This is a genomic window from Sorangium sp. So ce1036, from assembly GCF_051369805.1.
Classification (GTDB): Bacteria; Myxococcota_A; Polyangia; order Polyangiales; family Polyangiaceae; genus Sorangium; species Sorangium cellulosum_F.
The window spans coordinates 7,706,607-7,762,887 of the sequence record NZ_JBBMOX010000001.1 but is presented as its reverse complement, the minus strand read 5'-3'; the positions used below and the strand labels follow the sequence as shown (position 1 = coordinate 7,762,887).

51 protein-coding genes (1 of these 51 running past the window's edge) are annotated in these 56,281 nt (G+C 73.1%); 37 read left to right on the top strand and 14 right to left on the bottom strand.

Going from position 1 to position 56,281, the window contains the following annotated elements; translation table 11 throughout:
* Positions 1–186 carry the 5' end (the start) of a shikimate dehydrogenase gene (locus tag WMF31_RS29240; protein WP_436605093.1) on the bottom strand. 660 nt of this gene lie to the left of the window's left edge, so 186 of the gene's 846 nt are visible here — the first part of the coding sequence; its start codon is at positions 184–186; the stop codon falls past the left edge of the window.
* A gap of 47 nt (positions 187–233) precedes the next feature.
* On the opposite strand from WMF31_RS29240, the gene lepB reads away from it, so the two are divergent.
* Positions 234–968, top strand: coding sequence for a signal peptidase I (gene lepB / locus WMF31_RS29235; RefSeq protein ID WP_436605092.1), 735 nt, complete (start codon positions 234–236; stop codon positions 966–968).
* 60 nt (positions 969–1,028) lie between these two features.
* Here lepB and ftsH read toward each other — a convergent pair whose 3' ends face one another.
* Positions 1,029–2,825 carry an ATP-dependent zinc metalloprotease FtsH gene (gene ftsH, locus WMF31_RS29230; RefSeq protein WP_436605091.1) on the bottom strand — a complete coding sequence of 599 codons (1,797 nt, stop codon included), beginning with the start codon at positions 2,823–2,825 and terminating at the stop codon, positions 1,029–1,031.
* Positions 2,826–3,127: 302 nt separating this feature from the next.
* Here ftsH and WMF31_RS29225 point away from each other — a divergent pair, with 302 nt between their 5' ends.
* The 3 genes from WMF31_RS29225 (at position 3,128) to WMF31_RS29215 (ending at position 4,671) form a co-directional block, all read left to right on the top strand.
* Positions 3,128–3,634 carry a hypothetical protein gene (locus WMF31_RS29225; RefSeq protein ID WP_436605090.1) on the top strand — a complete coding sequence of 169 codons (507 nt, stop codon included), beginning with the start codon at positions 3,128–3,130 and terminating at the stop codon, positions 3,632–3,634.
* A gap of 123 nt (positions 3,635–3,757) precedes the next feature.
* Complete coding sequence (locus WMF31_RS29220; protein WP_129346401.1) at positions 3,758–4,000, top strand: hypothetical protein; 243 nt, start codon at positions 3,758–3,760, stop codon at positions 3,998–4,000.
* Between the two features lie 2 nt (positions 4,001–4,002).
* Positions 4,003–4,671 (top strand): sigma-70 family RNA polymerase sigma factor, encoded by a 669-nt coding sequence (locus WMF31_RS29215; RefSeq protein ID WP_436605089.1) that lies wholly within the window; start codon positions 4,003–4,005, stop codon positions 4,669–4,671.
* 57 nt (positions 4,672–4,728) lie between these two features.
* Here the strand turns inward: WMF31_RS29215 and WMF31_RS29210 are convergent, their stop codons facing one another.
* A complete protein-coding gene (locus WMF31_RS29210; RefSeq protein ID WP_436605088.1) occupies positions 4,729–5,154 on the bottom strand; it encodes a hypothetical protein in 426 nt (141 codons plus the stop codon).
* 200 nt (positions 5,155–5,354) lie between these two features.
* Between WMF31_RS29210 and WMF31_RS29205 the strand changes: the two genes are divergently transcribed.
* The 24 genes from WMF31_RS29205 (at position 5,355) to dnaJ (ending at position 34,362) form a co-directional block, all read left to right on the top strand.
* Positions 5,355–6,119 carry an SDR family oxidoreductase gene (locus WMF31_RS29205; protein WP_436605087.1) on the top strand — a complete coding sequence of 255 codons (765 nt, stop codon included), beginning with the start codon at positions 5,355–5,357 and terminating at the stop codon, positions 6,117–6,119.
* A gap of 292 nt (positions 6,120–6,411) precedes the next feature.
* Positions 6,412–6,630 (top strand): (2Fe-2S)-binding protein, encoded by a 219-nt coding sequence (locus WMF31_RS29200; RefSeq protein ID WP_436605086.1) that lies wholly within the window; start codon positions 6,412–6,414, stop codon positions 6,628–6,630.
* A gap of 191 nt (positions 6,631–6,821) precedes the next feature.
* The gene (gene bfr / locus WMF31_RS29195) at positions 6,822–7,292 is read left to right on the top strand and encodes a bacterioferritin (protein ID WP_436605085.1); all 471 of its coding nucleotides are present in this window, start codon (positions 6,822–6,824) and stop codon (positions 7,290–7,292) included.
* A gap of 209 nt (positions 7,293–7,501) precedes the next feature.
* Positions 7,502–8,857, top strand: coding sequence for a sigma-54-dependent transcriptional regulator (locus WMF31_RS29190; protein ID WP_129346407.1), 1,356 nt, complete (start codon positions 7,502–7,504; stop codon positions 8,855–8,857).
* Between the two features lie 459 nt (positions 8,858–9,316).
* Positions 9,317–9,694 carry a response regulator gene (locus WMF31_RS29185; protein ID WP_436605084.1) on the top strand — a complete coding sequence of 126 codons (378 nt, stop codon included), beginning with the start codon at positions 9,317–9,319 and terminating at the stop codon, positions 9,692–9,694.
* A gap of 9 nt (positions 9,695–9,703) precedes the next feature.
* On the top strand, positions 9,704–10,843 hold the full coding sequence (gene queA, locus WMF31_RS29180) for a tRNA preQ1(34) S-adenosylmethionine ribosyltransferase-isomerase QueA (RefSeq protein ID WP_436605083.1): 1,140 nt from the start codon (positions 9,704–9,706) through the stop codon (positions 10,841–10,843).
* Positions 10,840–11,961 carry a tRNA guanosine(34) transglycosylase Tgt gene (gene tgt / locus WMF31_RS29175; protein ID WP_436605082.1) on the top strand — a complete coding sequence of 374 codons (1,122 nt, stop codon included), beginning with the start codon at positions 10,840–10,842 and terminating at the stop codon, positions 11,959–11,961. The genes queA and tgt overlap by 4 nt, the downstream gene beginning before the upstream one ends.
* A gap of 367 nt (positions 11,962–12,328) precedes the next feature.
* Positions 12,329–13,981 carry a response regulator gene (locus tag WMF31_RS29170; RefSeq protein WP_436605081.1) on the top strand — a complete coding sequence of 551 codons (1,653 nt, stop codon included), beginning with the start codon at positions 12,329–12,331 and terminating at the stop codon, positions 13,979–13,981.
* A 74-nt stretch (positions 13,982–14,055) separates the two neighbouring features.
* The gene (locus WMF31_RS29165) at positions 14,056–16,197 is read left to right on the top strand and encodes a GYF domain-containing protein (protein ID WP_436605080.1); all 2,142 of its coding nucleotides are present in this window, start codon (positions 14,056–14,058) and stop codon (positions 16,195–16,197) included.
* Between the two features lie 67 nt (positions 16,198–16,264).
* Positions 16,265–16,669 (top strand): cobalamin B12-binding domain-containing protein, encoded by a 405-nt coding sequence (locus WMF31_RS29160; RefSeq protein WP_436605079.1) that lies wholly within the window; start codon positions 16,265–16,267, stop codon positions 16,667–16,669.
* Between the two features lie 640 nt (positions 16,670–17,309).
* Complete coding sequence (gene mraZ, locus WMF31_RS29155) at positions 17,310–17,768, top strand: division/cell wall cluster transcriptional repressor MraZ (protein WP_129346414.1); 459 nt, start codon at positions 17,310–17,312, stop codon at positions 17,766–17,768.
* Complete coding sequence (gene rsmH, locus WMF31_RS29150; RefSeq protein ID WP_436605078.1) at positions 17,765–18,712, top strand: 16S rRNA (cytosine(1402)-N(4))-methyltransferase RsmH; 948 nt, start codon at positions 17,765–17,767, stop codon at positions 18,710–18,712. The genes mraZ and rsmH overlap by 4 nt, the downstream gene beginning before the upstream one ends.
* Positions 18,709–19,026: a cell division protein FtsL gene (locus WMF31_RS29145; protein ID WP_129346416.1), complete on the top strand. Its 318-nt coding sequence runs from the start codon at positions 18,709–18,711 to the stop codon at positions 19,024–19,026. The genes rsmH and WMF31_RS29145 overlap by 4 nt, the downstream gene beginning before the upstream one ends.
* On the top strand, positions 19,023–21,107 hold the full coding sequence (locus WMF31_RS29140; protein WP_436605077.1) for a penicillin-binding protein: 2,085 nt from the start codon (positions 19,023–19,025) through the stop codon (positions 21,105–21,107). Before WMF31_RS29145 ends, WMF31_RS29140 begins: the two co-directional genes overlap by 4 nt.
* Complete coding sequence (locus WMF31_RS29135; protein WP_436605076.1) at positions 21,104–22,708, top strand: UDP-N-acetylmuramoyl-L-alanyl-D-glutamate--2,6-diaminopimelate ligase; 1,605 nt, start codon at positions 21,104–21,106, stop codon at positions 22,706–22,708. Before WMF31_RS29140 ends, WMF31_RS29135 begins: the two co-directional genes overlap by 4 nt.
* Positions 22,705–23,835 (top strand): phospho-N-acetylmuramoyl-pentapeptide-transferase, encoded by a 1,131-nt coding sequence (gene mraY / locus WMF31_RS29130; protein WP_129346419.1) that lies wholly within the window; start codon positions 22,705–22,707, stop codon positions 23,833–23,835. The genes WMF31_RS29135 and mraY overlap by 4 nt, the downstream gene beginning before the upstream one ends.
* A 5-nt stretch (positions 23,836–23,840) precedes the next feature.
* Positions 23,841–25,211, top strand: a complete 1,371-nt coding sequence (gene murD, locus WMF31_RS29125; protein ID WP_436605075.1) for a UDP-N-acetylmuramoyl-L-alanine--D-glutamate ligase — start codon at positions 23,841–23,843, stop codon at positions 25,209–25,211.
* Positions 25,211–26,524: a putative lipid II flippase FtsW gene (gene ftsW, locus WMF31_RS29120; protein ID WP_436606613.1), complete on the top strand. Its 1,314-nt coding sequence runs from the start codon at positions 25,211–25,213 to the stop codon at positions 26,522–26,524. The genes murD and ftsW overlap by 1 nt, the downstream gene beginning before the upstream one ends.
* Positions 26,521–27,720 (top strand): undecaprenyldiphospho-muramoylpentapeptide beta-N-acetylglucosaminyltransferase, encoded by a 1,200-nt coding sequence (gene murG / locus WMF31_RS29115; protein ID WP_436605074.1) that lies wholly within the window; start codon positions 26,521–26,523, stop codon positions 27,718–27,720. The genes ftsW and murG overlap by 4 nt, the downstream gene beginning before the upstream one ends.
* The gene (murC, locus tag WMF31_RS29110; protein ID WP_436605073.1) at positions 27,720–29,132 is read left to right on the top strand and encodes a UDP-N-acetylmuramate--L-alanine ligase; all 1,413 of its coding nucleotides are present in this window, start codon (positions 27,720–27,722) and stop codon (positions 29,130–29,132) included. The genes murG and murC overlap by 1 nt, the downstream gene beginning before the upstream one ends.
* Positions 29,129–30,154 carry a cell division protein FtsQ/DivIB gene (locus tag WMF31_RS29105; RefSeq protein WP_436605072.1) on the top strand — a complete coding sequence of 342 codons (1,026 nt, stop codon included), beginning with the start codon at positions 29,129–29,131 and terminating at the stop codon, positions 30,152–30,154. Before murC ends, WMF31_RS29105 begins: the two co-directional genes overlap by 4 nt.
* Before the next feature lie 136 nt (positions 30,155–30,290).
* The gene (gene ftsA, locus WMF31_RS29100) at positions 30,291–31,604 is read left to right on the top strand and encodes a cell division protein FtsA (protein WP_129346425.1); all 1,314 of its coding nucleotides are present in this window, start codon (positions 30,291–30,293) and stop codon (positions 31,602–31,604) included.
* A 247-nt stretch (positions 31,605–31,851) separates the two neighbouring features.
* Positions 31,852–33,120 carry a cell division protein FtsZ gene (ftsZ, locus tag WMF31_RS29095; protein ID WP_436605071.1) on the top strand — a complete coding sequence of 423 codons (1,269 nt, stop codon included), beginning with the start codon at positions 31,852–31,854 and terminating at the stop codon, positions 33,118–33,120.
* Between the two features lie 150 nt (positions 33,121–33,270).
* Positions 33,271–34,362: a molecular chaperone DnaJ gene (gene dnaJ / locus WMF31_RS29090; protein WP_436605070.1), complete on the top strand. Its 1,092-nt coding sequence runs from the start codon at positions 33,271–33,273 to the stop codon at positions 34,360–34,362.
* Positions 34,363–34,441: 79 nt separating this feature from the next.
* Here the strand turns inward: dnaJ and WMF31_RS29085 are convergent, their stop codons facing one another.
* The 5 genes from WMF31_RS29085 to WMF31_RS29065 all read right to left on the bottom strand — a co-directional run bounded on the left by WMF31_RS29085 (position 34,442) and on the right by WMF31_RS29065 (position 39,303).
* Entirely contained in the window at positions 34,442–35,602 is a 1,161-nt protein-coding gene (locus WMF31_RS29085) for a PrsW family intramembrane metalloprotease (RefSeq protein WP_436605069.1), read from the bottom strand.
* Positions 35,603–35,642: 40 nt separating this feature from the next.
* Positions 35,643–36,518, bottom strand: coding sequence for a hypothetical protein (locus tag WMF31_RS29080; RefSeq protein ID WP_436605068.1), 876 nt, complete (start codon positions 36,516–36,518; stop codon positions 35,643–35,645).
* The gene (locus tag WMF31_RS29075; protein WP_436605067.1) at positions 36,515–36,754 is read right to left on the bottom strand and encodes a DNA gyrase inhibitor YacG; all 240 of its coding nucleotides are present in this window, start codon (positions 36,752–36,754) and stop codon (positions 36,515–36,517) included. Before WMF31_RS29075 ends, WMF31_RS29080 begins: the two co-directional genes overlap by 4 nt.
* 80 nt (positions 36,755–36,834) lie before the next feature.
* Positions 36,835–38,244 (bottom strand): trypsin-like peptidase domain-containing protein, encoded by a 1,410-nt coding sequence (locus tag WMF31_RS29070; RefSeq protein WP_436605066.1) that lies wholly within the window; start codon positions 38,242–38,244, stop codon positions 36,835–36,837.
* A gap of 63 nt (positions 38,245–38,307) precedes the next feature.
* Positions 38,308–39,303, bottom strand: a complete 996-nt coding sequence (locus WMF31_RS29065; RefSeq protein ID WP_436605065.1) for a hypothetical protein — start codon at positions 39,301–39,303, stop codon at positions 38,308–38,310.
* A 127-nt stretch (positions 39,304–39,430) separates the two neighbouring features.
* On the opposite strand from WMF31_RS29065, the gene tsaB reads away from it, so the two are divergent.
* From tsaB to recO, 5 genes are all read left to right on the top strand, one after another.
* The gene (gene tsaB / locus WMF31_RS29060; protein ID WP_436605064.1) at positions 39,431–40,261 is read left to right on the top strand and encodes a tRNA (adenosine(37)-N6)-threonylcarbamoyltransferase complex dimerization subunit type 1 TsaB; all 831 of its coding nucleotides are present in this window, start codon (positions 39,431–39,433) and stop codon (positions 40,259–40,261) included.
* Complete coding sequence (locus WMF31_RS29055; RefSeq protein WP_436605063.1) at positions 40,258–41,100, top strand: Crp/Fnr family transcriptional regulator; 843 nt, start codon at positions 40,258–40,260, stop codon at positions 41,098–41,100. The genes tsaB and WMF31_RS29055 overlap by 4 nt, the downstream gene beginning before the upstream one ends.
* Positions 41,101–41,374: 274 nt before the next feature.
* Entirely contained in the window at positions 41,375–42,172 is a 798-nt protein-coding gene (locus WMF31_RS29050; RefSeq protein WP_436606612.1) for a tetratricopeptide repeat protein, read from the top strand.
* Positions 42,173–42,280: 108 nt separating this feature from the next.
* Positions 42,281–42,718: a helix-turn-helix domain-containing protein gene (locus WMF31_RS29045; RefSeq protein ID WP_129346434.1), complete on the top strand. Its 438-nt coding sequence runs from the start codon at positions 42,281–42,283 to the stop codon at positions 42,716–42,718.
* 57 nt (positions 42,719–42,775) lie between these two features.
* Positions 42,776–43,498: a DNA repair protein RecO gene (recO, locus tag WMF31_RS29040; RefSeq protein WP_129346435.1), complete on the top strand. Its 723-nt coding sequence runs from the start codon at positions 42,776–42,778 to the stop codon at positions 43,496–43,498.
* Between the two features lie 21 nt (positions 43,499–43,519).
* On the opposite strand, the gene WMF31_RS29035 is transcribed toward recO, so the two are convergent.
* The gene (locus WMF31_RS29035; protein WP_436605062.1) at positions 43,520–44,695 is read right to left on the bottom strand and encodes a hypothetical protein; all 1,176 of its coding nucleotides are present in this window, start codon (positions 44,693–44,695) and stop codon (positions 43,520–43,522) included.
* A gap of 260 nt (positions 44,696–44,955) precedes the next feature.
* On the opposite strand from WMF31_RS29035, the gene WMF31_RS29030 reads away from it, so the two are divergent.
* Positions 44,956–45,324: a hypothetical protein gene (locus WMF31_RS29030; protein ID WP_436605061.1), complete on the top strand. Its 369-nt coding sequence runs from the start codon at positions 44,956–44,958 to the stop codon at positions 45,322–45,324.
* Positions 45,325–45,550: 226 nt separating this feature from the next.
* Positions 45,551–46,438 carry a ferrochelatase gene (hemH, locus tag WMF31_RS29025; RefSeq protein ID WP_436605060.1) on the top strand — a complete coding sequence of 296 codons (888 nt, stop codon included), beginning with the start codon at positions 45,551–45,553 and terminating at the stop codon, positions 46,436–46,438.
* A gap of 180 nt (positions 46,439–46,618) precedes the next feature.
* Here the strand turns inward: hemH and WMF31_RS29020 are convergent, their stop codons facing one another.
* On the bottom strand, positions 46,619–47,434 hold the full coding sequence (locus tag WMF31_RS29020; protein ID WP_436605059.1) for an SDR family oxidoreductase: 816 nt from the start codon (positions 47,432–47,434) through the stop codon (positions 46,619–46,621).
* Between the two features lie 140 nt (positions 47,435–47,574).
* On the opposite strand from WMF31_RS29020, the gene WMF31_RS29015 reads away from it, so the two are divergent.
* Positions 47,575–50,394, top strand: a complete 2,820-nt coding sequence (locus WMF31_RS29015) for a tetratricopeptide repeat protein (RefSeq protein WP_436605058.1) — start codon at positions 47,575–47,577, stop codon at positions 50,392–50,394.
* A gap of 517 nt (positions 50,395–50,911) precedes the next feature.
* On the opposite strand, the gene WMF31_RS29010 is transcribed toward WMF31_RS29015, so the two are convergent.
* The 3 genes from WMF31_RS29010 to WMF31_RS29000 are packed head-to-tail and all read right to left on the bottom strand — an operon-like array spanning position 50,912 to position 54,319.
* On the bottom strand, positions 50,912–51,880 hold the full coding sequence (locus WMF31_RS29010) for a hypothetical protein (protein ID WP_436605057.1): 969 nt from the start codon (positions 51,878–51,880) through the stop codon (positions 50,912–50,914).
* Complete coding sequence (locus WMF31_RS29005; RefSeq protein ID WP_436605056.1) at positions 51,880–53,178, bottom strand: DUF3696 domain-containing protein; 1,299 nt, start codon at positions 53,176–53,178, stop codon at positions 51,880–51,882. The genes WMF31_RS29010 and WMF31_RS29005 overlap by 1 nt, the downstream gene beginning before the upstream one ends.
* Positions 53,168–54,319 carry a DUF262 domain-containing protein gene (locus WMF31_RS29000; protein ID WP_436605055.1) on the bottom strand — a complete coding sequence of 384 codons (1,152 nt, stop codon included), beginning with the start codon at positions 54,317–54,319 and terminating at the stop codon, positions 53,168–53,170. Before WMF31_RS29000 ends, WMF31_RS29005 begins: the two co-directional genes overlap by 11 nt.
* Before the next feature lie 526 nt (positions 54,320–54,845).
* Here WMF31_RS29000 and WMF31_RS28995 point away from each other — a divergent pair.
* On the top strand, positions 54,846–55,550 hold the full coding sequence (locus tag WMF31_RS28995) for a hypothetical protein (protein WP_436605054.1): 705 nt from the start codon (positions 54,846–54,848) through the stop codon (positions 55,548–55,550).
* A gap of 55 nt (positions 55,551–55,605) precedes the next feature.
* Here WMF31_RS28995 and WMF31_RS28990 read toward each other — a convergent pair whose 3' ends face one another.
* Complete coding sequence (locus WMF31_RS28990) at positions 55,606–56,067, bottom strand: hypothetical protein (protein WP_436605053.1); 462 nt, start codon at positions 56,065–56,067, stop codon at positions 55,606–55,608.
* Between the last annotated feature and the right edge of the window lie 214 nt (positions 56,068–56,281).

Below are 56,281 nucleotides of genomic sequence, written 5' to 3'. Positions count from 1 at the left end.
GCGCGTCGCGCCTTCGACATCGGTCACCGCGAACGGGATATAGGTAAATTCGATCCCCAGCGCGCGGTAGCCGGCGAGGTGCATGGCGGCCCCTGTCGATACCGGATGACGCGAGATCGATCCGCAGAGTGTGAGGCGGCCCAGTACCTCGGAGCGTGATGCAGTCGATGAAGCGTAGCCGTGCATGCAGCGAAGCTGGCTTGTCTCGAGCGCGGATGCTAGCTCCGCGTGCGATGACCGAGCCCGGCTCCCCCCGGCCGGCGGCGGAGGCCGCGACGGCGTGCCTCCAGCCCGTCAAGGCTGGCCTTTGGTACCCGCGACCCGATCGCGCGCTCGCGCTGCGCGCTTATCAGACCTGCGCGCCGGTCGGGCGCCGCTTGCTCAAGATCCTCGCCGTGCTCGCGATCCTCACGCTGGGTCGCTCCACGCTCGCTGACCAGTACCACGTGCCCACCGGCTCGATGTGGCCGACGATCGTCCCGGGCGACCGCATCCTGGTCGACAAGAGCGCTTATGGGCTCCGCGTCCCGCTCACGGGTCGCTACCTGATCGAGCGCGACGGGCCCCGCGCCGGCGAGGTGGTGCTGTTCGCGGATCCGCGGGGCGGCTCGACCCTGCTCGTGAAGCGCGTGATCGCGCTCCCTGGCCAGACGGTGATGCTCCGGCGAGGCGTGCTGTACGTCGACGGCGCGGCGCAGCCGCTCGAGCAGCTCGAGGACGGCACGATGGTGGAGCACCTCGGCGGGGTCACGCACGCGGCGGGCGAGCGCGACATGGTCGCGTTCGGGCCGGTCGTCGTGCCGCCGGACCACCTCTTCGTGATGGGCGACAACCGCGCCGCCTCGCTCGACAGCCGGGAGATGGGCGCGGTGCCGAGGTCGCTCCTCCGCGGCCGTGTGCTCAGGGTGGTCTACCACCACGACGCCGGGGGCCTCGATCTGTCGCGCGCGCTGCTGAGCGTCGACTGACGACCGCGCGGCCGGCGTCGCGCGCGCTGACCGCGCGGCCGGCGTCGCGCGCGCCCCTCGTCATCGGCACGTCGCCATCATCGCTCGGAGCTCGTCGCCTGCCAGGGTCTCGACCTCGTAGAGCCGGGCGGCGATGCGCTCGAGCGCCGCGCGGTGCTCGTGGATCATCGCGCGCGCTCGATCCTCCGCGTCGGCGAGGATCCGCGCGACCTCCGCGTCGACCTCGCGCGCGGTCGCGTCGCTGCACTCCCGCGGCGCCGCGCCCGACGGCGCCGCGCCGCGCCCCTCGCCGAGGAACGACAGCGGCCGCCGCGGCTCCAGCGCCGAGAGCCCCACGCCCTGGCCCATCCCGAGCTCGCGCACCATGCGGCGCGCGAGATCCGTCGCGTGCAGCAGGTCGTCCTGCGCGCCGGTCGAGACGTCCCCGATGGCCTCCTCCTCGGCGACGCGCCCGCCGAGCAGCACGACCAGGCGGTCGAGGATCTCCTGCCGGCTCCACAGGTACCGGTCCTCGCGCGGCTGCTGCATCGTGTAGCCGAGCGCCCCCGGCCCGCGCGGCACGACGGACACCTTGCGCACCGGGTCCTGCGTCGGCAGCAGCGTGGCCGTGAGCGCGTGCCCCACCTCGTGGTAGGCGACCACGCGCTTCTCGCGCGCGCCGAGCCGCCTGCCGCGTCGCTCGAGCCCCGCGAGCCCGCGCTCGATCGCCGCCTCCAGATCGCGCTGGCCCACCGCGGTCGCCTTGCGCCGCGCCGCGAGCAGCGCCGCCTCGTTGACGATGTTCGCCAGATCGGCCCCGACGAGCCCGGCGGTCTGCGCGGCCACCGCGTCGAGGTCGACCTCCGGCTCGAGGAGCACCTTCCGCCCGTGCACCGCGAGGATCTCCTGCCGCTCGGCGAGGTCGGGCGGGTCGACGTGCACCCTCCGGTCGAAGCGCCCCGCCCTGAGCAGCGCGGGGTCGAGGATCTCGGCGCGGTTGGTCGCGGCGATGACGATCACGGCCGTGTGCGCGTCGAACCCATCCATCTCGGTCAGGAGCTGGTTGAGCGTCTGCTCGCGCTCGTCGTGGCCGCCGACGGAGCCGCCCAGGCCGCGCGCCTTGCCGACCGCGTCGAGCTCGTCGATGAACACGATGCACGGCCCCTTCTCGCGGGCCTGCGCGAAGAGGTCGCGCACGCGCGCGGCGCCGACGCCGACGAACATCTCGACGAACTCCGACCCGCACGCGCTGAAGAAGGGGACGCCCGCCTCTCCCGCGATCGCCCGGGCGAGCAGCGTCTTGCCCGTGCCGGGCGGGCCCACCAGGAGCACGCCCCTCGGCATGCGCCCGCCGAGCCTCGCGTACCGCTCGGGCGCCTTGAGGAAGTCGACGATCTCGGCGAGCTCGGCCTTCGCCTCGGCGCTGCCCGCGACGTCGTGGAACGTCGCCCTCGGCCCCTGCTCCTCGTAGAGCCGCGCCTTGTTCCTGCCGAAGTTGAGCGCGGAGTTGGGGACGTTCCCCGCGGCCGGCGTCCGGCGCGACAGGAAATGGATCATCGCGACCAGGCCGGCGAGCGGCAGCAGCAGCCAGAGGTGCGGTAGAAACCCGCGCTCGTCCGCGACGCGCGTGTAGGCGATCCCGCGCCGGTCGAGCTCGGCGAGCAGATCCTTCTCGGTCTGCTCGATGCGTCCGGTGCGGTATCTCCGCGGCGTGCCCGTGCTCGGAGCGGGCTCCGTTCGTCCGATGTACATGCCGTCTCGGATCTCGACCTCGACGAGCTGTCCCGTCTCCGCGAGCGAGCGGAATTGCGCGTACGGGATGCGACGGTCGGACGCCATCACCGCCTGGAACAGCAGCGCCGATCCGAGCAACAACACGAGAACAATCCAAAACGAGCGCATTCGCCGGCCTCCGCGAGGACAGGAGACGACGTTGCCGGCGAGGCCGGGCGGGTCGCCCCTGTCGCCCACCGTGTGCCTACCGTGCGTTGCCGTGCGTCTTGCACGGAGCCTGCCAAGGGCGGTCTGCACGGAGCCTGCCAAGGCGGTCCGTGCACCGTCGAGGCCAGCCGGGGCCAGGCGACGGCGAGCCCGCCATCGCAACGCCGAGCGCGTCCGGCGCGGCATGGACAGGCGGCGCGAATCGATCAACCCTCGTGCTCATGCGGAGAGTGCTTGCCTTGATCACGGGTCCTGTCTCGATAGTGCTGCTCGGGTGCGCCGGGGCTCCGCCGCCTCCGGCCGAGCAGCCCGAGCCCGCGCCGGCGGAGGCGCCCGCGCCCAGCGCAGCGCCCACGCCGGAGGCCGCCTCGGGCGCCGAGGCGCCTGTGGCGGAGCCGTCCGCGGCATCGTCCGCCCCCGAGGCGCCGGCAGCGCCGCGGCGTGACGACTCCGTGCCTGACGACTACGCGCTCATGCGTGGCGACTGCGTGGAGCTCGGCAAGCAGCTCACGGCGCTTACGCGCTCGGAGCAGGTCGCGGCGCTGAGCGCCAGGCTCACGGCGGAGCAGCGCAGCGAGACCGAGAAGCGGATCGACGCCGTCGCGGCCACGCTGGGCGAGCAGTACGCCCAGGCGTGCGAGCAGAACGTCGGCAAGCACGTGGATCCGAGATCGCTCAAGTGCGCCTTCGATGCGCGCAGCGTCAAGGCGTTCGAGGCGTGCCTCAACGGGCCGCCGTCGGAGTGACGCGCAGGCGGCGCGTCCGCGCAGGTGATGCGCAGGCGGCGCGTCCGCGCACGTGACGCATGGACAGCGCGCCTCGCGCCGGGTGACGGCGCGCGCGATGCAGATATAATGGACGCAACTTCCATGGACACGTCGCTCCTCGATGACCCCTGGATCGCGGCACAGGTCGACGCCGCCGTGGCGCCTTACGTGAGCTGCCTGCCGGCGCACGAGGTCGCGTGGATGCGCGAGCAGCTCGTGGAGGTCTTGCTGAACGACGAGGAGGCGGCCCGCCTCCTCCGGCGCGCGCACCCGCGCGAGGTGGACGAGAGCGGCGAGCGGGCGTTCGGCGTGCTCGGCGCGGCGGGGCGCGCCAAGGCGGGATAGCGGTGCGCGCGCCGGAAGATCAGCTCATCCACGAGGGGCTCGCCGTGCTCCACCAGACCGCGCGGCGCATTGCGCGTCGCCTCGGTCGCCGCATCCCGGTCGAGGATCTCATCGCGCTGGGGCACCCCGCGCTGATCGAGATCGCGAGGACCTACGACCCGAGCCGGTCGACGTTCGGCGCGTACGCCGCCACGAAGATCCGGTGGGCGATCTTCGACGGCATCCGCCGGGAGACGCGCTGGCGGTCGGCCGCTGCGCGGGCCAGCGCGCTCGCTGCGTCGGCGCGCTTCGCCGAGGGGCGCGGGGCGGACGACGACGCCGGCGCGCCGGCCACGCAGGAAGCTTACGCCGCGCGGCTCGGCGGCCTGCTCGCGGGGCACGCGGCCGCGATGGCGCTCGGCATGGTGGCGGCGCACGGCGACGTCGCCACGCTCCCCGACGCCGCGGACAGCCCAGAGGAGTGCGCCTCGCGCGCGCAGCTCGCGCAGGTGGTGCGCCACGCCGTGCGCGAGCTCCCCGAGCGCGAGCGCGCCCTCGTGGAGCGCCACTATTTCGACGGCGAGCGCTTCGATCAGATCGCGCAGGATCTCGGCATCAGCAAGAGCTGGGCGAGCCGGCTGCACAGCCAGGCCATCGAGCGGCTGGGGGAGCTCCTCCGCGCGGCGCGATGACGGCGCGGCGCCGCGGGGCGCGGCCGCTCCCGAGCGGCCGCCGCGTCGACTGGAGCGTCATCGCCGCCGGCTCTGGACCGAGCGGAGGTAGGGGGCCCGCTCCTCGTCGGTGACCGGCTCGCTGGCGATCACCCGATGATCGCGTGGGAGGAAGTTCACGAGCCGCACCGCCATGTGGTCCATCGCGATCGACATCCCGCCCTTCCGGCGAAGCTCCGCGGCCTCCTGGAAGGTGGCCACCTTGGGATCGTACGCGATCATGTGCAGGTCTCGTCCGAACGGCGGGGGCAGGTCCTCCACCTCGACGATCTTGTAGAGCCGGATCCCTCCGCTCTTCTCGGCGGCCGCGACCACGGCGCCGACGACCAGATCGTTGCCGTTCGGATCGGAGGCTGTGGGGACGGGAGGCGCGCCGCGGTCACAGGCCGGCGCGAGCGATAAGGTGCCGGCGCACACGGCGACGGCGAGCGCGATCGACCTCATGGGCCGCTGAATAACATCGATGCGACCCGTTGCAAGCGGCTTGCGGACACGGCGCCGTGGCTCGCCGCGCGCCGCGACGCCTCCCGAGCGCCGCGACGCCTCCGCGCGCCTCGCGACTCTCCCGCGCGCCTCGCGACCGCCTCGTGGTAGACGGCGCCTCCGGGACAGCGGTTGGGAGCGATCCCTGGAGGAATGCGATCATGCGACTCGAGGACACGAAATTTGTGGTCACAGGCGCCGCCCAGGGGCTCGGTCGCCACTACGCGCTGAGGCTCGCGGAGTCCGGGGGCCAGGTCGCCGCGGGCGACACGAACGAGGAGGGGCTCGCGTCGCTCGTCGAGGCGAGCAAGGGCCTCCCCGGGAAGATCCACGCGCGCCCGCTCAACGTGGCGGTGGAGGCGGAGGTCGACGCCTTCGTCCGCTTCGCGCACGACGCGATGGGCGGCCTGAACGGCCTCGTCAACAACGCCGGCATCCTGCGCGACGGCCTGCTCGTCAAGAAGGACCGCCAGACGGGCGCGGTCGTGAAGCTGAGCGCCGCGCAGTGGCAGGCCGTGATCGACGTCAACCTGACCGGCGCGACGCTCCTGGTCCGCGAGGTCGTCGCGAAGATGGTCGAGACCGAGCAGAAGGGCGTCATCGTCAACATCAGCTCCATCGCGCGCCACGGCAACCGCGGTCAGTCGAGCTACACCGCCGCGAAGAGCGCGCTCGCGGCGAACACGAAGACGTGGGCGCTCGAGTTCGCGCCGTTCGGCATCCGCGTCGGCGCCGTCGCGCCCGGCATGGTCGAGACGCCCATGACCCAGGGCATGAACCAGAAGGCGCGCGACGCCCTGGTCGCCATGATCCCTGTCGGCCGCATCGGCGTGCCCGAGGACATCTGGCAGGCCGTGCGCTTCGTGATCGAGTGCGAGTACTTCAACGGCCGCTGCATCGACGTCGACGGCGGCCTCACGATGTGACGCCGCCGCGGCGGCTCCGCCCGCCTCTCCACCGCGCGCGCACGTCCGTGGCGCTCGCCCCGTGCGTCCTCCGCCCGCCTGCCCCCGCCCAGCGGTCCGAAGTTCCCCCGTCGCTGTCCGGCATCTTCCTCGTCTTCCAGCGATCCTGAAGCGTCCGGCGCCGGCGCCGGAGGAGAGGCTGCCCGCATGGAGGCGGCTCGATCCTCCTCGGCAGAACGTTCGCGCTTGACTCGTCGATATTGAAAGCTATGTTCAATATCAAGTAAACCCGTAACCTTGTCGGGGGTTTGGGATGTACGTGTGCCTCTGCATGGGCGTCTGTGATCGAGAGATTCGCGAAGCGATCAACGAGGGGGCCTGCTCTGTTTCCGAGGTGATGGAGTGCACGGGAGCCGGCACGCGGTGCGGCTCGTGCCAGCCGACCATCGCTCAGCTCGTCGGCGATGGCGATGTCGCCTCCTCCTCCTCGCCGCGCCGCCTCGCGATGGCGCCGGTCTCCAGCGCGGCCTGATTCTTCGGGGTCGCCCCGCGGCGCTCCCCCGCGCCGTGTGCGGCGGCCGCCCTCGTCGCTTGATCCCTTCGAAATTCCTTGCGCAACTCCGCTGATCTCGCGCATTTGACCGAGGCGCTGGCGCTCCAGCCGGCGCCGCCTCGCCTGGAGGGGCGGGGCGAGCACGAGAGGCACGAGCGCGAGAGGGTCCGATGAAGGGTGCGAAAGACGTCGTCGATGCGTTGAACGAGGTGCTCGCGGGCGAGCTCGTTGCGATCAACCAGTACTTCCTGCACGCGAAGATGTGCGCGAACTGGGGCTTCGTCACCCTCGCCGCGAAGGGGCGCGCCGAGTCCATCGACGAGATGAAGCACGCCGAGGCGATCACCGATCGCATCCTCTTCCTGGAGGGCCTGCCCAACCTGCAGCGCCTGGACAAGCTTCACATCGGCCAGACCGTGCCGGAGCAGCTCAAGAGCGACCTCGAGCTCGAGTACCACGCGGTCAAGCGGCTCAACACGGCGATCGCCCTCTGCCGTGACCGGGGCGATCGCACCACCGAGGAGCTCCTGGCGGACATCCTCGCCTCCGAGGAGCGCCACATCGACTGGCTCGAGACGCAGCTCGGGCTGATCGAGAAGCTTGGCGAGGCAGCCTACCTCGCGCAGCAGATCCGCGAGTAGGGTAGGGTAGGGCACGCGCCTGCTCCGGCGGCGTGCCCAGCGGGCCTCCTGGCGGCGGAGGCGGTGCTTGACGTACGATGATCTGGACGCATGTCCAAGGCGCCGCGGCCAGCCGAGCTCGCGCGGTGACGCGCCAGCTCGGTGCGTCGGTCGTGCTCGTCGCGCCGCTCTCTTCCCGCCAGGGAGGATGAGGGCGGCGGGGGAGATCCATGTCGAAGATTCTTGTCGTCGATGACCAGCGGAACATGCGGACCACGCTCGCGATGATGCTGCGTGGCGCCGGGTACGAGGTCGATGAAGCGGCCGACGGCAGCGAGGGCGCCGACCTGGGCGCCAAGGGCGCGTACGACGTCGTGCTGACCGATCTGCGGATGGGCGGCTTCGACGGGATCGGCGTCCTGCGCGCGGTGAAGGAGTCGCACGCGATGACGGAGGTCATCGTGATGACCGCGTACGGCACCATCGAGAGCGCGGTCGAGGCGATGCGGCTCGGCGCGTTCGACTACATCCAGAAGCCGTTCTCGGAGCAGGAGCTGCTCGTGAAGGTCGAGCGCGCGATCCAGAACCGCAAGCTCACCGGCCAGGTCCAGCTGCTCGCGAGCGAGTTCAAGGAGCGCTACCGGTTCGAGAACATCGTGGGCCGCTCGCAGGCGATCCGCGAGGTGCTGGGCCGGATCGTGAAGGTCGCGCCGACCGACGCGACGGTGCTCATCACCGGCGAGAGCGGCACCGGCAAGGAGCTGGTCGCCAAGGCCATCCACGCCAACAGCAAGCGCGCGGACCGCCCGTTCGTACCCGTGAACTGCGCCGCGATCAGCGAGACGCTGCTGGAGAGCGAGCTGTTCGGCCACGCGCGCGGCTCGTTCACGGGCGCGGTCTCGGCGAGGAAGGGGCTGTTCGAGGAGGCCGACGGGGGCACGTTCTTCTTCGACGAGATCGCGGAGACCCCGCTCACCTTCCAGGCGAAGCTGCTCCGCGCGATCCAGGAGAACGAGATCCGCCGGGTGGGCGAGAACAAGCCCATCAACGTCGACGTGCGCATCATCGCCGCGACGAACCAGGAGCTCCTGACCGCGGTGGCCGAGAAGCGGTTCCGTCAGGACCTCTACTACCGGCTGAACGTCGCGCGCTTCGTCCTCCCGCCGCTGCGCGCCCGGCGCGAGGACATCCCGATCCTCTGGGAGTTCTTCCTGGAGAAGTACAACCGAAAGATGGCCTGCCGCGCGCGCGCCGCCGACGGCGTCGTCGAGGCGCTGACGCAGTACGAGTTCCCCGGCAACATCCGCGAGCTGGAGAACATGGTGGAGCAGGCGGTGGCCCTCTCGGGCGGCGGCATCATCAGCGTCGACGACGTGCTGCCCGCCGCGGTGCAGCCGAAGCGCCCCTCCGGGACGGGCGGTCGGCTGCTCGCCGATGTGGTCGACAGCGCGGAACGTCAGGCCATCGAGGCTGCGCTCCGGGAGTGCGACGGCAGCCGGGAGCGCGCCGCCGAGGTGCTCGGGATCAGCGCGACCACCCTGTGGCGGAAGATGACGCGCCTGGCGATCACGTACCCACCGGGCTGACTGGCACGCGGCCGCCGGGCTCAGCACATCGGATCTGGCTGGGCTGGCACACGGCCACCGGGCTCAGCCATCCGACCTGGCTGAGCTGGCACACGGCCGCCGGGCTCAGCCATCCGACCTGGCTGAGCTGGCACCCGGAGCCCCGGCCTGAGCCGACGACAGATGCGCTCCGGTCCCCCAGGTCCACGCCCGTCGACCCTGACGGTCACGGCGTCAGGCCGAGCAAGCCGCCTGACTCGGCAGCAAATCAGGACGGCTAACCCCACGACGAATTGCAGCTTTGCAAGGAAGGGACGTCGGGATTTGCCGTAGTGCAATGCGGCAGGTGCTGTAGACTGTGCTCTCCGGTTTCACTCCGGCGTCGGCAACTGCAATCCCGTGATTCGGCAGTCTGGCGCGGCGCTTGCTTCGAGCTTGAGGCGTATGGATGGCGGCGCTCGGCCGCAGGAGGACGCTTAAATGGCCCGGATGCTGATCGTCGACGGTGAGAATTCCCAGCGTCACGCTCTCTCGGCTGGGCTGAGCGTCGAGGGCTTCGAGGTCGCGTTCGCCTCCTCGTTCCAGGATGCGCTCTCCGTCCTCGGCTCGTCGCCCATCGATGTGGCGATGATCGATCTGATGATGCCCGACCTGAACGGCCTCGAGCTGGCGCGCCACGTCCGGCGCGCCTTCCCGAGGGTGCGCATCGTGCTCTCCAGCGCGTTCCACCTCTCCGCGCGCCAGGTCGAGCGCGCCGACTGCGGCGCCGTGGCCTTCGTGCCCAAGCCTTACAAGGTGGGCGAGATCTGTCGCTTTCTCCGCGCCGAGACGAGCGTGCTCACGCCCGCGCCGTGCTAGTAGCGCGGCGTGCGCTGCGAGCTGCTTGACTACGACCTCCCTGAGGCGCTCATCGCGTCGCGCCCCCCCGAGCAGCGGGACGGCGGACGGCTCCTCCTGCTCGATCGCGGCCGCCCGGCCGGCGAGGTCGAGCACACCGCGATCCGGGATCTCGACCGGTACGTCGCGCGGGGGGCGCTCGTCGTCGTCAACGACACACGGGTCGTGCCCGCTCGCCTGTTCGGCAGGAAGCGCGGGACGGGCGGGCAGGTGGAGATCTTCCTGCTGCGCCGGCTGGACGACGCGCCGGCCGGGGCGGAGGACCTCGCCGCCCCGCCGCGGGAGGGCGCGCCGCGGGAGAGCGCGGCGCGCTCCGAGCGCTGGCAGGCGATGGGGCGCGCGTCCAAGCCGATCCGACCGGGCGCGGTGATCGACCTCGAGCGCGACGGGGCGCTCGTGGCGGAGGTCCTGGAGCGCGCGGAGGACGGCGTGCTCACGGTGCGGCTCTCGTCGCCCACAGGGCTGTCCGTCGCCGCGGCGATCGACGCGTACGGCCACGTCCCGCTGCCCCCGTACCTGGGCCGCGGCGACGACGTGTCCGATCGCGAGCGGTACCAGACCATCTTCGCCCGCGTCCCGGGCGCGGTCGCCGCGCCCACGGCGGGCCTCCACCTCTCGCCCGACCTCCTCGGGCGGCTGCGCGCGAACGAGGTCGAGATCGCCAGCGTCACGCTGCACGTCGGGCTCGGCACGTTCCAGCCGATCACCGTCGACGATCTCGACCTGCACCCGATGCACGCCGAGGTCTACTCGGTCCCGGAGGCGACCGCCGCCGCGGTCGCGCGGGCGCGCGCGCGCGGCGCCCCGGTCGTCGCGATCGGCACCACGGTGGTGCGCGCGCTCGAGAGCGCCGCCGACGCTGCGCGCCCTGGCCTCGTGCGGGCGCAGTCCGGAGAGACACGCCTCTTGATCCAGCCTGGGCATCGCTTCCGCGTCGTCGACGCGCTGCTGACGAACTTCCACCTGCCGCGCTCGACGCTGCTCGCGCTCGTGTTCGCCTTCGCCGGCCGCGAGCGCACGCTCCTCGCGTACCGCGCGGCGGTTGACGCCGGCTACCGGTTCTATTCCTACGGCGACGCCATGCTGATCCACGGAGCGGACGCGTCATGAGCCGCACGCCCGGCTTCGCCTTCACGGAGCTCGCGCGGGACGGCCACGCCCGCGCGGGCGTGCTCTCCACGCCGCACGGCGAGGTGCACACCCCGACCTTCATGCCGGTCGGCACCCAGGGGAGCGTGAAGACGCTGACGCCCGCCGAGGTGGCCGCGACCGGCGCGCGCATCGTCCTCGGCAACACGTACCACCTGTGGCTCCGCCCCGGGCCCGAACTCGTCGCCCAGCTCGGCGGCCTTCACGCGTTCACGCGCTGGCCGCACGCGATGCTCACCGACTCCGGGGGCTTCCAGGCGTTCTCGCTCGCCGAGCGGCGCACCCTCGTGGAGGACGGCTTCGTGTTCCGCTCGCACCTCGACGGCGCCCGCAAGGCGCTCACGCCCGAGGTCGCGATGGAGGTGCAGGGGCTGCTCGGGGCCGACATCGCGATGCAGCTCGACGTCTGCCCGCCCGGCGGCGCGCCGCGCCCGGAGGTCGAGCAGGCGTGCCGCCTGACGACGCGCTGGGGGAAGCGTTGCCTCGCGGCCAAGCGCCCGACCCAGGCGCTCTTCGGCATCGTGCAGGGCGGAACCTCGGTGGACCTGCGCGTGGCGCACGCGGACGAGCTCGGGGCGCTGCCGTTCGACGGCCTCGCCCTCGGCGGCTTCTCGGTGGGCGAGCCGATCCCGCTGATGCACGAGGTCGTCGCGCAGGTCGCCCCGCGCCTCGACCTGGCGCGCCCTCGCTACCTCATGGGCGTCGGGACCCCGATCGATCTCGTCCACGCCATCGGCGCCGGGGTCGACATGTTCGACTGCGTGCTTCCGACCCGGAACGCCCGCAACGGGCAGGCGCTCACCCAGCACGGCAAGATCGTGATCAAGCAGGCGCGCTACAAGGACGATCGATCGCCGCTCGACCCGACCTGCGCCTGCCCTGCCTGCGCAGCAGGGTACAGCCGCGCGTACCTGCGGCACCTGTACATGGCCGGCGAGATCCTGGTGCTGCGCCTGCTGACGGAGCACAACCTCCACCTGTACGGCCGCCTCATGCGCGAGGCGCGCGCCGCGATCGCCGAGGGGCGCTACGCGGCGTTCGCCCGCGAGTGGCTCGACGCGCGGACCGCGATCGCGTGACCCTACATCGCCGCAGCCGGTCCCCCTGTCCCCCAGGTAGCGCACCTCTCGCCGGGGCAGGGGAGGCGCCGTCCGCGCGCGGGCGCGAGGCGCGCGGAGGGCCGTGGGGACGGCGCAAGGCGCGCGCGGCCCGCGTGATTCCGGGGTAACATGAGCGGATGGTGAGCTCTCGTCCTCGCCGTCGCCCCGAGCGCTCGCATCCGCGCGCCGCCGGCGGCGCCTCGACTGCGCTCGACCGGGCTGGGTGCCCGCGCCGACGGCCCGCGAGCCCGGGCCGGTCGCGCCGGCCAGACGGCCGTCCCCGCGCGCGGGCCGCGTGCTTGCCCGCGCATTCCTCGTCCATTAGCCTTCGCACTCGGCCCGCGGAATGACGCAAGACGCCAACAAGAAGCCGCTCGGACGCATCCTCCTGCAACAAAGGGCGGTCACGCAGCCCCAGCTCGAACAGGCGCTCCTCGAAGCGCGCGCGAAGGGCGTCCCCCTCGCGACGAACCTCATCGAGAGCGGCACCGTCTCCGAGGTCGCCGCGCTGAAGGCCCTCTCCGAGCAGAGCGGCGTTCCCGGCATCGATCTCAACCAGGTCTGCATCAAGCTGAGCGACCTCTCGATCCTGCCCCGCGAGATCGCCGCGAAGCACAAGCTCCTGCCCGTGCTCGTCCGCGAGGACCGCATCCTCGTGGCCATGGCGGCGCCCGCCGACAAGAAGGTCATCGACGAGCTCGAGTTCGTGACCGGCAAGCGCGTCTTCCCGTACATCGCGCTCGCGGGCCCGCTCGTGCGGACCATCGCGGCCGCCTACGACATGAAGGAGCAGGGCGAGCCGTTCTACGTCGGCGCGAAGTGCCCGCCCGAGGTGCTGAAGCGGGCCGGCCTCGGCGCCGCGGCGTCGCCCGCCTCCGCGCCCGAGCCGCCGCCCGCCCAGCCGGCGCGGCGGCTCCCTTCGGCGGGGCCTCCGTCGGCGGTCGCCCAGCAGGCGCCTCCCGCCGCGCCCAGCGCCCCGCCGGCGCGCCCCGCGCCGGAGCGCCCGCAGGACGACGCGGAGATCTCGTTCGCGGACCTCACCGATGAGCCGAGCCCGCCGGCTCCATCGCCGGCGCGCCTCTCCTCGGCGGGCCCGCCGCTCGTCGTCGACGACGCCATGCGAAGGGCGGCTGCGGCCGACGAGCTGACGGACACGGACTTCGGCACCGCGGATCGCGATCTGTCCGTCGTGGAGTCGCTGCCCACGGGCACGGGCGCGGGCAAGGCGCCGCACGGCGATCAGACCACCCTCCTGGTCGTCGACGACGAGCCGGAGATCCGGAAGCTGCTCCGCCGCATCTTCGAGGAGCGCGGGTACCGCGTCGAGGAGGCCGACCGCGGGCTCCTCGCCCTGCGCATGGTCAAGGAGAATCCGCCCGACGTGATGATCCTCGACGCCATGCTGCCCGAGGTGCACGGCTTCGACATCGCCCGCCGGATGAAGGGCACCCAGCGTTACGGCCACATCCCGATCATCATGATCTCGGCCGTGTACCGCGGGTGGCGGTTCGCCGAGGACCTGAAGTCGAGCTACGGCGTGGAGGCGTACATCGAGAAGCCGTTCCGCGTCGCCGACGTCGTCGCCGCCGTCGAGAACGCGCTCCAGGCGCGCTCGATCCGCGGCGATCAGGACCGGATCTCGGCCGAGGCGGAGCGCCTCCTCGCCGCGGGGATCGCGGCGTACCGCGCGGGCGATTTCGACAAGGCCGTGCGGCACCTGCGCGAGGGGACGGCCATCGATCCGCTCGCGTACCGGCTGCATTTCCACCTCGGCCTGCTCTACGGCAAGCAGGGCCAGCTCTACGATGCCATCCAGGAGCTGGAGACGGCGCTTCACATCAACGGCAAGCACTTCCCGGCGCTGAAGAACCTCGCCGTGCTCTATCAGAAGGCCGGTTTCCGCAACAAAGCCATCGAGACGTGGGAGCGCGCCCTGGGCGTCGCGCCCGATGACCCGACGCGGCAATCCATCAAGGAGCACCTGCTCGGGCTGCTCTGATCGCGCCTACCCTGTGTCGCCCAGGGCCAAGCTGTCGTAGACTGCGCGGATTCCACCGGCAGGCGCGTCCCTGGATGAAATTCATCTGCGATAACTGTAAGGCCAAGTACCAGATCGGGGACGATAAGGTCGCCGGCAAGATGGTACGCATGAAGTGCCGGCGGTGCGGGCACCTCATCCAGGTCAGCGCGAGCGTCACCGAGAGCTCGGTGGCCAAGGCCCTCCCGGTCGAGCCGCCGCGCGCGGCGAGCGACGACGCGCACCTCGTCCTGTCGGGGGACGAGGCCGCGGCGCCCGCGGCCGCGCCGGCTGTCGAGGCCGGCTCCACGGGCGTCGCGAAGCTGGCCGCCAAGGCGCCGGCGCCCGCGGCGCTCGGGCACGGCGGTGCCCCGACGCCGCCCCGGCCGGCCGCGCAGCCTCTCGCGCGCCCGGGCGGCGCGCCTCGACCCGCCGTCGTGCCGCGCGCCACGCCCGGCGCCGCCGCGCGCCCGGCGGCCGGGCCGCGCCTTGCGCCTGCGCCGCAGGATCCGCCGTCGATCCGGGCGTCTCAGCCGTCGTCCGGGGTCCCTGCCATCCCGGTCGCGCCCGCGGCCCGAGCGCCGGAGCCGGCGCCGCCGACGGACGTCGCGAGCGCGGTCAATCGCTCGATGTCCGGGGACCGCCCGCTCGGGAAGGCGCCGGCGGTGCGCGCCACCTCGGGCGAGGACTGGTATGTCGGGGTCGGCGGCGTGCCGCTCGGGCCGGTGCGGCTCGCCGTCATCCGGGAGAAGGCGCTCGCGGGCGCTGTGGACGGCGACTCGCTCGTCTGGCGTGAGGGGTTCGACGAGTGGCTGCCGCTCAAGAACTTCCCGGAGCTGCTCGAGATCGTCACCCAGGCCCAGTCCACCCGCCTGTCCGCGCCCGCGCGCCGCATCAGCACGAGCTTCTCCGCCGCTCAGGCCCAGGTCCCCCCCTCGACGCGGGTCCCCGCGTCGACGCGGATCCCCCCGCTCGCCGCGTCCGCGCCCGCGCGCCCGGGGATGATCGCGCCGGAGCCTCCCGGCGTGAGCGACCCGCCTCCCGCGGTGTCCGGTCCGGTGGCCGCGTTCAGCGCCGGGGCACCCACCTCGGCGCCGCTGTCCGCCGGGGCGCCCGCCTCGGCGCCGCTGTCCGCCGGGGCGCCCGCCTCGGCGCCGCGGTCCGCGTCCGCTCCGCGCGTCACGCCGGTCACGCCCGCTGCGATGAGCGCGCCGGCCGCATGGCCGGACGCCGCGGGCGGCGCCGCGCGGGCCCGCGCCGAGGGCGCCGCGCCGGTCGAGGTGCTCTCCGATCCGTTCGCGACCAGGCCGTCCACCGCGGTCGACCCCTCGCCGCCGCCGGAGCCGGCGCCGCCCGCCACGGCCAGCATCGCTCGTGCCGCGGGCGGGCTGGCCGCCGCGTCGCCGCCGCCGCAGACCCCGTCCGCGATCGGGCTCTCCTCCGCGGAGCCCGCCCCGCTCGTGGCCACGCGCGCCAGCCTGGTGGAGACGGTCGCCCCGAGGCGGCGCTCGGGCATGAGCCCGGTCGCCTATGCCTTCATCGCCATGGCGGCCGCCTTCGGCGGCGTCTCTGCCTACGTCCTGCTGTCGCCGAAGCCGCAACCGGTGCAGGTCCCCACGATCCCGCAGAGCCAGCCGGCCCTCCTGCCGACGGCGGCGCCCCCGCCCCCGCCGAGCGCCGAGCCCGAGCCGGAGGCCCCCCCGCCGGCAGAGACGGCCTCGGCCAAGCCGGGGGCCGCCTCGCCGGTCAAGCCGGGCGGCGGTGTGCCCCAGCGCTCCCAGCCGGAGAAGCCGGCGGCCTCCGCGAGCAACCCCGCTCCGTTCGACCGGTCCGGGTTCGGCGCCGGGGTCCCCGGCCCCTCGTCCGGCCCGGGTCACCAGGGCTCCGGCTCCGGCCTGGGCCAGCTCTCCCAGGGAGAGATCGCGGGGGTGGTCGAGGCGAACCGTCCCGGCGTTCGGCGCCATTGCTGGCAGCCCGCCCTCGACGCGCGCGCGCGAAACGCGCCCAGCACCGCGCGGGTCACGGCCGCCGTGGTCATCAGCCCCTCGGGGGCCGTCCAGTCCGCGACGGCCAGCGGGTCGGAGAAGGACTACCCGGGCCTGTCGAGCTGCATCGCCTCGCGGGTCCGGTCCTGGAAGTTCCCTCCTTCCTCGGGCTCCATGACCGTGAACATCCCGTTCGTCTTCGCCGCCCAGTGAGGACCTGCGCGCAGGGCGCGGGCGCCGCGCTTTACGTCGGCCCGGGCAGGCGGTAATCGACGCGCTCATGGCAGAGCGCAAAGTCCGAATCCTGGTGGCGAAGCCCGGCCTGGACGGCCACGACCGCGGCGCCAAGGTGGTGGCCCGGGCACTCCGTGACGCGGGCTTCGAGGTCGTCTACACGGGCCTGCACCAGACGCCCGACATGATCGCCTCGGCCGCGGTGCAGGAGGACGTCGATGCCGTGGGCCTGTCGATCATGTCCGGGGCGCACAATACGCTGTTCCCCGCCGTCATCGAGGCGCTGCGCAAGCAGGGGGCCGACGACATCGTGGTGTTCGGTGGGGGCATCATCCCCGACGAGGACATCGAGCGTCTCCAGAACGCGGGCGTGAAGGGCGTGTTCACCCCCGGAACCTCCCTGAAGGCGATCGTGGAGTGGGTCCAGACCCACGTGACCCCCCACCGCTGATCGCCGCGGCGGCGCGCCGCCCCACTCTCCCCCACCGCAAGCTCCCCTGGCCGGCCTGCGCGCCGCGGCGGCGCGCCGCCCCACTCTCTGCCACCGCACCCGCCCCCCGCGGGCCCGCGCGCCGCCCCACTCTGCCCCACCGCACCGCCTCCGTGGCCGGCCCGCGCCCCCGACGCGCCGCCCCACTCTGCCCCACCGCCCGTCTCCCCGCGGGCTCGCCACCGGCCGATTCGCCGCTGAGCCCGTCCGCCCACGGCGGCTCCCGCTCGCTGTTTCGAGGGCCAAGACGCCGCGCCCCGGCCGCGATCCACCTCGCGTTTCTTCGTCCTTGCCAGCGTCTGCGTTCCGCGCCTGAACCCCCCCTTCGGGTGTGCCCCACTTCTTCCCACGGGCTCACGAGCGTCGCGTGTCCCATGAAAGTGTCTGATTTTGTTAAAGATTACTTTGGGGGCGAGTGTCTTACATGGGGCGCGGATGAGGTCCAGAAAACTCCCAAACTGTTGACACTCGGCACCTCCCTCCGTAGCGTGGCGGAGCTTCGTGGGAAGAAGTGGCAGAGAATGTCACGACGCGGTGTGCACCCGGTGGAGCAACGCGTCGCCAAGCCCTCGGCGAGACAGGCCAGCCGGAGCTGGGGTCGATGAGCACGATGTTTCGCGGTCACTTCGAGCACGCGATCGACGCGAAGGGGCGCACGAGCCTCCCTTCGCGTTTTCGCGACGTGCTCGCGGCCGCGAACGACCTGCGGATGGTCATCACCCCGGCGCTCTTCGACCCCTGCCTGCACGCCTACCCGATGCGGGCCTGGGAAGAGCTGGAGGCCAAGATCGCCGCGCTGCCTCAGTTCGACGCCAACGTGGTCGCGTTCCGGCGCCGCTACCTGTCGGCCGCCGTCGAGTGCGACCTCGACAAGCAGGGGCGCATCCTCATCCCGCCGTCGCTCCGCGAGCACGCGAGCCTCTCCAAGGACGTGCTGTGGGCGGGCATGGGGCAGACGATCGAGCTCTGGTCGAAGGAGAAGTGGAAGGCCGCTCAGCAGATGAGCGAGGCCGAGCTCCAGAGCTTCAAGACCGCGATTGCGGAGCAGTTCCGCCTATGAACGTTGTCAACGTAGTCCCCATGCACCTGCCCCCTCCACCGCCGCGCCCGCGCGGTGAGCCGCACGTCTCCGTCCTCGGCCGCGAGGTGCTCGCCGCCCTCGCGCCGACCAGCCAGGGCCTCTACGTCGACGCCACCCTCGGCGCCGGCGGCCACGCCGAGGCGATCCTCGAGACCCCCGGCGCGCGCGTCATCGGGATCGACCGCGACGAGCGCGCCCTCGCCATCGCGCGCGCCCGGCTCGCCCGCTTCGGGGAGCGGGTGACCTACGTCCATGGCGCCTTCTCCGAGATCGAGCGGCACCTCGCCGCCCTCGGCGCCCCGCAGGTCGACGGTCTCCTCGCCGACATCGGCGTGAGCTCCATGCAGCTCGACGATCCGGCCCGCGGCATGAGCTTCCGCGCCGAGGGGCCGCTCGACATGCGGATGGATCCGAGCCGCGGCGAGACGGCGCTCGAGCTCATCGAGCGGCTCAGCGACGAGGCGCTCGCGGACCTCATCTACCGCTACGGCGAGGAGCGCCGCAGCCGGCGGGTCGCCCGCTGCATCAAGCAGGCGGCCGACAGCGGCGAGCTCGAGACGACGCTCGATCTGCGGCGCGCCGTGGTCCGGGCCGTCGGGCCGGCGCGCATCGGCGGCGTCGACCCGGCGACGCGCACGTTCCAGGCGCTGCGCATCGCCGTGAACGGAGAGCTCGACGAGCTCGAGGCGCTGCTCGGCGCGGCGCCCCGGATCGTCGCGCCCGGCGGCGTGCTCGCCGTGATCTCCTTCCACTCGCTCGAGGACCGCATCGTCAAGCGCGCGCTGCGCGAGCCGGACGTCTGGCAGCCGCTCACGAAGAAGCCGGTGACCGCGGGCGACGACGAGATCGAGGGCAACCCGAGGGCGCGCAGCGCGAAGCTCCGCGCCGCGCGGCGCGTGGGCCACGGGGGGGCGCTCGCGTGACGCAGCGGCCGTTCCTCGTGCTCTGGACGCTCGCGGTGGCCGCGACGGTGGCGGCGTTCGTCGTGCACCTCGCCCTCCGGGGGCGCACGGTGGATCTCGGCTACCGGCTCGGGCGGGCCCGGGCCGAGCAGGCCCGGCTGCGCGAGGTCAAGCGGGTGCTCTCGCTCGAGGCCGCGAGCTACGAGACGCCGCAGCGCGTGGAGATGGTCGCCCGCACGCTGCTCGGCATGACGCCGCCGCCGCCCGAGCGGGTCATCCCGCTGCGCGCTCTGCCGAAGCCGTCCGGCGCGCCGTCGAGCGGGGAGCGGGAATGAAGAACCTCGACCCCCGGCGCGCCCGCTGGATCCGCATCCGCATGGGGCTGCTCTGCGGCCTCATGGCGCTCGGCCTGGGCGGCGTCGTGTCCGGCGCCTACCGCATCGAGGTGGAGGACGGCGACGCCTGGTACGATCTGGCGGAGCGCCAGCGCCAGCGGCGGCTCCACATCACGCCGAAGCGCGGCACGATCTACGACCGGAACGGCGCGCCGCTCGCCGAGAGCGTGGAGGTGCCCAGCATCTCCGTGGACGCGGTCGAGATGCTCCGGGGCATCGAGGAAAAGTACATCCCGATGCGGATCCAGCAGTACGCCGAGCGCATCGCGGAGGCGCTCTCGCTGCCGGTCGAGGACGTCGCGGAGAAGCTCGGCCGGCGGCGCCGCTTCGCCTGGCTCAAGCGCCGCGTCTCCGAGCAGGAGGTCGAGAACATCCGCGCGCTCATGGACCGGAAGCAGCGCTACCCGGTGCGCGGGCTCGTGATCGAGGGCGAGGGGCGCCGCTTCTACCCGAACCGCGAGCTCGCCGGCCCGCTGCTCGGCTTCGTCGCGACCGACGGCGAGGGGAAGGAGGGGATCGAGCTCAGCCTCGAGCACGAGCTCCGCGGCAACGCGGCGGAGGTGCGCGGGCTCCGCGATCGATCGGGCCGGCTCATCTTCTCCGAGGGGATCGCGGACGAGCACGCGCTCGCCGGGCACAACGTCCACCTGACCATCGACAAGGGCATCCAGTTCACCGCCGAGCGCGAGCTCGATGCGGCGATGAAGACCTACGAGGCGCTCGGCGGCTCGATCGTCGTGGTCGACCCGGAGAACGGCGAGATCCTCGCCATGGCGAGCGCGCCGGGGTTCAACCCGAACGACTACTCGACGAGCGATCCAGCGTCCCGGCGCAACCGCTGCGTCGTCGACCGGTTCGAGCCCGGATCCACGATGAAGATCTTCTCGATCGCGAGCGCGCTCGCGTCGAAGAGCGTCTCCCCGAGCGCGACCATCTACTGCGAGGAGGGGCGCATGGCGATCGACAACGTCGTGATCCACGACACCCACATCCACAAGTGGCTGTCGCTGCCGCAGATCCTCGCCCAGTCGTCCAACATCGGCACGGCGAAGATCGCGCTCGGGCTCGGCGAGCAGCGGCTGTACGAGGGCTTCCGCCGGTTCGGCTTCGGCGACCTGACCGGCGTGCCGCTGCCGGGCGAGTCCGTGGGCGTGCTCCGGCCGCGCGGTCGCCCCTGGGTCCAGGTCGAGACGGCGGCGGCCTCGTTCGGCCAGGGGATCAGCGTGACCACGCTCCAGCTCGCCATGGCCACGGCGGCGGTCGCCAACCGCGGGCGGCTGCTCGAGCCCATCCTCATCAAGCGGATCACCGACAGCACGGGCGTCACGCTGGCGGAGCCCTCGCCGCGCGTGCGCCGCGACGCGATCCCGGCGCACATCGCCCGGCTGATGTCCGAGATGCTCGTCGCGGTGACCGAGGGCGACGGGACCGGCATCGAGGCGGCCATCCCGGGCTTCCGCGTCGCGGGGAAGACGGCCACGGCGCAGAAGGTCGATCCCGCGACGGGCAGGTACACCGACACGCACTACGTGGCGTCGTTCGTCGGGTTCGTCCCGGCCGAGCGGCCGCGGCTCGCCATCGCGGTGGTGCTCGACGAGCCGATGGGCGGCACCTACGCCGGCGGCTCCGTCGCGGCGCCCGTCTTCCGGCGGGTCGGCGAGATGGCCCTGCGCTATCTGGGCGTCACCCCGCGCGGGAGCGTGCCGATGAAGCTGTCGGAGGTCGCCGATCCATCCGAGGACATCGCGGCGAACACCTACCAGGTGCTGAGCGAGGCGCGCGCCGCGGCGCCGCCGGCCTCGGCCGCGGCGGCCGCGCCGTCCGCGCCGCTCAGGAGCGGGGAGCTGCGCGTGCCCGATCTCACCGGCCTGCCGCAGCGCGAGGCGGTGAAGAGCGCCGCCTCGCTCGGGCTCGATCCGAGCGTCGAAGGCACGGGCAGGCTCACGCGCCAGGAGCCTCCGGCCGGGACCGTGCTGCCCAAGGGCTCTCCCCTGAAGCTCATCTTCGAGCCCCCCACATGACGGCGCGCGATCACAGAGAGGCCGCTCCTGAAGAGGCCGCCCTCGCGATCCGCCTCGGCGACGTGCTGCGCGAGCTCCCGGGCGCCGCGCTCTCCCCCGCGGAGGCGGCGGACACGCTCGTCACGGGCGTGCGCCTCGACTCCCGCAAGGTGGAGGAGGGGGACATCTTCGTCGCGCGCGCGGGCGCGCGGGCGCACGGCGAGCGCTTCATCCCGGAGGCCGTCGCGCGCGGCGCGCGGGCGATCCTCGTCGCGCGCGGGAGCGCGGCCGACACGCTCGGCGTCCCGCGCGTCGAGGTGCCCGACGTGCCGCTCGCGCTCGCGCAGGCCGCGGCGGTGGTCTACGGGCACCCGACCTTCACGCTCGAGGTCGTCGGCATCACCGGCACGAACGGCAAGACGACGACGGCCCACCTCGTCCAGGCCTGCGTCGATCGGTGCGGCGGCCGGGCCGGCATCGTCGGGACGCTCGGCTACCGCTTCGGCGATCTCGATCTGCCCGCCTCCCACACGAGCCCCGAGGCGGACGATCTCGCCCGCGCCGCCGCCGCGATGGTCGAGCGCGGCGCCACGCACCTCGTGATGGAGGTCTCGTCGATCGCGCTCGCCGCGCGGCGCGCCGACGCGATCCGCTTCCGGGTCGCCGTCTTCACGAACCTCACCCAGGATCACCTCGACTACCACGGCACGATGGAGGCGTACGCGGCGGCGAAGGCGCGCCTGTTCGTCGATCTCGGGCCCGGCGCCGCGGTGATCAACGTCGACGACGCCTTCGGGCGGAGGCTCGTCGAGCAGCTCGCCCCGGGCGGGCTCTCGCGCCCGGTCGCGGCGACGCTCGTCCGCTACTCCACCGCGGTGGGCGCCGGCCCGGACGCGGCGGAGATCGCCCCGATCGAGCTCGCGCACACCGCGAGCGGCATCTTCATCCGCGCCCGCACCCCCGCCGGCGAGGTCACCATCCGGTCCCCCCTGCTCGGCGCGCACAACGCCTCGAACCTGCTCGCCGCCCTCGCCGCGGCGCACCTGCTCGGGTTCGACCTCGAGGACGCCGCCGCCGCGCTCTCCTCGCCGATCCAGGTCGCGGGCCGCCTCGAGCGCTGCGACGCGCCGGGCGCCGACGACGTGATCGTGCTGGTCGACTACGCCCACACGCCGGACGCGCTCGCGCGCGTGCTCGCGAGCGTCCGCGCGCTGAGCGAGGGGCGCGTCGTCTGCGTCTTCGGGTGCGGCGGCGACCGCGATCCGCTCAAGCGGCCGCGGATGGGCGAGGCCGTCGGGCTCGCCGCCGACGTCGCCATCGTCACCAACGACAACCCGCGGAGCGAGGATCCGCGCGCGATCGCGGAGGCCATCCTGCCCGGCCTCGCCAGAGGGCGCGCGGAGGTCCTCGTCGAGCTCGATCGCGCGCGGGCGATCGAGCGGGCGGTGCTCGAATCCGAGCCGGGGGACGTCGTCCTCATCGCCGGCAAGGGCCACGAGCCCTATCAGATCATCGGCGACGTCACGCTGCCGTTCGATGATCGCGACGAGGCGCGCCGCGCCCTCGCCGCCCGCCGCGCCCGGCGCCACGCCGGGCGACAGGCGCACGGAGGTCCGGCGTGATCTACGAGCTCTTCTACCCGCTCAAGTTCCACTACAGCTGGCTGAGCTGGCTCAACGTCCTGCGTTACATCCCGTTCCGCACCATCATGGCGACGATCACCGCCATGGTGCTGACGTTCGTGCTCGCGCCGTGGTTCATCCGCGAGCTCAGGCGCAAGCAGATCGGGCAGGTGGTCCGCGCCGAGGGGCCGGAGACGCACAAGGTCAAGGCGGGCACGCCGACGATGGGCGGCGCGCTCATCCTGCTCTCGCTCCTGCTCCCCACCGTGCTGTGGGCCGATCTCAGGAACCCGTTCGTCCTCGCGACGGCGGCCGTCACCGCGGGCTACGGCGTCATCGGTTACCTGGACGACTTCCTCAAGATCAAGCGGAAGAACAGCGGCGGCCTGCCCGGGCGCTACAAGCTCATCGGCCAGGTGCTCATCGGCGGCGCGGCCGTGGCCTACACGTTCCTGCTCGCCTCGAAGCTCCCGCCGGACTGGGTCGACATCCGGACGCGGCTCGCGATCCCGTTCGTCGCGTTCTCGAAGTACTCGATCGATCTACCGCTCTACGTCTACGTGCCGTTCGCCGTCTTCGTCGTCGTGGCGTGGTCGAACGCCGTGAACCTCACCGACGGCCTCGACGGCCTCGCGATCGGCCCCGTGATCATCAACGCGGGGACGTACCTGATCCTCGCGTACATCGTGGGCGCCTCCATCGCGAACTTCTCGCTCGCGACCTACCTCGACATCCCGTCGATCGCGTCCGCCGCGGAGCTCTCGGTGTACTGCGGCTCGGTCATCGGCGCGGGGATCGGCTTCCTCTGGTACAACACGTACCCCGCGCAGGTCTTCATGGGGGACGTCGGGTCGCTCGCCCTCGGGGGCGGGCTCGGGATGCTCGCCGTCTTCACCAAGAACGAGCTCCTGTCGGTCGTCCTCGGGGGGATCTTCTTCATCGAGACGGTCAGCGTCATCACGCAGGTCGTCTCGTTCAAGCTCACCGGCAAGCGCGTCTTCTTGATGGCGCCGATCCACCACCACTACGAGAAGAAGGGGTGGGCGGAGCCCAAGATCATCGTTCGCTTCTGGATCATCTCCATCCTCCTGGCGCTGGTCTCGCTGGCGTCGATGAAGCTGCGCTGAGGGCAATGATGGACGTCCGCGGGCGAACAGTGATCGTCGTCGGGCTCGGCCGGAGCGGTGTCGCGGCCGCGCGCCTCCTGATCGAGCGCGGCGCGCGCGTGATCGCGAACGACGGCGCGCCGCGCGAGCGGCTCTCCGCCGCGGCCGCGTCCCTCGAGGCGGAGGGCGCCGTCCTCGCCGCGGGCGGGCACGACCCGGCGCTGTTCGAGGGCGCCGATCTCGTGGTCGTCTCGCCGGGCGTGCCGTCGTTCCCCGCGCTCTCTGCGGTCGAGCGCTCAGGGCGCGAGGTCATCGGCGAGCTCGAGCTCGCGTCGCGCTTCGTGTCCGCGCCCATCGCGCTCGTCGGCGGCACCAACGGCAAGAGCACGACGACCGCGCTCACGGGCGCGATGCTCGCGGCCGCCGGCCTCCGCGCCTTCGTCGGCGGCAACTTCGGGACCCCCCTCGCCGAGGTCGTCCGCGAGCCGTGGGACGTCCTCGTCCTGGAGATCTCGAGCTTCCAGGCCGAGCGCGTCCCGACGCTGCGCGCCCGCGCCCACGCGCTGCTCAACATCACGGACGATCACCTCGATCGCTACCCGAGTTTCGCGGCGTACGCCGACGCGAAGGGCAACCCGTTCGCGCGGATGACGCCGGACGACGTCGCGGTCGTCCCGTTCGGCGACGAGCTCGTGGCGCGCCAGGCGGCGCGCGGGCGCGCCCGCGTCGTGACGTTCAGCGCGAGCGACGCCCGCGCCGACGTCGCGGTCACGGGCGGCGCGATCGTCGATCGCGTCACCGGCGCGCGCTACCCGCTGGATCGGGTCCGGCTCACGGGCGCGCACAACCTCGCGAACGCCTGCGCGTCCGTCGCGCTCGCGGCCGCGCTCGGCGCCCCCGCCGCGGCGATCGCCGAGGCGCTCGCGCGCTTCGAGGGGCTCGCGCACCGGACCGCGCTCGTCGCGGAGGTCGAGGGCGTCCGCTACTACGACGACTCCAAGGGGACCAACGTCGGCGCCTCCGTCGCCGCGCTCTCCGGCCTGCGCGAGGCGAAGGCCGTCCTGATCGCGGGGGGGCGCGACAAGCTCGGCGACTACGCGCCGCTCGTCGCCGCGCTGCGCGAGCGGGGCCGGGCCCTGGTCGTCCTCGGCGAGGCCGCGGAGCGCATCGCGGCCGCGGCGAGCGGCGCCCTGCCGATCGCGCGGGCGCGCTCGATGGACGAGGCGGTCCGCGCCGCGCGCTCCCTCGCCAGGCCGGGCGACGCGGTGCTGCTGAGCCCCGCGTGCTCCAGCTTCGACATGTTCCGCGACTACAAGGACCGTGGCGACGCCTTCGTCCGCGCGGTCCGCGAGATCGAGCGGGCCGCCGGCGGGGCCGCCGGGGAGGTGGCGTCGTGATGTCGTGGAGCGGCGGGTTCGGCGCGCGGGGCGACGCCCCCAGGAACCGGCACATCGGCCCGTCGGAGCAGGAGAAGGCGGAGCGCGGCGCCGCGCCGTCCCCCGAGGCCTTCTGGCGGATGCGCTCGAGCCCGTCGGGGCCGGTCGACGCCCTCCTCGCGGCCGTCGTCACGGCGCTCATCGGCTTCGGCGTGGTGATGGTCTACAGCGCGAGCGCCATCGAGGCGACGGTGCGCTACAAGGACCCGCAGTTCTTCCTCAAGCGCCAGGCCGTCTACGCCGTCCTCGCGATCGCGGCCATGTGGATCACGAGCCGCATCGACTACCGCCGGATCAAGGCGCTCACGTACCCGGTGCTGATCACCGTGACCGGGATGCTCGTCGCCTGCGTCGCCGGCCTCGGCCACAAGGCCGGCAACGCGTACCGGTGGATCGCGCTCGGCCCGGTCCACGTGCAGCCGGCCGAGGTGGCGAAGCTCGGCATCGTCCTCTGGCTCGCCTACTCGCTCTCCAAGAAGGCCGACCGCATCAAGTCGTTCTCCGTCGGGTTCCTCCCGCACCTCATCGTGGTCGGCCTCTTGATGCTCCTCTGCCTCAAGCAGCCCGACTTCGGCAGCGCGGTCGTCCTGCTCTTCCTGACCTTCACGCTCCTGTTCGTGGCGGGCGCGCGGGTCCCGTACATCGCGGCGTTCTCCATGCTGCTGGCGCTCGCCGGCGCCGCGCTCGTCCGCTTCAGCGGCTACCGCTATGCGCGCTACCTCGCGTGGATCGACATGGACAGCAACCGCGCCGACCTCGCCTACCAGCCGTTCCAGTCGGTCATGAGCTTCGGCTCGGGCGGCGTGTTCGGCCTCGGCCTCGGGCGGGGGCTGCAGGTGCTCTACCTGCCCGAGGCGCACACCGATTTCGTGTCCGCGATCGTCGGCGAGGAGCTCGGCTTCGTCGGCGTCGTGTGCCTCTGCGCGACGTACCTCGTCCTCGTCTCGCGCGGCGTGAAGGTCGCCCTCGAGGCCGCCGACGACTACGGCAGCTTCCTGGCGTTCGGCATCGCGACGCTCTTCGGCGTGCAGGCCATGACGAACCTCGCCGTCGCCATGGCGATCCTCCCGACCAAGGGGCTCACGCTGCCGTTCATCAGCTACGGCGGGTCCTCCCTGCTCGTGAACGCGGCGGCCGCCGGCATCCTGCTCAGCATCAGCCGATCGCGGACGCCGGTGCCCGAGAAGGGCGGCGCGGGGGGCGCCTCGCCGGTCCCGAACGCGCCGAGCGCGTCGGCCGTGGTCGCCACCGCCGCCGAGGAGGGCCGCGCATGACGACCGTGCTCATCGCCGGCGGCGGCACCGGCGGCCACGTCTTCCCGATGATCGCCGTGGGCGACGCCGTCCGCGCCGCGGACCCCGACGCGCGCGTCGTCTACGCCGGCACCGCGCGCGGCATCGAGGTGCGCGTGATGGGCGAGCGCGGCGACCAGCTCGAGCTGCTCCACGTCCTGCCGCTGCGCGGCGGCGGGCTCTCCGGCCTCCTGCGCGGGGCCGCCCGCGCGGGCCGCGTCCTCCCCGAGGCGCGGCGGCTCGTCGAGCGGCTCGACGCCCGCGTGGTGCTGTCGCTCGGCGGGTACGCCGGCGGCCCGGTCTCCCTCGCCGCGCGCTCGCTCGGCGTGCCGGTCGCGATCCTGGAGCCGAACAGCGTCCTCGGGCTCTCGAACCGGCTCCTCTCGCCGATCGTGGACCGGGCGTACGTCGCGTTCCCGGAGACGGCGCGCGCGCTGCGTCCGAGCGCGGTGCGCCACGTCGGCGTCCCGCTCCGGCGCGCGTTCGCCCGCGCGCCGTACGCGCCGCGCGAGGGCGAGCTGAGCCTCCTCGTGCTCGGCGGCAGCCAGGGCGCCCTCGCGCTGAACGACGTCGTGCCGCGCGCGATCGCGGCGAGCCGCGCGCGCGGCGTCGACCTCGACGTGGTGCACCAGACGGGCAGGGATCGTGAGGCCGCCGTCCGGTCCCTCTACGCGGATCTCGGCCTCTCCGGGCGCGCGCGCGTCGTCCCGTTCATCGACGACGTCGCGGCGGCGCTCGCCGCGGCGGACGTGGTGATCGCCCGCGCGGGCGCGTCGACCCTCGCCGAGCTGTGCGCCGTGGGCCGCCCCTCGATCCTGATCCCTTACCCGTTCGCGGCCGACGATCACCAGCTCAAGAACGCGCGCTCCCTGGAGCGGTCCTCGGCCGCGGTCGCGATCGCCCAGGCCGACGCCACCGAGGCGCGCCTCGCCGCCGAGATCGCCCGGCTCGCGGCCGCGCCGGCGCTCCGGGCCCGCATGGCCGACGCCGCGGCGGCCCTCGCCGCGCCGGACGCCGCGGCGCGCGTCGCACAGGATCTGCTCGAGCTCGCGCGAGCTCCGCGCCACCGCGCGCTGCGCCTCCCCTTCGGCGGACGCGCGCAGGCGGCGCCGCCCCGTGTCGCGAGGGAAGGGGCCGCGCCGCACGGCGCGGGTCATGGCCAGGAGGAGGCACGCTGATGTTTCGCGGTCGCGTTCGCCACGTTCACTTCGTCGGCATCGGCGGCGTCGGCATGAGCGGCCTCGCCGAGATCCTGCGCTCGCTCGAGTTCGAGGTCTCCGGCTCCGATCTCAAGGAGGGCTCGACGACCCGGCGGCTCACGTCGCTCGGCGTCCGGATCGACATCGGCCACCGCGCCGAGAACGTCCGCGGCGTCGACGTCGTCGTCTACTCGAGCGCCATCCGGCCCGACAACCCCGAGCTCACCGAGGCGCGCGCGCTCGGGATCCCGGCGATCGGCCGCGCGGAGATGCTCGCCGAGCTGATGCGGGTGAAGTACGGCGTCGCGATCGCGGGCTCGCACGGCAAGACCACCACGACCTCCCTGGTCGCCACGGTCCTGCGCGCCGCCGGCCTCGATCCCACCGTCGTCGTCGGCGGCAAGATGGCGGCCCTCGGCTCGAACGCGCGGCTCGGCGCCGGCGACCTGCTCGTGGCCGAGGCCGACGAGAGCGACGGATCGTTCCTGCGGCTCACGCCGACGATCGCGGTGGTCACCAACATCGACCCCGAGCACCTCGATCACTACGGCACGCACGAGCGCATCAAGGACGCCTTCGTCGAGTTCGCCGCGCGCGTCCCGTTCTACGGGCTCGCGGTGCTCTGCCTCGACCACCCCCACGTGCAGGACCTGCTCCCGCGCGTCCCGCGCCGCCACGTCACGTACGGCGTGTCGCCGCAGTCGGACTACTCCGCGCGCGGCATCCAGTTCCGCGGCCTCGAGACGAGCTTCAACGCGTACCGCCGGGGGGAGCCGCTCGGCGGCTTCACGGTGAGGATGCCGGGCGCGCACAACGTCCTGAACTGCCTCGCGACGATCGCGGTCGCGGACGAGCTCGAGGTGCCGCTCGACGTCACGAAGCAGGCGCTCGCCACGTTCGGTGGCGTCGCCCGCCGCTTCACGATCGTCGGCTCGGTCGGCGGCGTGACGCTGGTCGACGACTACGGCCACCATCCGGCCGAGATCCGGGCCACCATCGACGCGGCCCGGCGCGCGTTCCCGGGCGAGGACCACCGCGTGGTCGTGGCGTTCCAGCCGCACCGGCACACCCGCACGCGCGACCTCTTCGACGAGTTCACGCGCGCCTTCAACCTGGCCGACGTGCTGCTCGTGACCGACATCTACCCCGCGGGCGAGGCGCCGATCCCCGGCGTCACCGCCGAGCGCCTCGTCCAGTCGATCCGCGAGCACGGTCATCACGACGCGCGCTACGTCGCGGACAAGGCCGAGCTCCCGGAGGCGCTCGAGCGGATCGTCCGGCCGGGTGACGTGGTGATCGCGCTCGGGGCGGGCGACGTGAACGCCTGCGTGCGGGATCTCAAGGCGCGCCTCGAGGCGAGGGCGCTGCCCCCGCAGGGGGGCGGCTCATGACCGAGCGCCCGAGCGCCCCGCCGCCGAACCGGCGCCGCGCGCAGCCTTCTTCGCCCGCGGCGCCGCCCGGGCGGGCCGCGCCCGCGCGCGGCGCGAAGCCGGACCCCGTCCCGGCGCCCGCGCCGCGGAACGCGCGCGTGCGCTCGGCGCCGCCGCCCCCGAACGAGTCGCCGGCCCCGCCCGCGACGAGCGTCTCGGTGGCCCCGCCGCGCCCGTCGCCGGACAAGGGCGGCGGCGGACCCGGCGGAGCGCGCCCCGCGCGGCCGATCTCGCGGCACCTCCGCGCGCTGCAGCTCCTCGCCGGCGCCGCCGTCGTGATCGTCGCCTCGACCGCGGTCGCGTGGGGCGCGCGCCGCTACATCGTGTCGAGCCCGCGCTTCGCCGTGCGCACGGTGCTCGTCGAGGGGGTCCAGCGCCGCACCGCCGAGCAGGTGGCGAGCTCCGGCGGCATCGAGGTGGGCAAGAACATCTTCACGCTCGACCTCGAGCACGCCGGCGCCGCGATCTCCGCCGATCCGTGGATCGAGCGGGCCACGGTCACCCGGAAGCTCCCCTCGACGGTCCACGTCACCGTGGTCGAGCGGGAGGCGCAGGCCCTCGTCGCGATCGGCGGCGATCTCTACCTCGCGACGCGCGACGGCGAGCTCTTCAAGGAGCTCGCGGAGGACGATCCGGTCGATCTCCCGGTCGTCACGGGGATCACGGGCGAGCAGGTGGCGCGGGACCGCGCCGGCGTCGTCATCGCGGTCAGGCGCCTGCTCGACGTGGTCGAGGACATGACGCGCGCCGGGATCGCGCGCCGCTATCCGATCCAGGAGCTCCACATCGAGCGGGACGGCTCGGTCGTCATCACCATCGGCAAGGAGGCGATCGCGCTCCACCTCGGGCAGCCTCCCTACCGGGACAAGGTCGGCCAGGCCTCGAGGGTGCTCACCGAGCTCGCCCGTCGAAAGGCGAACGCCTCGGTGATCTTCCTCGACAATGAGGCGCACCCCGAGCGCGTCGTGGTGAGGATGCGATGAGCGCCGCCTCGCCCTCTCTCCGCGTGGACGCGCGTCGATCGGCCGCAAAAGTTGGCCGGTTCCGTCGGCTCATGGCAGCGTCGTGCCCGCCTGACACGCGCACGGGGCTCGTCCCCGCATTGAGGTGGTGCACGCAATGAAGAGCCGGATGGAGACTACTGAGATTGTCGTCGGCCTGGACATCGGGACGACCAAGGTCTCGGCGGTCGTGGGCGAGGTCGACGCTGACGGGATCACCATCCTCGGGGTGGGCAACGTCCCATGCCGCGGCCTGCGCAAGGGCGTGGTGAGCAACATCGACTGGACGGTCCGCTCGATCTCCGAGGCGATCGAGGCCGCGCAGACGATGGCGGGCGTCGAGATCCGCACCGTCTACGCCGGCGTCGCTGGCAGCCACATCCGTTGCCAGCAGTCGGACGGCGTCGCGGCGATCTCGGGCGGCGAGGTCACGCGCGTGGACGTCGAGCGCGTCCTCGAGGGCGCGCGGGCGATCCCGGTCGACGCCGATCGCCAGATCCTGCACGTCCTGCCGCGCGAGTTCACGGTCGACAACCAGGACGGCATCCGCGATCCGGTCGGCATGAGCGGCGTCCGGCTCGGGGTCAAGGTGAACCTGATCACCGCCGCGACCTCGTGCGTGCAGAACGTCGTCCGCTGCGCGGAGCGCTGCGGCCTCACCGTCGCCGACGTGGTCCTTGAGCCGCTCGCCAGCGCCGAGGCGGTGCTCTCCGAGGACGAGAAGGAGATCGGCGTCGCCATCATCGACATCGGCGGCGGCACGACCGACATGCTCCTCTACGTGGACGGCGGGATCGCGCACGCCAGCGTGATCCCTGCGGGCGGCAACAACGTCACGGCCGACATCGCGGCCGGGCTGCGCACGCCGATGGGCGAGGCCGAGCGCCTCAAGCGCAACACCGGCTGCGCGCTCGGGCGCATGGTCGGCGACGACGAGGAGATCGAGGTCCCCGGCGTGGGCGGGCACCTGCCGCGCAAGGCGGCGCGCCGCGTCCTGTCGGACATCATCGAGCCGCGCGTCGAGGAGATCTTCGCGGTCATCCGCAAGCGGATCGAGGACACCGGGCTGCTGGAGCAGCTCTCCGCCGGCGCGGTGCTCACCGGCGGCGGGGTCCTGATGGAGGGCATGACGGAGTTCGCCGAGGAGATCCTCGGGATGCCGGTGCGCCTCGGCGTGCCGGTCGGGGTGCGTGGCATCACCCAGCTCGTGGCCGGCCCGCAGTACGCGACCGGGGTGGGCCTCGTCCAGTACGGCGCCAACGCGCTCGCGCAGGCGCGCGCGTTCACCCCGGTGGCCATCGACGCCGGCCGCGCGGACGGCCGTCGCGACAAGCACCGTGAGCGCGAGTCGCGCCGTGATGTCGTCGAAGAAATTCCGATTGAAAAAAGGTCGAGCGGGAGGTTTTGGAACTGGCTTCGCGCAGCATTCTAGGCATGACGTGGCGAGAGAAAGTTGTTAGAGAATCGGGTTTGAGAGGGTCGTGAGAGCGCATCGGCGATCCCTCTTCAACCTCCGAGTCAAGAGGGTTCGCAACGACGGTTTCGAAGGGGAAGAGGCGCCCCTCCGGAGCCCGTCCGGAGCGAGGAGATCCTCGCTCATTTGAGGTTCCGCGCCGCTCGACCTCCGCGAGGGTCGGCGCCGGGCCGAGCGGCTAGCTGTACATCCCCGGGAGGAGTTCATGAGTTTCTCCATCGAGTTTGCCGACGAGCACACCGGGTACGACGCCCGGATCAAGGTCATCGGTTGTGGCGGTTCGGGCGGCAATGCAGTCAACACGATGATCAACTTCGGCCTCGAGGGCGTGGAGTTCATCGTCGTCAACACGGACGCCCAGGCGCTCGGCACGAGCCTCGCGCCGTCCAAGCTCCACATCGGCGCGAGCGTCACGCGCGGCCTCGGCGCCGGCGCCGATCCCGAGAAGGGCCGCAAGGCGGCGCTCGAGGACGTCACCCGGGTGAAGGAGTACATCCAGGGCGCGGACATGGTGTTCGTGACGGCGGGGATGGGCGGCGGCACCGGCACGGGCGCCGCGCCGGTCATCGCGCAGCTCGCGCGCGAGGAGGGCTGCCTGACCGTCGGCGTCGTGACGAAGCCGTTCTTCTTCGAGGGCAAGCAGCGCTCACGCCGCGCCGAGCTCGGCCTCGCGATGCTCGCGGAGCACGTCGACACGCTCATCACGATCCCGAACCAGAAGCTCCTCACGCTAGGCGACGAGGACCTCTCGTTCGTCGAGGCGTTCCGCAAGGCGGACGAGGTGCTCTACCAGGCGATCAAGGGCATCAGCGATCTCATCACGCAGAACGGGATCGTGAACGTCGACTTCGCGGACGTGAAGACGGTCATGTCCAACATGGGCCGCGCGCTCATGGGCACCGGCTGCGCGAAGGGGCAGGGCCGGGCCCGGCTCGCCGCCGAGATGGCCGTCAGCTCGCCGCTGCTCGACGACATCTCGGTCGAGGGCGCGACCGGCGTGCTCATCAACATCGTGGGCGGCCCCGACATGCGGATGCGCGAGATCGAGGAGGCCGCGACGCTCGTGCAGGAGCAGGCGCACGAGGACGCGAACATCATCTTCGGCGCGACGATCGACGAGAACATGGGCGAGATGATCAAGGTCACGGTCATCGCGACCGGCTTCGACCACCTCGTCGCCGAGGTCCCGCAGCAGCTCGCGAGCGCCGCGCAGCCGCGCCAGACCGCGCACTCCATCGGCGCGTCGCTCGCGGCCGCGGCCGGGCCGATGTCGGCCCGCTCCACCTCGGTCCCCCCTCCGATGACGCAGCGCCCGCCGCACCGCCACGAGGAGGTCGCGTACCCGACCTCGCGCCGCGCCGCGCCGCAGGTGCAGTCGGTCGGCGGCGGCCCCGGCCCGCGCGAGCGCGCGAGCTTCGTCCCGCCGCTCGACTCCGACTGGGACACCCCCGCGTTCCAGCGCCGGGGCCAGTAGCGACGTCGTACCCCCCACGGAAGTCTCACGAAGCCAGCCCGCCACGGGCGTTCACGCTGTATTGCGCGTTGACAGGCGCGGGCGACGACTTATGGTCTGCCGGCGCCTATGCCCCCTGTCGGGCAGGATCGACGCGGCGGTCCACCATTCATGAGTGAAAAGCGCGACTTCTACGAAGTTCTTGGCCTCGCGCGGGACGCGACGCCCGACGACATTCGCAAGGCCTATCGTCAGGCGGCGCTGAAGTACCACCCGGATCGGAACCCTGGTGATGCGTCGGCCGAGTGTCGCTTCAAAGAGGCCACCGAGGCGTACCAGGTGCTCTCCGACGAGGAGAAGCGCCGGCGGTACGATCAGTTCGGGCACGCCGGCCTGGAGGGCATGGGCGCCGGCGGGTTCGACGGCGACATCTTTTCCCATTTCCAGGACATCTTCTCGGAGTTCTTCGGCGGCTTCGGCGGTGGCGGGCAGCGCCGGCGGCGCGGCCCTGCGCGCGGCCAGGACATCCGGGTCCAGCAGCGGCTGTCGCTGCACGACGCCCTGCTCGGCTGCAAGCGCGAGGTGGTCCTCCGCACCCCGGTGAGCTGCGACGAGTGCTCCGGCTCGGGCGCGAAGCCGGGGACCAAGCGCAAGCCGTGCGGCACGTGCGGCGGCGCCGGTCAGGTCTCGACCTCGCGCGGCTTCGTGATGTTCACGCAGACGTGCCCCGAGTGCTCGGGCGAGGGGTCGGTCATCAAGACGCCGTGCGCCACGTGCAAGGGGTTCGGCGCGGTTGAGAAGACGCGGAAGGTCGTGGTCAACTTCCCGGCCGGCATCGACGGCGGCCAGCGGCTGCGGGTGCCGGGGCAGGGGATGCCGGGCGCCCAGGGCGCGCCGCCCGGCGATCTCTACGTCGACGTCGATCTCGCCGCGGACGAGCGGTTCGAGCGCGACGGCCTCGACCTCATCACGAGGGTGGCCGTCCCCTTCGTCGACGCGGCGCTCGGCAGCTCGATCAAGCTCGACCTGCCCGACGACACGTCGGTCGACGTCGAGATCCCGGCGGGCGTGCAGCCCGGCGAGGTGATCTCGGTGAAGGGCAAGGGCGCGCCCCGGATCGACGGCCGCGGCCGCGGCACCCTCCAGGTGATCGTCCAGGTCGAGGTGCCGCGGAACCTCTCGCCGGCGGCGCAGGAGCTGCTCCGCCAGTTCCAGGCCGAGGTCGCGAAGCACCACGGCGGCGCGAAGGCCGCGACCGCCTAGGCGCGGCCCGGCGGGCGCGGCCAGCGGCCCGGCGGGCGCGGCCAGCGGCCCGAGCCCAGGAGGCACGGGCTGGGCTCGCTCAGCGCATGGTGCCGAGCCAGGCGCCCGCGCACGCGAGGCTGAAGGCGATCGGGGCGAGCGCGGTCGCGAACACGACGGCGACGGGCGCCGCGAGGCCGAGCAGCACCAGCGAGCCCAGGATGGCGAGCGCCGCGGAGGCGGCCGGCTCGATGACGCTGCCCGTCGCCGAGGCCCGGGCGACGAGATAGCCGGCGACGGGGAAGGCCGCGATCGCCGCCGCGACCAGGAGCAGCAGCGGCGCGGCGGCGGCGGCCGAGGCGTCGCCCCGATCCACCGCGGCGAAGTCGACGCCGAAGCGATGCCCGAGCGCGACCGCCACGGCGAGGGTGGTCGTCATCACCCCGACCGTGACGAGCGCGCCGAAGGCGATCCAGGTGAACGTCACCGGCCGCTCCGTGCGCCGCAGCGCCTCGCGCACCGAGCCGAGCGACGGCGGCGCGATGCGGAACCGGCGCCCGCTCCGCTCGGAGCTCTGGGGCGACGCCCCCCGGCGGAGCAGGTCGCGCGCGGCCAGGAAGACGACGAAGCCGATGCCGAGGAGCATCGGCGCCGCGAGCAGGAGCGCGACCGGGCGGCACGCGAAGACGATGTAATCGTAGGCGCCGTTGAGCAGCATCGCGCAGAGCCACGCGGCGTTGAAGCGACGGCCCCCGAGCGGGCGCTTGCGCTCGCGACCCAGCGCGTAGCCCCAGAGCGCGGCGAAGGACAGGTGCGCCGGCACCGCGAGCAGGGCCCGCACGATGTCGAGCGACGGCAGCGCCCGGCCCCACAGGTACACGGCGTTGTGGACCGAGACGAACCCGAGCGCCGCCGCGGCGGCGTAGATGATCCCGTCGAGCGGCTCGTCCACGGTGCGCAGCCGGGCGACCGGCGCGACCGCCGCCACCTTCAGCCCCTGCTCCAGCGGCGCCGCGACCGCGAAGAGGTAGACGAGCGTGATGGCGTCGAGCGAGCTGGCGGTCTTGTCGAGCCCCTGCCAGCGCTGGAGGAAGCCCTCGAGCAGCAGCGCCGGCGCGAACGCGACGGCGCCGAGCAGCGCCGTCCCCACCACGAACCGGCGCCTGCCGTAGAGGCGCCGCGACGCCACGAGGAGCGCCGCGATCGCCCCGAGCGGCGCGGCGACGGTGGCGAGCCAGATGAGCACGGCGGCGGCGTTCATGGGGGCGGTGGGCAGGGCGGCGGCGCGGCGTCCGTGCCCGCTAGAAGTGGAGCCCGGCGACCGCGGTCAGCGCGAGCGCCGAGCCCACGCTGGAGCCCTCGGCCGCGAGCAGATCGGCCTTGGCCTGCTGAGGCGAGGCGGCGGTCTCGCCCTTGATCCGCTCGATCGCCTGCGACGAGAGCCCCGGCCGGGTCAGCGCCATGAACTCCCAGCTCGCGTTCGCGCCGAGCGAGAAGACCGGCGACAGGTAGACATCGAGCCCGCCGGAGATCCTCCCGTAGAAGCCGCGGATGGCGATGGCGTCGGCCGCGCCCCTCACCGCGCTCTTGACGTTGCCGAGGCCCACGTAGCCGAAGCCGAGATCGACGTGGGGGTCGAGCTTGCCGAGCGGGAGGTGCACGCCGGCCTCGCCGCCGACGCTGAACAGCTGCCAGTCGTTGAAGAACCCGATCCGGCCGCGCGCGCCCAGCGTGAAGAACAGCAGCCGGAGACCGGCCCCGGCCCCCACCACGCCGCCGTTCGCCGAGGTCGGGATGAACCCGGCCGTGAGCTCCTCCTCGTCGATGTTGAACGTCTGGAGGCCTACGTTCTCGTAGCCCCCCTCGACGTTCAGCCAGGCGAGCTCGAGCCCGCGGCCCGAGTCCTCCTCCCTGGCCTCGTCGAGGCGCCGCTCCGTGCCGCCGTCCGGCGGGACGGGCGGTGTGTCCGGCGCCTGCATCGGCGGGGGCGGGGCGAGGCCTCCGGCCTGCATCGACGGGTCGTACGGGCTCGGCTGGGCGGGCGCGGCGGCGGTGGGCGAGGCAGCGCCGTGCGGGGACCCCCCCGGAAACGGCTGGGCCTGCTGTGCCGCGGCGGTCGACGCCATGGGGACCAGCGCGAGGGGCGTGAGCAGACAGAGCGCGCGGCGGGCGGTCATTCGTCCTCTTCCTGAGCGTTCCCTTCAGGTCCGTCGGTCCGTCGCCTCGACTCCAGGGCCTCGGCGTCTCCGGACGAGGAGACCGGTGGGCCAGGCACCCGGTAGCTGCCGTCGAGCCAGCGGCCGAGGTCGACCAGCTTGCACTGCGACGAGCAGAACGGAAAGGCCGGGTTCTCGGGCCTGGTCTCCGCCGATTTTCGGCAGATCGGGCAGCTCGCGCCTGGCAACGATCCCATGCGCGGTAACGTAGCAGCGTCCGTCCCGCGCATGTAGCCCGCGCGCGGCGCGCTGCCCGAGCCGGGCGAGCTCCGAGCGCTCAGCGCGCCGGGATCGCGAGGTACAGGGTCGCGCCGTTGCGCCGCACGCGGAGCAAGAGGTCCTTTCGCCCCGCGGCGCGGAGGCGCGCGGCCAGCTCGGCGCCGCCCCGCACCGGCGCGCCGTTCAGATCGAGCACCACGTCGCCCACCTCGAGGTTGCCCGCCGCCGCGCTCTGCGGCGCGATGGCCTCGATCCGCGCTCCCTCCAGCGCGTCGCTCGCCAGCACCCCGAGCGGCTGCTCGGCGTGGTCGCCGGGCCGGAGCGCGCCCCGCGCCGGCTCGCCTCCGGCCGCCCGGTCGAGCTTGACCGTGGCGCGCCGGTCCGCGCCGTCGCGCCGGTAGGTGAGCTCCACCTCCTCTCCGGGCCTGGTCCGGCGGAGCGCGCGCGCGAGCTCGCGCGCGTGCTCGAGGCGGCGCCCCTCGATCGACAGGATCACGTCCCCGGGCCTGAGGCCCGTCCGCGCCCCGGGCCCCTCCGGCTCGACCTCCGTGAGCAGCGCGCCCATACGGCCTGGCAGCTTGAGCACCCGCGCGAGCTGCGGCGTCACCTCCTGAAAGCTGATCCCCATGCGCCCGCGGTCCACGCGGCCCGCCGCCCGCAGATCGGGGAGGACCTCCAGGACCTCGTCGATCGGCAGGGCGAAGCTGATCCCGCGGCCATCGGCGTGGATCGCCGTCGCGATGCCGATCACCTCTCCCCGCGCGTTGAAGAGCGGCCCGCCGCTGTTGCCCGGGTTGATGGCGGCGTCGGTCTGGATGAAGCCGTCGAGGCTCGCGGCGCCCATCGGCCTCGACGTCGCGCTGACGACGCCCCGGGTCACCGTCGGTCCGAGCCCGAACGGATTTCCGATCACGATCACGTCGTCGCCGGGCCGGACCGGGGCGCTCGAGCCGAGGGGGACGACCCGGAGCGACTCGGCCCCGAGCAGCTTCAGCAGCGCCACGTCGAGCGCCGGATCTCGCCCGACCACGGCGGCCTTGAAGGCGCGCTCGTCCGAGACCTGCACCTCGATGCCGAACGCGTCGCCGACCACGTGATCGCTCGTCAGCACGAGGCCCTCCGCGGCGACCACGAACCCCGAGCCGATCGCCCGCTCCACCCGCGGCGCGCCGCCGCCGAACGGGTGCCCCGGGGTGGCGCCCTCGTACGACGGAGGCGACGCGCGCAGGGTCATGACGGTCACCACGGAGGGCCGCACCTGCTCGACGAGCGCCGGCAGGGGCATCCTGCCGTCGGCGGCCGGCGGCGCGGCCGGCTCCCCGGCGCGCGGGCCCGAGCACGGCGCGCTCGCCTCGTGGCGTGGCGGCGCGGGGGGCGAGAGCGCGGCCGCCCGGTCTTCGCAGGCAGCGAGCGCTATGGCCCCGAGGAGCCCGACCGACGCCGATGCGGCAGCGCGCAGCCGTCCCACGCGCCGGACGTAGAGCTCCGGGGCGAGACCGCAAGGCGCGCGGGGGCAGCCGCGCTGGACCGCTCAGCCAGGGGGCGCGCCTCGGGCGACCTCCGTGCGCACCACCTGGACCACGATCTCCACGTGGCGGCCGCCGGGCTGCGCGAACGACGCGCGGCCGCGGCCGCCCTCGAAGCGCCATGCCAGATCGGCCGGCGCGCCTGTCTCCTCGTCCCCCGCGCCCGCGCGGACGACGGCGCTGACCTCCAGCGTCTGCCTGCCCGCGGTCACGGCCCCGCGTGCCACGGCGAACGTCCCGCCTCCGAGCAGCGCGATCGTCCGCTTCGCGAGGTTGCCCAGCTGGCGCGCGGGCGGCTCTTCCCCCTCCGGACGCCACGACGCGATGCGCCCGGCGTCGTCGATGTCGATCACGAAGCGCGCCTTGCCGGCGCTCCCCGGCGGGAGCGTCGCCCAGATCGGATCGCCCTGGCACGCGGGCGGGATCGCCCTCGTGAAGGCGCGCCCGAGGCTGCGCACCGCGCTGCTGCCGGCTGCCCCGAAATCGCCCCGACCTCCCTCGCCGGCGTCGTCGCTCGACCGCGCGGCGGCGGAGCGCGCCTGGCCGACGGCACGCCCGGCCGCCGCGGGCGCCCGGCGCTCCTCTCCCGGCCGAGGCGCCGCCGCGCTGGGCCGAGGGGCCGCCCTGGCCCGCGGCGCGGCGGTCGCGGCGGTCGCGGGCGGCGCCTGGCCGCGCGGCGCGGCGGTCGCGGGCGGTGCCTCCACGCTGCCGGCCTCTGCCCCGCGTTCCACGGGCGCTCGAGGCGGCGCGGCCCCGGCCGGAGCGGGCGTTGCTGGAGATCCCGCCGGCGCGGCGCGATCGTCGACCGCGCGCGAGGCGTCACCGCTGCCCGGCAGCGCCGCCGTGGCCCCCGTCCAGAGGTCGATCGGCGCGCTCTCCCTCGTTTCCTGCGCGGGGCCGCGCTCGGGCTCCTGCGCCGACAGCCTCGCGGCCCCCCAGGCGCCCACGTGGACGACGAGCGACCCGAGGAGCGCCGGCAGCATCGCTCGTTGGTCGCGCATCGGCTCGCACTCCGCCCTTCGGATCCCCGCGCGGGGGCCATGACCCCGGTCACCTCGATGAAGCCCGTTGCCCGTGGACCGAGGTTCTGCCAGACAGCACCGCGGCTGCAACGTTTCCGGGCGCGCCTTGAAGCTCCTCTCCCTCTCGACCTCGACCCCGCGCGGCAGCGCCGCGCTCTTCGACGTGGACCTGGACGGACCCGCCGAGGCGGCCGCGCCCGCGCTCGCGCAGGGGAGCGGCGCCCTCGCCGCTGCGCGCCCCGCGGGGGCGCAGGGCGCAGGCGCGCGCCTGCTCGCGGCCACGACCTACGCCGATCTGCACGGGCACGCCGAGCGCATCTTCGGCGCCGTCGACGAGGTGCTCGCCGCGGCGGGCCTGCCGGCCGCGGCGATCGGGGCGCTCGGCTGTGACATCGGCCCCGGCTCGTTCACCGGGGTCCGCGTGGCGGTCGCGGCGGCCAAGGGCGTGGCGCTCGCGCTCGACGTCCCGGTCGCGGGCGTCACCTCGCTCGAGGCCATGGCCGCCGCCGCCTTCGCCGAGGGCGCGGCGAGCCCGGGCGATCTGCTGGTCCCGGTGATCGACGCGAAGAAGGGGGAGGTCTTCCTGGCCGCGTACGACGGGCCCGCGGCGCCGCCGCGGCTCTCGCCGCAGCACCTGCCGCGCGACGCCGCGCACGACGCCGTCGCCGCGGTCGCCGCGGGGCGCCGCGTCGTCGTCGTCGGCGCGATCGCCGGGGAGATCGAGGCGCTGCGGCCGCTCGCCGCGCAGGGCGAGGCGCTCGACCTCCCCGGCGCGATCTGGATCGGCCGCGTCGCCATCGACCGGCTCCGGGCCGCCGCCGCGCGCGGCGAGCGCGGGCGCCCGGGGGGCGAGCTCGATCCGGAGCTCCTCGAGCCGCTGTATGTGCGCGCGCCCGACGCGAAGCCCGCCGAGCTGGGATACACTCCGCCCCGATGACCCACCCGTCTGAAGGGGACCGCGCAGCGCCCGACGCCGATCGTGGAGCCCTGAGCCCCAGCGACGCGGAGCGCGCGCTGCCCTCCGCGGCCGCGGAGGTGGCCCCCTCGGCCGGCGCGGCGCCGGACGAGCCCGCCGAGCCCGGCGCCCGCGTGACGGTGACGCCCGCCGAGCCGGGGCCCGATCCCGAGCGGCTCCGCGCCCGCTTCGGCCGCCCCTTCGAGGCGGGCGACGTCATCTTCCGCGAGGGCGAGCCCGGGACCGAGGCCTACCTCCTCGAGGAGGGGAGGGTCCGCCTCATCAAGAAGGTCCGCGGCGCCGAGCGCAGCCTGATGGTCCTGAAGCCCGGCGACCTGTTCGGCGAGTCCGCGCTCCTCGGCGGCGCCGCGCGCTGGTCGACGGCGATCGCGCTGTCGCGCGGCGTCGCGCTCACGCTCGATCAGGGCACGCTGCAGAACCTCGTCGAGCGCAACCCGGCCGTCGCCCTGCGCCTCATCAAGCAGCTCGTGGGTCGGCTCCGCGACGCGGAGGACCAGATCGAGATCATGATGCTCGCCGACACGCAGTCGAAGGTGGTGAACGCGCTGCTCAAGCTCGCGCAGCAGTCGCGCGGCGCGGGCGGCGCCCCGCCGAACGGCGCCTCGTTCGCGATCTCGCCGATGGAGCTGTCCACCCGCGTCGGCCTCGACGTCGACACGGTGAAGCGCGCCGTGCAGCAGCTCCGCGAGGGCCAGTACGTGCGCGTCGCCGACGAGCGCCTCGAGATCCCCGACATCGACGCGCTGCGGAGGCTGTTCGGCCTGCTCGGCCTCAAGGACGAGATCCGCGGCGAACAGTGACGGGCAGGGAGCGCCTGGTCTCCCATCCTAGGTCGACCTGACCCCTGCTGGAAGTCGAATCGCGATCCTCGGAACGCGCCGCGTCTTCGGGGCAGATTCGCGGGTTGACGTTACCAGCAGCCTGGTTTACTCAGGGTTCCCCGCAGGCGGGCGGTGTCCCGTCCTGACGAGCCACCGCGCTGCGGCGTGACTCAGCCGCAAGTCGAAATCACCTATGACATCGCAGCGAACCAGGACAGCAGCGACGCGCGCGGGGTGCATCCGCGGCGGGGCTGTGGTCTTGTCGCTGCTGTCTCGCTTCGCGTTCTTGCCGCTCCTGCCGGCGGCGTGCGGCGGCGCGCAGCCGGTGGCGCAGGCGGACGAGACACGGGCGCTCGCGGAGTACGATCTCGCGCGCGACGCATTCCAGAACGGCCGCCTGCGCGAGGCGCTCGCGCACGTCGAGAGGTCGCTCTCGCTCGACGAGGACAACGCCGACGCCGCCTACCTGGGCGCCGTCGTGCTGCTCGGCTTCTGCGCGGGCGACGCGCGCTCGAGCGACTGCCGCTTCGACAGCGCCGAGAAGATGGCGCGGCGGGCCCTCGACGCGAACCCGGAGATGCGGGACGCGAAGAACACGCTGGGGGTCATCCTCGTGCATCAGGGGCGCTACGACGAGGCGATCGCGGTGCTCAAGCCGCTCACCGAGGACATCCTCTATGCCTCGCCGGAGAAGTCGTGGGGCAATCTGGGCTGGGCGTACCTGCTCAAGGGCCGCAACGACGAGGCGATCGACGCGCTACGCCGCGCCGTCGCCGCGCAGCCGCTCTTCTGCGTCGGCCAGTACCGGCTCGGGCTCGCCTACGAGAAGCGGGGCGAGCTCGATCTGGCGCGCGAGGCGTTCACCAGGGCGGTCGAGACCGATCAGCCCGAGTGCAGGCGGCTGCAGGACGCGTTCGATGCCCGCGCCCGCGTCGCCGAGAAGAGGGGGCTTTTGGACGAGGCGCGCGCCGACCTCGAGCGGTGCCGCGAGATCGCCGCGACGACGCCCGTGGGGCAGCGCTGCGCTGCACAGTTACAGACGTTGCAGTGACACCCCTCGGTGCGTCCCTTCCGAGAAGGCCTTCGGGTCACGCTAGGGGTTGAGGAACGGTTCTCGGGGTGAGTAGAGTGACGACCGAATGACGATGGGTGGAATGGGATGGAGTCGATCGGACGCTACCTGAGACGCACGCGTGAGGCCCGAGCCATGAGCGTGGAGGAGGTCGCCCGCGCCACGCGCATCCCCGTGATCTCCATCGAACGGATCGAGGCGGATCACTTCGACGACCTGCCGGGCGAGGTGTTCGTCCGCGGGTTCTTGAAGGCGTATGCGCGCGCCGTCTCGCTGCCGATGGAGGAGGTGCTGGCCCGGTACACGGCCAGCCGCCGCATCGCGCTGGTGACGCCGCTGCCTATCGCGGCGCCCGCGCGCACCACGCAGCAGAGCCGGCGCTTCGGGGTCGCTATCGCGTTCGTGCTGCTGCTCATCCTCTTCACGCTGGCGCTCAGCATCGTGCTCCGGCCCCGCGGCCACGACATGCCGCCGGAGCTGTCGGCGGGCACCGCCGCGGACGCTCGTATCTCCCTCCAGGCCTGAGGGCCAAATTTTCGGCGCGCCCGCGGCGGTCCGCCGTGCAAGGCTGCGCCGTCATCCATGCCTCGATCCGTCCGTCCGCGGACCGAGCGGCTCCGCACCGAGGCGCTCCTGGTCCGGCGCGTCCCGCTCGGTGAAGCCGACCTCGTGGTCGGGCTCTTCACCGAGCGACGCGGGCTCCTCTCGGGCGTCGCGCGCGGCGGGCGCCGCTCGGCGAAGCGCTTTCCGGCGCTCGAGCCGATGCACCTGCTCCGCGTGACGCTCGAGCTCCGCCCCGGCGCCGAGCTCGCCCAGCTCACCGAGGCCGCGATCGAGCGCCCGCGCCTGCGGCTCGCGGCGGATCTCGCGCGCCTCGACGCGGCCGGGCGAGCGCTGCGCTGGGTCCGCGAGATCGCGCCGGCGCAGACCGCCGAGCCGGCGGCCTGGCACGAGCTGAACCGGCTGCTCGATCGCCTCGACGACCTCCCCTCGGCGTCTCCCCAGGCGTTGCTCGCGGAGGCCGGCCTGCGCCTCCTGGTCGCCTTCGGCTGGGGCCTCGAGCTCTCTCAGTGCGTCCGGTGCGGACGCGCCTGCGACGCGGCGCAGGCGGCCTGCGTCGACCCGGCGCGCGGCGGCCTCGTGTGCCGGGCGTGCGGCGGCGGGCCGCTCGTCCTGCGGCCCGAGCCGAGGGCGCGCCTGCTCGCGGTGATGCTCGGCGACGCGCCGGAGATCCCGGAAGAGGACGTCCCCCTCGCGCTCGACCTCGTCGAGGGTGCGCTCACCACGCATGCGAGCGGCGGCTAGAGCGGGGCTTCGCGTTCGGGGTCACGCCCCGGCGTTCCACACGCGGCTCACTGCGCGTGGCGCCTCCGGGGACCCCTCGATCTCGACGTAGGGTCTGCCGGACGTGGCGGCGCGCGGGAACGAGAAGCTGCCGGTGTTCGCGTACCCGTCGCCGAGCGCTTCCCGGTGCGTGTGGCCGAAGACGACGAGCTTCGCGCCGGTCGTCCTCGCCACGCGGCCAGCGCTCTCGGCCAGCCGCTCGGAGACCGTGCCGGCGTACCGGTTGTGGCCGCTCGCCCAGCTCGCGCCCATCAGCAGCGCGCCGAGCCCGAGCGCCGCGGCGCCGGGCTCCCGCGCGCCGAGCCCGAGCGCCGCGAGCCCCGCGCCCATCGACAGCGTCGCGATCACGCGATCGAAGTACAGCCGCGTGAACGTCCTCGCCGCGCTCTCGAGCGTCGGCGTGGCCGCGAGCCCGAGGAGGGCGTCCACCATCGCGCTGGGCACCCCGAGCTCGTGCGTGAAGCGCTCGACGATCGCGGCGCCCGCCGTCGCCTCGCCGCGCGCGCGGTACAGCGGGCCGCTCTTCAGCATCGCGCCGATGGCCGCGTGGAAGTAGCGGTAGATGACGTAGGGCGCGCGCGGGCCGTACCAGGTGAAGGCCGAGAGGAACAGCCTGAGCGGGGTCTGGTCGTTCGCCTGCAGGTAGCGGTGCGCACCGGTCGGCGCGATGAACTCCTCGACGAAGTGCACCCCGAGGCTGCGCTCGCCCACGACGAGCGGGTGGGCCGGGGCGTTGTCCGGATCGTAGAGGTGCCCGTGCTCGATGTGGATCGCCCCGTCGCGGAAGAACCAGGGCGTCGTCCGGATGCGCGCCCGGGCCGCGCCGGTCAGCCCGAGCGCCTCCGTCAACGCCACGGGGAAATCGGGCGCCCCGATCTCGGCGTCATGGTTGCCCCCCGAAAGCCAGAGCTCGCCGCCTCGGTCGAGGTGCTCGGCGAGCGCGGCCCGCGCGATCGGGTGCGCGGACAGCGCCTCGCGCAGCGCGCGCGGCCGGGGCATCCACGGCGACTCCGAGGAGAGATCGAACAGGTCGCCCGCCACCACGATCCGGGCCCCAGGGTGGGCCGCCACGAGCGCGGCGAGGTCGGCGGTCACGCTGCGCGGCGTCTGGCGCACGAGGTGGAGATCGGCGAGCACGATCGTGCGGCGCTGCGTCATGACCCGTCCTATTCATCACGTCCGTCCGGACGCCGCAACTCGCCGCCGGGCGCGCGAGCTCGGCGCAATCGGCGCAATCGGCGCAATCGGCGCAATCGGCGCAAGGGGAGCGGAGGGCCAGCGACCGCGCGAGCTCACCTCGTGCGCCGCGCGGGCGCGGTCGGGCCGTGGGCTCGACGCCCGCGCCGCCGTGTCCCATGCAAGCGGGCATGGAAGGCCCGGCGCGGACGCGACCTTTTGCCCCGAAGGCGAACGAACGATTGCTCACGGAGATCGTGCGCGCCCTGAGGGGCAAGGACATCGAGGCGCTCTCCGAGGTCTACGCCGAGGACGCGGTGCTCGAGGAGATCAGCAGCCTCCATCGTCCGGCCCACCCCAGCGTCACCAGCGGGAGGCCGGCGATCCTGGAGCGGCTCAAGAACGAGGTCTTCCGTGACCCGATCTCCGGGTGGTCGCGCCAGCTCGACTCGGCGGAGATCCTCGACGGCTTCGAGACCGACGACGCGGTGGCATTCCTGGAAGTGCGGACATACGAGGCGGGCGACCAGATCGTGGTCCAGCACTTGGCCCGCAAGAAGAACGGCCTGATCAACCACGATCGCATCGTGGTCGCCTGGGATGCGGAGTGAGCCGCGGCGGCGCGCGCTCGCATCGTGGTCGCCTGGGATGCGGAGTGAGCCGCGGCGGCGCGCGCTCGCATCGTGGTCGCCTGGGATGCGGAGTGAGCCGCGGCGGCGCGCGCTCGCGTCGTGGTCGCCTGGGGCGCGGGGTGAGCCGCGGCGGCGCGCGGCGGATCTTCCCCTCGCGCGCCGCGAGGGCGGCGTTGCCCGCGCGGCGCCGAGGTAGAGTGGCGCCGTGACCACCGCCGTCCTCCTCAGCTTCCACGGCACCGTCGAGCGGCTCGACGATCTGCCCGCGTTCGTCGCCAACATCCGCCGCGGCCGGCCGGCCCCGCCCGAGGTGCTCGAGGAGGTGCGGCGCCGCTTCCAGGCGATCGGCGGCTCGCCGCTCCTGCGCATCACGCAGGCCCAGGCGGACGCGCTCGCCGCGCGGCTCGGCCTGCCGGTGGCGATCGCGGGGCGGCTCTGGCACCCGTACCCGGAGGAGGTGCTCGCGTCGCTCCACGGCCGCGGCGTGCGGCGCGTCGTCTCCCTGCCGCTCGCGCCGCAGTCGGTCGACGTCTACCACGCCGTCGTGCGCGAGGCGGCCGCGAAGCAGGGCGAGATGGAGGTCCGGTGCGTGCCCGCGTGGGGGCTCGAGCCCGCGCTGATCGACGCCTTCGTCGAGGTGATCGACGAGGCGCTCGCGCGCTTCCCGGAGGAGCGCCGCGGGGAGGTCGCGGTGATCCTCTCGGCCCACAGCCTCCCGCAGCGGATCATCGACGCGGGCGATCCGTACGAGCGCCAGTTCCGCGCGATGGCCGCCGAGGTGGAGCGTCGCGTCGCGCCGCGGGGGAACCCGGTGCTCGTCGCCTTCCAGAGCCAGGGCATGACCGGCGACGCCTGGCTCGGCCCGGACCTCCGCGCGACGTTCGACGCGCTCGCCGCAAAGGGCGCGCGCGAGGCGCTGATCGCGCCCATCGGCTTCGTCGCCGACCACGTCGAGACCCTGTACGACCTCGACGTGGAGGCGCCGGCCCTGGCGCGGGAGGCGGGCCTCTCCCGGCTCGAGCGCGCGCCTGCGCTGAACGCGCGGCCGCGCTTCATCGACGCCCTGGAGGCGCTCGTCCAGCGCGAGCTCTAGAGCGGCGGCCAGCCGCTTCGGATACGCGCCCATCTCGGCGTTTTCGGTGCCCAGCGCCCTTTCGTGCGCTTGCGCGCCGAAAACGCCGATCTGGACCCGTCTCCTGTGCGGCTGACCGCCGCTCTGCGACGCTCGAACGAGGGGCGCGTGGCCGCGACGCAGGCAAGCCGCCGCGTCGGCTCAGGGGCCCTTGCCTCTGGCCTTGCGCGAGAGCCTCGTGGCGACCGCGCCGACGAGGTCGGGGGCGTGCCTCGCGAGCGCCACCCCGAGCTTCGCGTGACCGGTGACGATCACCTCGGCGCGACGCGCGACGATCGCGTCCAGGATCTGCCGCGCCGCCGTCTTTGCCGGCATGATCAGCCAGCGCGGCAGAGGCTCCCTCGCGCCCTCGCGCAGCGCGCCCGCGTTGTCGATCCGGCGGATCTCGCTCTCGATGAACCCCGGGGCGACGTGCGTGACCGCGACGCCGTCGTCGTGGAGCTCGCCGCGCAGCGTCTCGGCGAGGGCGCGCACCGCGAACTTGCTCATGGTGTAGGCGCTCATGCCGGGGACCGCGAGGTAGCCGCTCGCGCTGCCCATGATCGCGACGCCGCCGCGCGATCGCCGGAGCTCTGGCAGCGCCGCCTTCACGGTGCGCAGCACGCCGAAGACATTGGTCTCGAACTGCCGGCGGAAGTCGTCGATCGAGAGCGCCTCGACGCGCCCAGCCACGCCGAACCCCGCGTTCGCGACGGCGACGTCCAGCCGGTCGAACGCCTCGCGCGCCGCGGCGACGGCGCGCTCCACGTCGCCGTCGCGCGTGACGTCGCAGCGGACCGTGAGCGCCTCGCCGCCCCCGGCGCGGATCTCCCGCGCGAGCGCCTCCAGCCGCCCCTCGCGCCGCGCCGAAAGCACGACCCGGCCGCCGCGCCGGGCGACCTCCCGGGCGAGCGCCTCGCCGATGCCCGACGAAGCGCCCGTGATGAGGACGACCCTCCCTGCGAGCCCGCTTGCCATCCGTCCCCGCATACCACGATCGCCCGGGGGCGAACCCCCTCGCGCCCCCGCGCCCTCGCGCCTGCTCGGCCCTGCCGCTCTCGGCTACGATGACCTTGCCCGGCGCGGCCGGGCGTCGCGCGTCTCGCGCACGGGGTATCATGCGAAGCCACTCGATCCGCCGCTCTCTCGCCGCCGTCCTCGTCGCCGCCGCCTGCGCGGCGCCGGCTCTCGCCCACGCCGCGCCGCCCTCCCTCGCGCGCGCGGAGGCGCTCCTCGCGCAGGGCGACTACGCGGGCGCCGAGAAGGAGCTCGCCGCGCGCGCGCGCGAGGGGGGCGGCGCGGACCGCGCCGCGGCGCTGCTCGCGAAGGCGCGGCTCGAGCTGCTCACGGGGCGCTACGACGACGCCGCGAGGACGGCGAAGGCGGCCGCGGCGCTCGGCAAGGAGGCGCGGATCGCCGCCGCGCCGCTCCGCGCCGAGGCGCTCGCGCGCCGCGGGAAGATGGCGGAGGCGATCGCGGCGGCGCGCGAGGTCGAGCGGGAGGACGAGGCCCGGCGCGCGCGGCTCTTGCTCGGCGAGCTCCTGATCCGGTCGGGCAAGCGCGGCGAGGCGCGCGCGCCGCTGATGACCCTCATCGACGACTACAACGACGACACGATCACCGCCGAGGACGCGGAGGGGCTGTCCCTGGTCGGGCGCGCGGCGCACCTGCTCCGGAGCGCGCGCGACGCGAACGACGCGTTCAACGCGGCCGAGCGGGTGGGCGGCAAGCAGCGGGTGGAGACGCTGCTCTGGCGGGCCGAGCTGTTCCTCGACAAGTACGACCCGGGCCACGCCGGCCAGGTGGTGAAGGAGGCGCTCAAGCTCGCGCCGAAAGATCCGCGGGTCCGGGTCGCGATGGCGCGCGTCAAGCTGGAGAACGCGATGGACTTCGGCGGCGCCGACAGCGAGATCGCGGAGGCGCTCGCGGTGAACCCGAACCTCGCCGAGGCGTATTTCGTGCGCGCCGGGCTCGCGCTGCGCGACATGGACATCGCGGCCGCGGACGCGGCGCTCGACCGCGGTCTCAAGGTGAACCCGAGCGACCTGGAGCTGCTCTCGATGAAGGCGGCGGCGCGCTTCCTCGCGGACGACGCGGCCGGCTTCGAGGCCATCAAGGCGAAGGTGCTCGGCCTGAACCCGGAGTTCTCGCGGTTCTTCCAGATCGTCGGCGAGTACGCGGAGTGGGAGCACCGCTACGACGACATCGTCGAGATGATGGCGGAGGCGACGCGGGTCGATCCGGGCGACGCCAAGGCGCACGCCACGCTCGGGCTCAACCTGATCCGCGCCGGCGACGAGAAGGGCGGCCTCGCCGCGCTGCAGAAGGCGTGGGACAGGGATCGCTTCAACGTCCGGGTCTTCAACACGCTGAACCTGTACGAGAAGGACATCGCGACCCAGTACGTCACCGTGGAGGGGCAGCCGTTCCGCGTCCGCTATCACAAGCAGGAGCGGCCGATCCTGGAGCGGTACGTGCCGCGCATGCTCGAGGAGGCGTGGGGGTCGATGGTGAAGCGCTACGGCTTCACGCCGAAGGTGCCGGTGTCGATCGAGCTCTACGCGTCGACGGAGAACTTCAGCGTCCGGACGAGCGGCCTGCCGAACGTGGGCATCCAGGGCGTCTGCTTCGGTCAGACGCTCGCGGCGCTGAGCCCTGCGGCGGCGGAGTTCAACTGGGGGAACGTGCTGTGGCACGAGCTGGCGCACGTCTTCGCGATCCAGCTCTCGAAGAACCACGTCCCGCGCTGGTTCACCGAGGGGCTGAGCGAGTACGAGACGATCGTGCGGCGGCCGGAGTGGCACCGGGAGGAGGATCCGGCGCTGTTCGCGGCGCTGAAGGGCGGGAGGATCCCGGCGGTCGAGGGGTTCAACCGGGCGTTCACGCACGTGGACAGCGTCGCGGACGTGACGATGGCGTACTTCGCGGCGAGCCAGATCGTGGTCTTCATGGTGGAGGAGTTCGGCTTCCCGAAGGTGGTCTCGATGCTGCCGCGGTGGGCGGCGGGGAAGCGGACGCCGGAGGTGGTGAAGGAGTCGCTCGGCGTCGGCACGGAGGAGCTGGATCGGCGCTTCCGCGCGTGGCTCACGCCGCGGCTCCAGCGTTACGAGAAGCAGTACGTCCCCGACCTGCACGCGCCGCCGCTCGACGAGGCGCGCAAGGCGGCGGCGCGCGCGCCGACGGACGCGAAGCGGCTGGTGGAGCTCTCGCTGGCGCTGTTCGAGGACGGGCAGCGGCAGGAGGGCGAGGCGGTGCTGGCGGAGGCGCTGCGGGTGGATCCGAAGCAGCCGGACGCGAACTACCTGAAGGTGCGGGCGGCGTTCGCGGAGAAGAAGCCCGACGAGGCGGCGCGGCTGTTGAGCAAGATGATCGCGGACGGGCACGACGGGTACGTGGTGCGGATGAAGCTCGCGGATCTCGCGGGGATGAAGAAGGACGCGGCGCGGATGAAGGCGCACCTGGAGGCGGCGGCGCGCCTGGATCCGACGCAGGCGGAGCCGCTGCAGGGGCTGTACGATCTGGCGCGCAAGCAGAAGGACGCGGCGGGGGAGCTGTCGGCGCTGCGGCGACTGGCGCTGCTCGATCAGCACGATCGGCGGGTGTGGGGGAGGCTCTTGCGGCTTTTGGTGGAGCGGGGGGCGTGGGAGGAGGCGCGCAAGGTGGGGGAGAGCGCGATCTTCGTGGACGTGGCGAACCCGGAGATCCACCGGCTGTACGCGCGGGCGCTGGCGCGCACGGGGCGGCACGTGTCGGCGATCTACGAGCTGAACAGCGCGCTCTTGAGCCGGCCGAAGCCGGAGGAGGCGGCGGCGATCTACGGGGAGCTCGCGAAGGCGTACGCGAAGCTGAAGCGGGACGACTACGCGAAGCAGGCGCTGGAGTACCAGAAGGCGATGCGGGGGACGTCGCCGCCCGCGCCGCGGGCGATGCCGGACTGAGGCGCGCGGCGCGAGGGGCGAGGCGAGGCGAGGCGAGGGCAGGGGAGGGCGGTGATCCCGGTCGCACGCGCCGGAGGGGGTCTCTGCGCGGCAGGGCGCGGGTGGGCGCTCGCCATCCGCCGAGGCGGGAACGTGGAGCTTGCGCATGCACCACCGCCCGGCATGTCTCCCTTCGGGCCTTGCCTCCTGAGACGTTTCGTCGCGCGCCACACGAGGCGCGCCTGAGACGTGGAGCCCGCTGAAACCTCATGGCACCTCGGTCGGTGCTCGATCGCGCCCACCCGCGCCCTGCCGCGCAGAGACCCCCTCCGGCGCTCACGGTGATCGAGGTCGTGTTGCGCAGCGAGCCCCTCGGGCGCTCACGGTGGCCGAGGTCGTGTTGCGCAGCGAGCCCCTCGGGCGCTCACGTCGGGCCGAGGTCGTGGTGCCGCGCGGTGGGCGACGATGTCCTTCGGGATCACGGCGCCATCTCGCGACGAGAGCCTTGTCGCTTCAGAGCGCGCGCTGTTCTGCGCGATCAGCGCTTCCCGCCGGGCAGGAGCAGGTGCTCGCCGCAATGGCCTACGTACACGATGTGCTTGCCGTCGACGACGTCGGTCCAGATGTGGATGCGCGTGCTGGCGCCGGGCTTCGCGTGCATGTCGAAGTACTGTTCGCCCCGGCCGGGGACGACGAACGTACGCTGCCGCTTGCACGTGGGGCTGCGGGCGACCTCGCCGCTCTCTCGGGACATCGGGATGCCGCTCACTTGGTGGTAACGCTCGGCGGCCAGCTCGCGGGATAGCCCTTCGTCGAGCGCTGCGGCGTAGATCGCGAGGTCGACCAGGGCGCGAAACAGGGTGGCTTCCGGGCAGTCGAGGTTCCACTTCCGCGCGGCGTCGCGGGCTCGATCGAGGACCATGAGCCGGCTCTCCTGCCGAGAGGCGGCTTCGAGCGTCGCGAGGGCGCCGATGAGCCCGCGGGTCGCCAGCTCGCCCAGCCGGCGGAGCGCCTCGGTGCTGCTTCTGAAGTTGTCGACCTCGGCGATCTCGTCGCCGTGCGTGAACCGGTACCTGGGTCGCGACAGGTCGGAGCGGGGATCGAACGACAGGACCCACGGCGCCGCGGACGGCGCCGAGAGCGCATGCGCGGCGAGGTGCCGCACCGCCTCGCGCCGCCACGGAGGCTCGGGAGGAAGCGCGGGATCGTCCGAGAGCAGGGAGACGTCCCGCTCGATCGGGAGATCGGTCACGAACGGGCCGCTCAGCAGCCGGAGCAGCAGCGCGAGGAGCCGGCCGCGGTCCGCTTCGACGTCGTTGCGGTGCTGGTTCGCCCAGGCGACGAACGGTCCCTCACCGGTCGCCTGCCGCGCGAGCTCCGGGTGCACGTGCATCGGATCGCCCCCGAGGCGTCGCTGCACGTCCTGCAGCGCGACGGCCACCGGGCCGAGATCGGTGCGGTAGGCCATGCCGTCCACGAGGTCGTGGTTCAGCAGCACGACCGGCATCAGCGGAGGAGCTCCGCGAGATCGATGGCCGCCTGATCGAAGAACCCGGGCGGCCAGCGGAGGGCGCGTCCGTGCGGGCTCAGCTCGATCTCCTGGACCACCGTCCGGCCGGCTTCCTGGCTGAAGAAGCTGATTGCGACATCGTCCGGCGGCAGCCCTTCCTTGACGGCGATCTGCGCGGCCGTGACGAGGTGCTCGCTATGGGTCTCGACGACGACCTGCCGTCCCCTGCGGGCGAGCTCGATGAACAGGCGCATCAGGCGGTGCTGCGCGGCGGGATGGAGGTGCGCCTCGGGCGTCTCGATGAGGAGCAGATCGCCGGGGCGGGAGACGAGGCACGCCGTGACGATCGGCAGCGCCTGGGAGAGCCCGAGCCCGACCTGCCCGAGCCAGAGCCGCTCGGCCGAGGGGGTGTCGATGGCCAGGGTGAACCCGAGGCGGGCAGGCGCATCGATCTGGAGGGCGAAGCTGCCGTCGAAGATGTAGGACCACCACGCGTTGACCGCCGGGAGGATCGGCGCCTCCGCGTCCCCGTGTGGCTGCCCCGGGACCATGATGTCGGTCCGCTGCGTGCGATGCCGGAACAGGACCTCCGCCGTGTGCTCGCCGTACCGGCCGAGCGGCGGGCCAGCTGGGGACGTGCGCGGCGTGTAGAGCGGCTGCGGCGGAGAGCGGAAGGGACCGACGTACTGCGTGCACGAGGCATCGAGCGGTGAGAGATGAATCGTCTTCTGGCTGCGGTACGTCGGCGGACGTGGCTGGTCAGGGGGCCTCAGAACGCCATGCTCGAACAAGTCCACGAGGCCCGGATGCGTGAAGAATGCGCGCCCAGTACGCTCCGTATGCCGCTGCTGCTCGATGTCGAGGAGCTCTTCCGTCCAGTTGAACCGATCCGGCTCTCGAGTGAGGTTCCCCGTCGCCTTGTCGAGGGAATATTCAATCTTCTGGATCAGCGCGGACGTGAGAGCCGCGTCGTCCAACGGTCCGAGCTCCCACAGCGTGTCCGTCGCGCGGCCGCGCGATGTCTCTCCGTTGACGCCGATCGCGAAGCGGCGCTGGTCCAATGGGCGGCTTGCATTGACGACCTCATCGAATCGGCCGAGATCGCACCAGGCGCCGCTCAGCAGCAGCGAATCGCCGCTCGACGCCTGCTCGGACTGGACGAGCGCGAGCAACGCCTGGATGACGGAGCTCTTGCCCGCGTTGTTCGGGCCCGCGAGGATCGTCAGCGGGGCGAAGCGCACGGCCGTCGGCTGCTCGAACGAGCGGAAGCCATCGAGCAGCACGCTACGCAACATGGGCGAGCTCCCTCATCCAGAGGTCGAACCGCGCTCGAACGGCGCTCGTCGACTGCGTGGCGAAGGTGATCGAATCGCGGAACGCCTCCTCGCCGGAGAGCGCCTGAAAGCGATCCCGGACGGCCTTGATCTTCCTCGCCGGCAGCGGCGTCCCTCCGGGGAAGAAGCGATCGAAGCCGGCCACGATGATCTCGACGAGCGGGCCATTGATCTGTCGCGCCCACGAGCCGTCCGACGGCTTGTAACGGCAGAACGCGTGATCTTCGAAGACGGTCTTCGTGTGAGCGAGGGCGCTCTTCAGCCTGAGTTCCAACGCGTCACGCTGTCCTTCCGTCGAGGAGTTCAGCCGCTTGAGCTCGTCGTTCAGGAAGCTCTTCAGCTCGCCGGGGTACTGGTTCACCCCGAGATCGAGGAAGGCGATGGCTCGGAGCACGAGCTCGTCCGCCCTCATGCGTCTGTAGTCCCGGTGCGGGCCGGCGACGTCACGAAACGAGCCGGGCGACGCATCCTTCGCAAGGCGTTTGATGAAGTCGAGGCCGGGCCCTCGATAGAGGCAGTTGCGGATCTCCTGCGCATTGAGCGCGACGGCCCCCTCGTTCACGCGCTCGAAGATCTGGAATTTTACGTGTTCGTCCGTGCCCGGCTGGATGATGAAGCAGGTGAGCGGCGTGTTCTCGAACCGGCGCTGCACCTTGCCGTCGAGCTCCTTGAAGTGCTTCTTGTTGAGCTCCGGGAGCAGTTTGAGCCCGCTCAGACGGAACCCTCCGTCGAGGAAGTCGAAGAGCGTGGTGAGGCGCTGCTGGCCGTCGATGACGAGCGTCTCCTCCTCGTTCTCCTCGGAGAGGTAGAACACCGGCAGCGGGAGGCGCATGAGCACCGACTCGACGAGCTTGACCTTGCGCCAGTAATCCCAGACGAACTCCCGCTGGAGGTCCGGATCGAGGCGGAGCACCCCATTCTTCCAGCTCCGGTGCAGCTCGAAGATCGAGCGCTCGGCCTTGGCGATCTGGAGCGGCCAGCTGGCGGGCTGCCGAGGCGGCGTCTCGTCCGGTGACGGTTCCTCCTCTTTCTCGAGGAGGTCGTCCTCCCGACCCGCGGAAGGGGCCTCAGGCTCCCAGTCCAGCACGCGTGCCGTTGTCATGGCGCATCTTGTCGCTCCGTGGAGGAGGAAGGCAAGCCGCCGGCCGAAGCGCCCGGTCGTGTGGTCTCGTGCGCAGGCTCCGGCCGGCCAGGGAGATGCCCGAGGCGCGTGGGGGCACCACGCCGGCCGTCCGATGGTGCTCCCCGAGCCTCTGGCATCGCTTCACCCGTCGTTCAGCGGCTCCCGCCCACACCCGAGTCGCCTCTCACGCGCCAGCCGTCCGCCGGAGCGTCCGCGCCTCCTGACGCCGCCCGCCAGCCCCCCGGCGACGCCTCCGCGCCCTCTACTTCCGTCCGCCCGCCCTCCGGCGGAACTTCCGCGGATCCTGCCTCCATCCGCCAGCCGTCCGGCGGCACCTCCGCGCCCCCTGATTCCGTCCGCCGGCCCTCTGGCGAGCCTTCCTCGTCCCCTGATTCCGTCCGCCGGCCGCCCGGCGGCACATCACGCCGTTCGCACCCCAGATTCCTGTTGACGACTGTCCAGGCCGCTCGCTCCCATGATCGCGAACATCTACGGGGAGGTATTCATGCTCGCAGGCCCCACGGTTTCGATCCGGACCATGCGCCGGGCGCTCAGCCACACCATCGGCTCCCTCACCGCGGCCGTCGCCGCCGACATCGAGCGCAGCGACGAGGATCGCGCGTTCTTCGCCGCCGAGCAGGCGAAGCTCGAGCCGCTCGCGGCGCAGCTCAAGGCCGTCTACCTCGCGCTCGACGAGCACGACCTCGGCGCGGGCGAGATCCAGCAGGCCACGGTGGAGATCGGCGACGAGGTGCTCGACCGCGGCGTGCGCGCCGCGAACGCGCGCACCAAGCTCGCGCTCCGCGGCAAGTCGGGGCTCGACGCGACGCACGCGTTCGGCCAGCGCATCGACGACCTGACCGGCGCGCCGATCGCGAGCGAGCCGGCCGCCGTGCTCGCCGCCGTCGGGCGCATGAACGATCTTCCCCCCTTCGACGAGAAGGCGGCCATCCAGGCGGACCTCACCGCGCGCGCGAACAAGCAGGAGGAGTTCCTGAAGGCGCGCGACGACGGCCACGCCGCGCGCACCCGGCTCGCGAGCGAGGGCGCGCGGCTCGTCGTCGAGTCGGCGCTCGCCCTCGCGAGCCTCAAGGGCTCGCTCGACGCCCGCTTCCCCCGCCAGCGCGCCTACGTGGGCGGCTTCTTCCTCGACGTCGCGTCGAAGGCGTCGAGGAAGCGCGGCGCCGCCGAGGAGCCCGACGGCGGCTGAGCCGCCCGAGCGTCACGCCCCGCCGGTCCACGCCGCGCAGCGCCGATCATGAATCTTAGAAGTCAGACCGTGAGGTGCGCGGGACGGTGTCATTCCCGGATGGCTCGGCGGCTGCCCGCTCCTGCTGCTTCCGCACCGCGCGCGCGATGAGGGGCGCCTTGCGAGCGAGGCCCTCCAGGCTGAGCTCTCCCTCGCAGTACATCCGGTACCACTCCTGCCGGTAAGAAACGACGCCCTCGCCGTCGCCGAGCTTGAGCCGCTTCAGCATGGTCTGCGCGCGCTCACGGAGCTCCGGAGGACAGCGATCGGCCAGCACCATCTGGCACGAGGGGAGGATCACCTCGAACCAGCCATCGCCGACCTCGAACGGATCCAGGACCTGGTCGGACCGGAGCGCGCTCTTGCTGCGGTTGATCCACGCCGCGGCGTAGCGGAAGTTGGTCCACTCGTACGCGAGGCTGCGATCTTCGTCGCGTGAGACGAAGTGGTCGACGGTCCCCGGGGCCGACAGCCACATCGTAGAGCCGCACCGGCTTGCCGGGCGTCATCTTCTCCTCGGGGTGGGAGAGCTGCTCCAGCACGCGACAGAGGAGCTGGAACGGGTGGACCTCGTCGCCGTCCGCCGCTTCGAGCTGCCACGTCACCCAGTCCTGGATGAGCCCATTGCAGACGGGCCTGCCATTGTGATCGAGCCCGTCCCAGAGCTGCCTCTCCTCGAAGAGGTAAGGCTG

Coding starts and splice junctions, on each gene's coding strand:
- lepB (WP_436605092.1), top strand. CDS start 234: ATGACCGAGCCCGGCTCCCCCCGGCCGGCGGCGGAGGCCGCGACGGCG.
- WMF31_RS29220 (WP_129346401.1), top strand. CDS start 3,758: ATGGACACGTCGCTCCTCGATGACCCCTGGATCGCGGCACAGGTCGAC.
- WMF31_RS29210 (WP_436605088.1), bottom strand. CDS start 5,154: ATGAGGTCGATCGCGCTCGCCGTCGCCGTGTGCGCCGGCACCTTATCG.
- WMF31_RS29205 (WP_436605087.1), top strand. CDS start 5,355: ATGCGACTCGAGGACACGAAATTTGTGGTCACAGGCGCCGCCCAGGGG.
- WMF31_RS29200 (WP_436605086.1), top strand. CDS start 6,412: ATGTACGTGTGCCTCTGCATGGGCGTCTGTGATCGAGAGATTCGCGAA.
- bfr (WP_436605085.1), top strand. CDS start 6,822: ATGAAGGGTGCGAAAGACGTCGTCGATGCGTTGAACGAGGTGCTCGCG.
- WMF31_RS29190 (WP_129346407.1), top strand. CDS start 7,502: ATGTCGAAGATTCTTGTCGTCGATGACCAGCGGAACATGCGGACCACG.
- WMF31_RS29185 (WP_436605084.1), top strand. CDS start 9,317: ATGGCCCGGATGCTGATCGTCGACGGTGAGAATTCCCAGCGTCACGCT.
- tgt (WP_436605082.1), top strand. CDS start 10,840: ATGAGCCGCACGCCCGGCTTCGCCTTCACGGAGCTCGCGCGGGACGGC.
- WMF31_RS29170 (WP_436605081.1), top strand. CDS start 12,329: ATGACGCAAGACGCCAACAAGAAGCCGCTCGGACGCATCCTCCTGCAA.
- WMF31_RS29165 (WP_436605080.1), top strand. CDS start 14,056: ATGAAATTCATCTGCGATAACTGTAAGGCCAAGTACCAGATCGGGGAC.
- WMF31_RS29160 (WP_436605079.1), top strand. CDS start 16,265: ATGGCAGAGCGCAAAGTCCGAATCCTGGTGGCGAAGCCCGGCCTGGAC.
- mraZ (WP_129346414.1), top strand. CDS start 17,310: ATGAGCACGATGTTTCGCGGTCACTTCGAGCACGCGATCGACGCGAAG.
- rsmH (WP_436605078.1), top strand. CDS start 17,765: ATGAACGTTGTCAACGTAGTCCCCATGCACCTGCCCCCTCCACCGCCG.
- WMF31_RS29140 (WP_436605077.1), top strand. CDS start 19,023: ATGAAGAACCTCGACCCCCGGCGCGCCCGCTGGATCCGCATCCGCATG.
- WMF31_RS29135 (WP_436605076.1), top strand. CDS start 21,104: ATGACGGCGCGCGATCACAGAGAGGCCGCTCCTGAAGAGGCCGCCCTC.
- murD (WP_436605075.1), top strand. CDS start 23,841: ATGATGGACGTCCGCGGGCGAACAGTGATCGTCGTCGGGCTCGGCCGG.
- ftsW (WP_436606613.1), top strand. CDS start 25,211: ATGTCGTGGAGCGGCGGGTTCGGCGCGCGGGGCGACGCCCCCAGGAAC.
- murG (WP_436605074.1), top strand. CDS start 26,521: ATGACGACCGTGCTCATCGCCGGCGGCGGCACCGGCGGCCACGTCTTC.
- murC (WP_436605073.1), top strand. CDS start 27,720: ATGTTTCGCGGTCGCGTTCGCCACGTTCACTTCGTCGGCATCGGCGGC.
- WMF31_RS29105 (WP_436605072.1), top strand. CDS start 29,129: ATGACCGAGCGCCCGAGCGCCCCGCCGCCGAACCGGCGCCGCGCGCAG.
- ftsA (WP_129346425.1), top strand. CDS start 30,291: ATGAAGAGCCGGATGGAGACTACTGAGATTGTCGTCGGCCTGGACATC.
- ftsZ (WP_436605071.1), top strand. CDS start 31,852: ATGAGTTTCTCCATCGAGTTTGCCGACGAGCACACCGGGTACGACGCC.
- dnaJ (WP_436605070.1), top strand. CDS start 33,271: ATGAGTGAAAAGCGCGACTTCTACGAAGTTCTTGGCCTCGCGCGGGAC.
- WMF31_RS29085 (WP_436605069.1), bottom strand. CDS start 35,602: ATGAACGCCGCCGCCGTGCTCATCTGGCTCGCCACCGTCGCCGCGCCG.
- WMF31_RS29080 (WP_436605068.1), bottom strand. CDS start 36,518: ATGACCGCCCGCCGCGCGCTCTGTCTGCTCACGCCCCTCGCGCTGGTC.
- WMF31_RS29075 (WP_436605067.1), bottom strand. CDS start 36,754: ATGGGATCGTTGCCAGGCGCGAGCTGCCCGATCTGCCGAAAATCGGCG.
- WMF31_RS29065 (WP_436605065.1), bottom strand. CDS start 39,303: ATGCGCGACCAACGAGCGATGCTGCCGGCGCTCCTCGGGTCGCTCGTC.
- WMF31_RS29055 (WP_436605063.1), top strand. CDS start 40,258: ATGACCCACCCGTCTGAAGGGGACCGCGCAGCGCCCGACGCCGATCGT.
- WMF31_RS29045 (WP_129346434.1), top strand. CDS start 42,281: ATGGAGTCGATCGGACGCTACCTGAGACGCACGCGTGAGGCCCGAGCC.
- recO (WP_129346435.1), top strand. CDS start 42,776: ATGCCTCGATCCGTCCGTCCGCGGACCGAGCGGCTCCGCACCGAGGCG.
- WMF31_RS29035 (WP_436605062.1), bottom strand. CDS start 44,695: ATGACGCAGCGCCGCACGATCGTGCTCGCCGATCTCCACCTCGTGCGC.
- WMF31_RS29020 (WP_436605059.1), bottom strand. CDS start 47,434: ATGGCAAGCGGGCTCGCAGGGAGGGTCGTCCTCATCACGGGCGCTTCG.
- WMF31_RS29015 (WP_436605058.1), top strand. CDS start 47,575: ATGCGAAGCCACTCGATCCGCCGCTCTCTCGCCGCCGTCCTCGTCGCC.
- WMF31_RS29010 (WP_436605057.1), bottom strand. CDS start 51,880: ATGCCGGTCGTGCTGCTGAACCACGACCTCGTGGACGGCATGGCCTAC.
- WMF31_RS29005 (WP_436605056.1), bottom strand. CDS start 53,178: ATGTTGCGTAGCGTGCTGCTCGATGGCTTCCGCTCGTTCGAGCAGCCG.
- WMF31_RS29000 (WP_436605055.1), bottom strand. CDS start 54,319: ATGACAACGGCACGCGTGCTGGACTGGGAGCCTGAGGCCCCTTCCGCG.
- WMF31_RS28995 (WP_436605054.1), top strand. CDS start 54,846: ATGCTCGCAGGCCCCACGGTTTCGATCCGGACCATGCGCCGGGCGCTC.
- WMF31_RS28990 (WP_436605053.1), bottom strand. CDS start 56,067: ATGTGGCTGTCGGCCCCGGGGACCGTCGACCACTTCGTCTCACGCGAC.